The organism is Flavobacterium sp. RSP15, assembly GCF_003968755.1.
Taxonomy (GTDB): domain Bacteria; phylum Bacteroidota; class Bacteroidia; order Flavobacteriales; family Flavobacteriaceae; genus Flavobacterium.
The window spans coordinates 57,672-98,177 of the sequence record NZ_RYDL01000012.1 but is presented as its reverse complement, the minus strand read 5'-3'; the positions used below and the strand labels follow the sequence as shown (position 1 = coordinate 98,177).

The following is a 40,506-nucleotide window of genomic DNA, read 5'->3' as shown; positions in this document are numbered from 1 at the left end:
TGCAAAAACGTTTTTGCAAGTGTTTAATTAAATATTTTTATCTAATAATCTGTATCGGTTATTCAGGACAAGACAAATAAAAATGGATTCTTTATAAAAACAAGAAAAAGAGAATGGATACATCCTTTTTTCAATACAAATAAGACGCTGTTTCAGCCGTTGGTTTTAAGTGGATTAAGAGTTTATTTGGGTTTTAGAGGGCTCTTAGTTAGTTTTCTTTGGCTTAATGTTATAGTTTTATAAAAATTAATTGGTCGGATTATTAATATAAATGGAATATATGGAAGAGATTGTTGGAATGATAAATGAAATAGTTTGGAGTACGCCTTTAATAATTTTATGTTTAGGAACGGGGCTTTATTTCTCTATTCGGACTCGTTTTCTTCAACTGCGGCACATTAAGGAAATGTTTCGTTTGCTGTTTGATGGCAAAAGTTCAGAATCTGGTGTTTCGTCTTTTCAAGCGTTATCCATGTCTTTGGCCGGCAGGGTTGGTACGGGAAATATTGCCGGAGTGGCTACAGCAATAACCTTTGGTGGTCCGGGTGCTTTATTTTGGATGTGGATGGTTGCTTTTTTGGGTGCGAGTACCGCATTTGTAGAGGCGACTCTTGCGCAAATTTACAAAGAAAAACATTTGGGACAGTTTCGAGGAGGTCCTGCTTTTTATATCGAAAGAGGCTTGGGTGTTAAGTGGTTTGCCATCTTGTTTGCTATAGTTTCTATTATTTCTGCAGGAATCTTGCTGCCCGGTATTCAGTCCAATTCGGTTGCTGAAGGTTTAGAGAATGCCTTCAATCTTGATACTAGAATTACCGCCGTTGTTGTTGCTCTTGTGTTTGGAGCGATTATTTTTGGTGGGGTAAAAAGAATTGCAAAAGTGACTGAGATCGTGGTTCCTATCATGGCCATGGGTTATATTTTGCTTGTAGTTGTGATAATAGGGATGAACTTTAGCGAGCTACCGGGCGTTATTTCTTTGGTTTTTACAAGTGCTTTTAATCAGGAAGCCGGATTTGGAGCCGTTATTGGATTGGCAATTCAGTGGGGTGTAAAGAGAGGACTTTATTCTAATGAAGCGGGACAGGGTACTGCACCGCATATTGCCGCTGCTGCAAATGTGTCGCATCCGGTAAAACAAGGCTTAGTGCAATCTTTTTCAGTTTATATAGATACATTATTGATTTGTAGTGCAACCGGTTTTATGTTGCTGATTACCGGTAGATATAATGTAGAAAATCCGGTCTTAGGTACAAATGGGGCCACTGAATTTTTGTACGAGGGAGCGCAAAATGTTACTGCTGGGACAGGCTATACACAGAGCGCTATGGATAGTGTTTTTCCTGGCTTTGGCTCTTTCTTTGTGGCTATTGCGTTATTTTTCTTTGCTTTCACCACTATTTTGGCATATTACTATATTGCTGAAACTAATATTTCGTACTTGACCAGAAAGATAAATTCGCACATGTTCAATCGCGTGTTAAAAGTGGTGATGATACTAGTGGTTATGTATGGCTGTGTCAATGAAGCTAAATTGATTTGGAATATTGGTGATATTGGTGTGGGGATTATGGCTTGGTGTAATATTATTGCAATCCTGCTGTTGCAAAAGCCAGCTCTCGCAGCATTAAAAGATTACGAAAAACAAAAGAAAGAGGGTAAAAACCCGGTATTTAATCCACAGAAAATTGGTGTTATGAATGCGCCATTATGGGACGAGATCAATACAAATAAAGAAGCGTAAGTAAGTCGAAAGTTTAAAAGTCGTAAAGTCAAAAGAATTAACTTTAAGCAAAATAGCTTTAAATCAGATTGTTATATAATTTTATCCTGATTTTAAAATACGACATTATACCATGGTTATTACTTAGTTTGAGTATTTCTTTTTAAAAGCTTGCAGGACCAGAATTTTTATTCTCTTTCTGCAAGCTTTTATTTTATAGTAAACAGAGTACTTAATTAATCTATCTTTGCACTTTTAAAAAATCGTTTAATTGATTTAACCGATTAACCGAATTACCAAATCAACAAATAAACAATGATTACAGTTAACGATATTTCCGTACAATTTGGTGGAACGACACTTTTTAGTGATGTTTCTTTTGCCATAAATGAGAATGATAAAATTGCCCTAATGGGCAAAAATGGAGCAGGAAAATCGACACTGCTTAAAATTATTGCGGGTCAAAGCAAGCCGTCAACCGGGAATATTTCAGCGCCAAAAGATGCCGTAGTGGCGTATTTGCCTCAGCATTTATTGACTACAGATGGCGCAACAGTGATGGAAGAAACTTCGAAAGCTTTTGGGGAGGTTTTTGGGATGAAAGCCGAAATCGATGCAATCAATGAGCAATTGACGATTCGCACCGATTATGAAAGTGATGCTTATATGAAATTGATCGAAAGAGTTTCTGACTTAAGCGAGAAATTTTATGCTATTGAAGAAGTAAATTATGAGGCCGAAGTGGAGAAAATCCTGCTTGGTCTGGGATTTGTTCGCGAAGATTTTGTCCGACAAACTACGGAATTTTCCGGAGGTTGGAGAATGCGAATTGAACTTGCCAAAATCCTTTTGCAAAAACCAGATTTAATTTTGCTGGATGAGCCTACCAATCACATGGATATTGAAAGTATTCAATGGTTAGAGGATTTCTTGATTAATTCCGCCAAAGCGGTTGTGGTTATTTCGCACGATAAAGCTTTTGTCGATAATATTACGAATCGCACCATCGAAGTTACAATGGGACGTATTTATGATTATAAAGCCAAGTATTCACATTATTTAGAACTCAGAAAAGACAGACGTGTGCATCAGCAAAAAGCGTATGACGAGCAACAGCGCATGATTGCGGATAACAGGACTTTTATTGATCGTTTTAAAGGAACTTTTTCTAAAACGGATGCTGTACAGTCCCGTGTAAAAATGTTAGAGAAACTCGTTATCGTTCAGGTAGATGAGGTAGATACTTCTGCTTTGAAACTAAAATTTCCACCAGCTGCTCGCTCCGGTCAATATCCCGTAATTGTAAAAGATTTATCAAAAGCGTATGGAGAGCATGTGGTTTTTTCGAATGCAAATATGGTGATCGAAAGAGGCGAAAAAGTGGCTTTTGTAGGGAAAAATGGAGAAGGAAAATCGACGATGATCAAAGCCATTATGAAACAAATCGAAATCAATGGTGGTAGTTTAGAAATTGGCCATAACGCCCAAATTGGTTATTTTGCTCAAAATCAAGCCTCTTTATTAAATGAAAATGCGACTATTTTTGAAACCATCGATGACATTGCCGTGGGGGATGTCCGAACTAAAATAAAAGATATTTTGGGGGCTTTTATGTTTCAGGGCGATGATGTAACCAAAAAAGTGAAAGTGCTTTCCGGAGGAGAGAAAACCCGTTTGGCAATGATTAAATTATTATTGGAACCGGTGAATTTATTGATTCTGGATGAGCCATCGAATCATTTGGACATGAAAACCAAAGACATCATCAAAGAGGCTTTGCGCGATTTTGATGGTACATTGATTATCGTTTCTCACGATAGGGATTTCTTAGACGGATTAGCCACTAAGGTTTTTGAGTTTGGAAACAAAAGAGTAGTGGAACATTTTGAGGATATTGCGGGTTTCCTAGCGCACAAAAAAATGGACAGTATGCGAGAGATAGAGAAGTAATCGCTTGAAAATCTCCATAAAAAAGAGGCTGTATTCAAGAATATAGCCTCTTTTTTTTAGAGTCTGATTCCCGGAGGAAGCAACTCTTTGTAAATAGGGTTCTTTTTAAAAAAAACAACTATTTTTGGAAGGATAGGAACAACTTTAAATTTTCGTTCTATTGCAATTTCCATGATGTTTTTTAGAAATTTAGAAATGAATTCTTCATCTTCAAAGGATTCCGGTACATTTATTTTTGTCAAAAATATTTTTTTCTCCTGAAACGAATATTCAACAGTAACTAATCCTTCGTCGACCATAGTTTCAAATTGTCTTGCAAAAGTGTTGTCTTTGATTTCCATAGTGATTGCTGCCTCCATAATAATTAACGCTAATTCATTGGTACCTCTACCAAAAGTATTTTTGATTTGGTAATAATCTTGATTTCAAATGCCTCAAAATCGGTTATTCCCATGGCATCTCTTGCCTTCAAAACATGGTTGTTAACTTCTATTTCGCCTTCGATTAAAAATAAGTACACACCGTTATTAGGAATTCGAACCTGATAGGTCGAACAAGTATTGCTGTCAAAAATTCCTAAATGAAAAAAGGTTTTCTGGTAAACCCAAAGTGCATTGCCATCATTCATATCATTTGGCGAAACGATATTTACAAAGGTATTGATTTGATTCTCAATATCAAATGATTTTTGGTCGTATCTTGGTGTAACTTCTTCTTTGTCAGGAAAGACCCAAAGCTGTAGCGTTTTGGCTGCGTCGATGTGGCTTGCGTTCATTTCAGAATGTTCTACTCCAGTCCCGGCACTCATTACCTGAACTTCTCCAAAACCAATGACACCGATGTTTCCCATGCTGTCACGATGTTTCAAGCCGCCTTCAAGAGGAATGGTGATAATTTCCATGTTGGCATGACCGTGAGTCCCAAAACCCATTCCGCCCTTGATGATATCATCATTTAAAACACGTAACATTCCAAATTGCAAACGTTCCGGATTGAAATAATTTCCAAAAGAAAAAGAAAAATTGGCTTTTAGCCAGCCAAAATCAGCTTTGCCCCTAGTGTTTGATTCAAATAGTTGTGTAGTCATAAATTATTAATAAAATAAGATGATAAGTAATAACCATGGTATAATGTCATATTTTAAAATCAGGATAAAATTATGTAACAATCTGATTTAAAGCTATTTTGCTTAAAGTTAATTCTTTTGACTTTACGACTTTTAAACTTTCGACTTACTTAGTTACAGCAGGTTCCAATAAAAAAATTAATTTTATACAAAATTCGCTATAAAAAAGGGGAATGTTGTTATAAAATCGTTAAAACAATTATGAGTAAAATTCCAGTTTATTTAATGCCAGGATTAGCGGCAAGTACCGCTATTTTTGAACGAATTGCACTTCCGGAAGATCGTTTTGAGATCCATTTATTAGAGTGGGAGATTCCGTTGGACAATGAAGCGCTGATGGATTATGCCAATAGGATAGCTAAGAAAATCAAGCATAAAAATCCCGTTTTGATAGGCGTTTCATTTGGAGGTATTTTGGTTCAGGAAATCGCTAGATGTATAGCTGTCTCAAAAGTGATTATCATTTCGAGTGTCAAAAGTAATTTAGAATTTCCACGCCGATTAAAAATTGCTAAAACAACGAAGGCTTATAAGCTGATTCCTATGAGTTTGATTTTGAATCTGGAAAACCTGGCTAAATTTTCGTTTGGAGAAAAAGTGAATCAAAGATTAAAATTGTATAAAAAATTCCTTTCGGTTCGGGATATTCGCTATTTGAATTGGGCAGTAGAGCAGGTTGTTCTTTGGAACAGAACAGTTGCAGACCCAGAGGTGATTCATATTCATGGAGATATGGATGATGTGTTTCCTATAAAATATATTAAGAATTGTATCGTTGTAAAAGGAGGAACACATATTATGATTTTGAATAAATACAAATGGTTGAATGAAAATTTGCCTTCCATTATATTGGAAACCAAAAAAGAAGCAAACGCACTTTCGCAACTACTCTAAAGGCATAAAAAAAGAAAAGATGAAAGTAATGAATAAAGTGATTCTAGTGCTTACCGTAGTTTTTGCGAGTGGGATATTAGTTTTTGCCACTACAAATCCGGACGTTGAAAAAGTGTTAAAAAGAGAATCGACATCTTTTTTTCCTGAAAAACTGAATTTTTCAGGGGAAGCAACTCCGTTGAAAATAGCAGATGTCAAGGAACGATTTGACCGGGAATTACAGGTGAATGTCAATTTACATTCTTCTACAATTTTGGCAATAAAAAGAGCCAGTCGTGCTTTTTTAGTAATTGAGCCTATTCTAAAAAAGAACGGTATTCCGGATGATTTCAAATATTTGGCCGTCATTGAAAGTGGATTAGTGAATGTAGTTTCTCCGGCAGGGGCAAGGGGAATCTGGCAATTTATGCCGGAAACGGCCAAAGAACGCGGCATGGAAGTCAATGAAAATGTGGATGAGCGTTACGATCTTGAGAAATCAACCCAGGCAGCGTGCAGTTATTTTTTGAGTGCCAAAGGTAAATTTGGCAGTTGGACTTTGGCAGCAGCCTCGTATAATGGTGGAATGACAGGAGTAAACAAACAAATTGAGATTCAAAAAGTATCGAATTATTATGATTTGTTGCTTACCGAAGAAACATCCCGCTATGTTTTCAGAATTTTAGCCTTGAAAGAAATTATGGAAAATCCAGAAAAATACAATTTTAGGATTGCTCCCGAAGAATTATACGTAACGCTGCCCACTCGGAAAATAGAAATTGACAGTTCGATTGCAGATTTAGCTGATTTTGCAAAAAGCCAAGGGATTAACTATAAGATTTTGAAAATTCATAATCCTTGGCTTAGAGAAACAAAATTAATAAATGATACCGGTAAGAAATACCAAATCGATATTCCGTTAAAAGGATATTAACTAATTTTTTTGAACCATATAAGGCATTTAAGAAAATAGGAATGTCCTCAAAGTGTGCCAAGCATTTTTTTGCCACAGATTTCAAAGATATGTACAGATTTTATTTTGTATTTAAGAAATCAGTTGAATCTTTTTAATCTGTGGCTAATTTTATCAATTTAGTATTAATAACGGATATTGATATAAGAAAACATGAAGCAGTTTTATTCCAAAAATTAGGATATAAACCAAAGAAAAAAGGTCAAATGTTATATCCATTTGACCTTTTTTTTGATAAGTATAAAAACTATATTTTCTTCATTTGTTGTTTCATCATAGTAATCTGCTCTTTCAGCATATTCTGTTTGTCTAATTTTTTGGCTTCGTTCAATAGCGTAGTGGCTTCAAGTTTACGACGACGTGTCATGGCAACTCCGGCCAGATTCAATTTGGCTACAGCCAAGTCCATGTCCATTGATAATCCGAGTTCAATGGCTTTCTTAAAATATTTCTCTGCTTGATTGATATTCGTTTGCGAAAGCATAATTCCGTGTAAATAGTTAAAATAGCCCTGTTGTTTTTGTATCAAAGCCGTTTCCGGATTTTTGATGTACGCCAACCATTTTTTGGCACCTTCAAAATCTTGTTTTCGTAGTTTTAAGAAGGCTAATAGGATGAATTCGTTTTTGAAGTACAAGAAAATGGGAATTCCGGATAGCAATACAAGGAAAATCCCATTACCGATATTGCCTTCTGTAAATTGCCAAATGCCAGTAGCTATGATAAGTCCGGCGATAATAAGTTTAATATTTCTGTGAAACATAGTGTGTTTAATTTAAGATCACAAATATAGTAAAATGAATTGAAAATATTTTTACAAAACTACTTGTGAGAAAAAAAAGTCTTTGTATATTTGCACTCGGTTTTAGAATAACAGTTATTCAAAAATAGGAAGACATATAAATAAGATTTTAAAGATACAAAGCAATGAGCAAAAGAACGTTTCAACCATCGAAAAGAAAAAGAAGAAATAAGCACGGATTTATGGACAGAATGGCTTCTGCTAATGGAAGAAAAGTTCTTGCGCGTAGAAGAGCTAAAGGAAGACATAAATTGACTGTTTCTTGCGAACCAAGACACAAAAAATAATGTTTGTATAAACATAAATAAGGCGTTACTTTTTTTAGTATCGCCTTTTTTTATACCTATTCGTTAAAAAATGTTTAAGATTTACAGTTAAAAGATTTGAGTTCAGTAATTTTAATCTTTTCAAAACAACAACTACACAACACTATAATTACACACAATGCCAAAAGATACATCCATAAAATCAGTTTTAATAATAGGTTCAGGTCCTATTGTTATTGGTCAAGCATGCGAATTTGATTATGCGGGATCGCAATCTGCACGTTCTATTCGTGAAGAAGGAATCGAAGTTATTTTGATCAATTCGAATCCGGCTACAATCATGACCGATCCTTCAATGGCGGATCATATTTATTTATTGCCTTTAACGACAAAATCGATTATTCAAATTTTAAAAGAACATCCTCAGATTGATGCAGTCCTGCCTACAATGGGAGGGCAAACGGCTTTAAATCTCTGTTTAGAAGCCGATGAAAAAGGGATTTGGCAGGATTTTGGTGTGAAATTAATTGGGGTGGATGTTAACGCTATTAACATTACTGAAGACAGAGAACAGTTCAAACAACTGCTTAAGAAAATCGGTGTGCCATCTGCTCCAGCAGAAATATGTACGTCTTATCTGAGAGGAAAAGAAATTGCGCAAGAATTTGGTTTTCCATTAGTAATTCGTCCTTCGTTTACTTTAGGTGGAACAGGAGCGGCTATTGTTTATAAAAAAGAAGATTTTAATGAACTCTTAACTAGAGGTTTAGAAGCATCTCCTATTCATGAAGTCTTAATTGACAAGGCTTTAATGGGTTGGAAAGAATACGAATTGGAACTTTTGAGAGATAAAAACGATAATGTTGTTATTATTTGTTCTATCGAAAATATGGATCCAATGGGAATCCACACCGGTGATTCCATCACTGTGGCGCCAGCAATGACATTATCTGATTCGACATTTCAAAGAATGCGTGATTATGCAATCTTGATGATGAGAAGCATCGGAAACTTTGCCGGAGGTTGTAACGTGCAGTTTGCCGTTTCGCCGGACGATAAGGAAGACATCGTAGCGATTGAAATCAATCCTCGTGTGTCTCGTTCCTCTGCTTTGGCATCAAAAGCAACGGGATATCCTATTGCAAAAATCGCTTCCAAACTAGCTTTGGGGTACAACTTAGATGAACTGCAAAATCAAATTACCAAATCGACTTCGGCATTATTCGAACCAACTTTGGATTATGTGATTGTAAAAATTCCACGTTGGAACTTTGATAAATTCGAAGGTGCTGACAGAACGTTAGGACTTCAAATGAAATCTGTTGGGGAAGTAATGGGAATTGGACGTTCGTTCCAAGAAGCATTGCACAAAGCGACTCAATCTTTGGAAATTAAAAGAAATGGTCTGGGTGCTGACGGAAAAGGATATACTAACTACGAACAGATTATCGAGAAACTAACTTTTGCGAGTTGGGATCGTGTTTTTGTGATTTATGATGCTATCGCGATGGGAATTCCATTGAGTCGCATCCATGAAATCACTAAAATCGATATGTGGTTCCTGAAACAATACGAAGAGCTTTATACGTTGGAGAAAGAAGTCTCTACTTATAAAGTGGATTCTTTACCCAGAGAATTGCTATTAGAAGCCAAACAAAAAGGTTTCGCCGACAGACAAATTGCTCACATGGTAGGTTGCCTGGAAAGCCAGGTACATACGCTGCGAACTACAATGAACATCAATCGTGTATTCAAATTGGTGGATACGTGTGCGGCGGAATTCAAAGCAAAAACGCCTTATTATTACTCGACTTTTGAAGCCGAAATAGAAAAAGCAGACGGAACACGTTACGTTGACAATGAAAGTATTGTTACCGATAAAAAGAAAATAATCGTTCTTGGGTCAGGCCCAAATAGAATTGGACAAGGAATCGAATTTGATTATTCTTGTGTTCATGGTGTGTTAGCGGCTAAAGAATGTGGCTACGAAACGATTATGATCAACTGTAATCCGGAAACAGTTTCGACGGATTTTGATACGGCTGATAAATTGTATTTTGAACCGGTTTTCTGGGAGCATATTTACGATATTATCCAACACGAGAAACCAGAAGGCGTTATCGTGCAGTTAGGTGGACAAACGGCCTTGAAATTAGCCGAAAAATTGTCTAAATATGGCATTAAAATTATAGGAACGAGCTTTGATGCATTGGATCTAGCCGAAGACAGAGGTCGTTTCTCAGAATTGTTGACCGATTTAAAAATTCCTTTTCCACAATTTGGAATCGCTGAAACAGCGGATGAAGCTTCAGCTTTGGCGGATACTTTAGATTTTCCATTATTGATTCGTCCTTCGTATGTGTTGGGTGGTCAAGGAATGAAAATTGTAATCAACAAACAAGAACTGGAAGAGCACGTTATCAATTTATTGAAAACGATTCCAGGAAATAAATTGCTTTTAGACCATTATTTAGATGGCGCTATAGAAGCAGAGGCGGATGCGATTTGCGATGGAGAGAATGTGTACATCATAGGGATTATGGAGCACATCGAACCTTGCGGAGTGCACTCTGGAGATAGTAACGCGACTTTGCCACCGTTTAACTTAGGTGAATTTGTAATGCAACAAATAAAAGACCATACCAAAAATATTGCGTTGGCTTTGAGAACCGTTGGTTTAATCAACATTCAGTTTGCAATCAAAGATGATATCGTTTACATCATTGAAGCAAATCCTAGAGCGTCTCGTACGGTGCCGTTTATTGCAAAAGCATATGGAGAACCGTATGTGAACTATGCAACCAAAGTAATGTTAGGGCATAATAAAGTAACCGATTTTAAATTTAATCCGCAGTTGAAAGGATACGCTATCAAGCAACCGGTTTTCTCTTTCAGCAAGTTCCATAATGTGAACAAAGCATTAGGACCAGAAATGAAATCAACAGGAGAAAGCATCTTGTTTATTGATGATTTGAAAGACGATCAATTCTACGAATTATACTCTAGAAGAAAAATGTATTTGAGTAAGTAGAAAATTGAATTTGTTATATGTAAAAAGCCCCGTTTGGGGCTTTTTTTGTATACATCATTACTTTAAAACAGAATCACGATAGCATTCCCAATGACTTTAACTCAATTGTTTTAATAACTACACTTCGACTTTGCTTCCTGCTGAATCGAAACTTTGGTTTGCCTTCATCCTAAGAAGTGTTAAGAACAAATGGTACCGAACAGGTTAGTGGTCATGAATTACATTCTAATTTTCATTCGTACCGCATCCTATAGGAGCTCCTGGAGGTGCTGTTTGATGCAAAGTCGCTTTTGCTTTTTCGGGTGATTTAATCCGCTCTAGTGTTAGAAGTAAATATCCTTTTTGAGTATTGTTCTTAGTTTTTTTAAGTTGGGCTGTCACCTTCGTTTTGAGGTCGTCTATTGCTTTTAATAGTCCAGCTTTTGTGGCAAAGGAGGCACTATCATTCACGGAAACCGCAAGCAAATAGGTCAACAGCATTTGTTCGTTTTGTTGTTGTATCAATCCTTCTAATCCTACTGATTTTTGGCCGTTCCAAAGTTTAGTAGTAAGGACTTGAATCATATCATCAATTCCAAGACCGCCATTTTCTGCTTGATATTCTACTAACCGGTTGAGTCGACTGGTATTGAATAAAAAAGAAAGTGGAATATCAGCGGCGGCCTCAGCAGCGGCTAATGGATCAAAAGCTAGACCGGTTTTGCGGTTAAATAGTTCTCGATCATAGTCATAATTAGCTGGACGAGGCGGAATTAATTTTATGATACGTTCTGGCAGTGCTAGTACTTTTGGATCCATACAATCCACAACAGCATTTAAAGCATTAAGTTGCTCTTCCTTAGTTACTGATTTAGTCACCATTTGCCCATCACCCTTTATGGCATAAGAATAATATTGTCCACCTATCACTTTAGTAGCAGCCTCAACTTGATAGCGGTGAAAAAGATAGACCGGTACTAATACATCTTCCAGCATAGCCATTGGAGTGCCTTTGCGAATGTTGTTTTCTCCAAATTTAGACAGTGCTTTTGCTCGAATTTGCATGACCCTTTTTAGTTCAGTCACAGGATCATTTCCAGTATCCCACAAGTTAGCATTGGGATGTAGTCCGCCAGCATCGCGAGCATCTCGATCGGATATAAAGGTGAGTCCTTTTTTAGTGGCATCAGTTAATAGATTGTCTAATGCAACTGCTTCATCGGTTCCATTAGGGAATTGTTTATACCCATATTGAATACTGACTTTGTCCCAATCTCCAATTTCATTGGTGTACGCATTAGAGAGATCTATTTCGTCATTACTGTTTAGGGTAGCCATAGGCGGTGGATAATCCATAACACTGGATCTATTTTGTGAACTTGAAATATAGTTATGCATTAGTCCTAGCGTATGTCCAACTTCGTGAACGGCCAATTGTTTTAAGCGTTGCAGGGCCATTTGTAACATTTTATTATCAGCGGGTAAATCGCCATTTTCAAAAGGTGCAAGCAATCCCTGCGCAATAAGATAGTCTTGGCGAACACGTAAGGAACCTAAGCTAACATTTCCCTTTAGAATTTCACCAGTTCTGGGATCAGCAATGGAGTAGCCATAACTCCAGCCTCTGGTAGAACGGTGGACCCAGTTAATCACATTGTAACGAAGATCCATTGGATCAGCACCTTCTGGTAAAATTTTTATCTGAAAAGCATTTATAAATCCAGCCGATTCAAAAGCTTGATTCCACCAGCTAGCACCCTCTAATAAAGCACTACGTATAGGTTCTGGAATGCCATTGTCTAAGTAGTAAATTATGGGTTTAACGGCTTCACTTCGGTCAGCCAAAGGATCTTTTTTCTCTAGTCGATGCCTATTAATAAAGTTTTTTTGAATAGGCTCTGAAATGGGAGTGCTGTAATCAAAATAAGAATTAGTATTGTAAGGGGAGCGCGCATCATAGGTACGAGTTTTAAAATTACTGTCAGGCAACTCAACAAACGAATGATGAATCCGTAGGCTAATGGCTTCACTAGCAGGTGTTACTGCATTGACATAAGCACCAGATTTCCCGCTGTTATTAACAAAGGTCATCGTAGTTTCAAATTCAGAATTCATGGGAAAGTTTTTTGTACGATCTAAGTATAAGGCACTGCGTGTTTCGTCGAGCGCGTAGGTGCCTTGGCTATTTGTTTGTAGAATAGCGCTAATTTTTAAAGCATCACGCATGAAAAAAGAGGTGGCATCTACTAAAACGCTTCCGCTAGTTTCGGCAGCAACTGTAAATCCCCATAATATTGATTGTGCAAAGGATTGTTCAACAGCTCTCTTTTCGGCGGCATCATTCGTTATGGCTCGATAGGAATAGTTGGGTTGAATCATTAAAATTTTGTTTCCAACCCGACTAAATTTCACAATAGACGTTGCGCCCAATTTGCCTCGGTCGAGTCCAATATCATTTGATCCCAAACCAGCTGGAATAGCGGTTTGATACAAGAATTCCTTGTCAAATTTATCAATTTGCAGCCATATTTTACCCGTAGTTTCATCCCAATAAAAAGGTTTGTAGCCATTGTAAACTTTCATTGTTTTTGTTTTTTCGGCAATGGATACTGTTTGTGCCTTTGCGTAAAAGGGAATAAAAAAGAGTAGCAAAAAAGAGCGAAGTACATATAATTTAATCATAATTTTTTTTTATTGTTCAATACCGTTTTTGTATAAGTGCTTGAAAATCATTTTTATAAATGAATATAGCTTGTCGTAATTTAAATTCTTTGGTTAGTTTTTTCATATTGGGTTTTTTGATAAAATAAAATTATTTTAAAGAGAAGACTTTGGTTGGAATTAGGATTTAAAACAATTTTTACTATATTTTTTTAAAATAATGGTAATATACCGTTAGACCTATTTCATCAGCATTAACGACCCCATAGTTTCTATGCCATCAAACAAATTTTGAAGTCGAATGTTTTCATTTTCTGCATGCTGGTTGTTGTCATGATTCGCTATTGGAACGGAAATGGTGTTTGTTTTTAGATATTTTTCAAATAAATATAACGGTAGACTTCCTCCCATAGTTGGTTGCAGTACAACTTGGTCTTTTGTTGTGGCTTCAACTGCAGAAATCACCTTTTTGACAATTGCTAAGTCCATGGAGGTGCGTTGTGCATTTATTCCATTTTTATCGCGAATAACTTTTATAATTTTTGGGTACAAATTTCTTTCTTCATCTGTAGGTTCGTTACTTGTGACGAAGTAGCCTTGTTTTATTATATGATCAATTACTTTTTGTTGTTGTCTTTCCCAGTCGTTCCCTAATACTAACCTCAGGTCTATAACAGCGGTAGCAGTAGTTGGAATTTGATTTGAGGCCATTTTGCCTACGTTACCACTTTGCATACCATTTATGTTTAAAGAGGGCAGGTTGATCGATTCGCTTAATGTTTTATCTCGCATTTCAGCACTATTTATACCAAGCTCAGTTTTCATCTGTTCGTCAACAGAAGGAACTGTCAATAATGCTTTATTCTCTGATGGTGTTAATGGTATTACATCATCATAAAACCCCTTTATCGTCACGCGACCATTGTTATCTTTCATTGATGCTAATACCTGTGCTAGCATCATCGCAGGGTTTGGAGCCCAATTACCATAATGTCCGCTATGTAATGGTCTTTTTGAGGCATATACCGTAAAGTAAAGGTTTGTATCTCCTCTAACACCAAAATAAATTTGCTTTTTCCCAGACTGATGTACCGGTCCGTCGCATATTATCCATAAATCGGATTGTAAAAGGGCTTCGTTCTCTTGTAGGATTTCATCTAGGTGTGTTGAGCCCTTTTCCTCTTCTCCTTCAAAAAAGAATTTAAGATTGTAACTCGGTTTTAAGCCGCTTTTATTGATGGCGTCGTAAGCATTTATAATAGCATCAACTCCTGCTTTGTCATCGGAAGCACTTCTGGCATATATTCTCCATTCGTTATTGTATTTTCCATCTAAAGGGAAAGGAATGTTACTGCCGTTTTTATCAATAGCTGCCGTATATAACTTTGGGATAAAAGGACTCAGATTTTGATTCCATTGTTCAGGATTTACAGGTTGGCCGTCGTAATGGGCATAGAAAATCAATGTTGTCTTTGCACCCGGTATAAGAACTTCACCGTAAACGGCTGGCGGAATATTTTTAGTTTTTCCATGTAATAACTGCACATTTTTGATACCTTTTCGATTCATCATTGACATGATGAAATCAGCATTTTTACGAAGGCTTAATGGCTCTGATGCTACGTTAGGGATACTTAAAAATTCTGAGAATTCAGTAATAATTTCGTTTGCGTTCTTTTGTGTGTATTTTTTTATTTTTAAACTTTCTACTGATTGTGCGTTAACTAGTTGTATAGTCAAAATCAAGAGTGGAATAATTAGATTAAGCTTTGTCATATAAAATAGGATTAGTTAAGTATTTAGAATATTAATTTTGCGGGCGGCTGTTACCAAATATATATAAATTTTTCCTGCTTTTGGGTCCCTATAACCAGGATAGGCGGATTTGTAATCCGTGCCCGTAAATAATATCATAATAATTCTAATAAAACCACTTCTAATTCACTCTCTAAACTGGCATAATTTCTTGCTGAATCATTCTCCTTAGGGGCTCGGATTGCAAATCCGTCCGAAGGGTCGGGATTCTCCCGTAATAAGGGGATGGGATGGACTGTATAAAACGAGTTTTATTGTTAGTGCCACGCCACGCCACATAACTCTAACTGTTGAAAGAAGGACTAATTTATTTCATTTATTCTTGTTTTTAGCAACATCTTGTTCCAACTTGAATTGGTGGACATTTCACACTTCCGTAACTACAATATACGCAGCAATCTCCTTCTAATGGTCGCAATATTGTTTTACAATTTTCACACTCGTAGAAAAATTCACAAGCATTTGTCGGCATCATTTCGTCTTTTTTGTATCCACATTTCGGACAAATGATTGTCGATTTCAATTCAACAGTTTTTCCTTCATATATTCCACAAGTTTTACAATTTCCGTATATTTTATTTTGATAATAATTTCCAATTGTTGCGATAAAAAGTCCAAACATTCCTGCATAAATTAAATAAGTTGAATTTTCAGATTTACTCAAATAATATCCGGAAAATATAATTATTCCGCTCGAAATTGCAATTAATAATGGATAGAAGTATTTATGTTTTCGATACGAAATATATATTCCGATAATTGAAATCAAAACCATTATTTGAAAAATCCACATTGTCCAACCTCCGAATAATTCTAAACTTCCAAGCCCAAGTGCTGATGCTCCAAATGCAAAAAAGAGGAAAACAACAAGGTGAGAAAATTGCAGTTAGAAAAAGTCCAAATGTTCCAAGTTTGTCAATATTATTTATAAGTTTAAATTTCATTTTTTTATTTTCTTTTTTTGACTTTTCTTTCGGTTTCTCTTTCGCGCAAGTCTTAGTGCCGAGGTCAGTTGTTTTTCCGATGGGTCTGGATAAAAACCTCCAAGCGAACTGTATTTTTGTAGTCACTGAGTGAATATAAGTAAGTCTAAAGTTTAAAAGTCGTAAAGTCAAAAGAATTAACTTTAAGTAAAACAGCTTTAAATCAGATTTTCACATGATTTTATCTTAATTTTAAAATACGACATTATACCATAGTTATTACTTATGTGATTTAAACTACACTAAAAATTCTTTTTTTTAAAACGGACTGTTTATTCATGAAATAAAATAAGTCACACAAAGTATTAAAAAACAACGACCAGCCCATTCTATATTATTTCAACAAACATCTTATGTTGTTGTAGCTTTATATTTTGTAGAGAGAATTTTTGTTATTTGCTTAATGTTGTGGGCACAGTTTACAAAACTGCGCTAACTACTGTGGCATATCAGCGCTATCGGGATTGCAAATCCGCGCTATCACTGTGTAGCTGTTGGGCAATCGGCAATTTTAGTGTATTGCTACATTCTGATTTAATAATTCTACATTAAAATTAATTTTAGCATTTAAAGCTCGAAAAACTTTAATAACCGTATCGAATCTTGCGTCAGTTAAGCTGTTCTCAATTTTTGAAATTTGAGCTTTTTTCACACCAACTAGCTCTCCTAATTGTTCTTGTGTCAAATTTCGTTCTTTACGAATTTGTTTAATTGTTTGACCAATCAAATCAATTTTCAATTCATTTTCAAAATTTTCTCTATTTATTGTTCCTTTTTCTCCAACGAATTTATCCGTTACTTCTTCTAAACTATATGTTTTCATAATCTTATTTCTTTTCGTTAAAATATTCCACTCTTAATGATTCTGCTCTTTCAATTTCTACTTTCGGGATTTTGTCTGTTTTCTTTATAATGCCGTGAGTAGAAATTACTACTGTATCCTTTTTATCTGATTTATCCCAAAAAGCAAAAAGTCTCAAGTATTGTTTGTTGTATAAAGTTCTAAATTCCCAAATCTCGCCATCGAGTTTTTTGAATAGTTCATTATCGTTTACGCTTCTCGATTTCCAAATATTATAAAGTATTTTTTCTCTAGATTTCGGGTCTAGATTTTCTAAAAATTCTATAACTGGTTCAAGAAATTCAACTTTAAATTTATAATCCATTTTTCAGTAATCTTAATTTTCTGTAAAGATAGAAGTTTCCTTTTTAAGAAACAAATGTTGTTGATTTTTTGGCTTTTTGTTGCTGTTGCCCAACGTTTTGGCACTACAGCGGGTTTGGGACTAAATTAAGCCCTATTTTCGGATTTGCCAAATCATCCAAATACAAGGCCAACTTTCCATTTAGCCAATTGCCTAAATCCGTTGTAGTAGTTGTTAGCGGTAGTGCAGATTATAACGAATCTAAAATCATCAATACAGTATCCTTTTTCTTTATAAGAAATAAATTACTGCTTTTTGGATACTTAAGAATTTTATATGGAGTTTCAACATTATATAAAACAGGAACAAATTTTGAAAAATTGTGGATTACGGTTGGATCTTTTAATTTAAGTTTCTCAACACCGTCTAATAAACGGGTGTCGCTCTTAATGCAATATTTACCATTTAGTACATATGTGCCGTGTTCATTAAAAGCTTTCTCGACTACAATATCAAGATCACTATTATAATTGATTTGTATTAAACTCTCAAAATAATTTTTATAATAAGTAAAAAAAGAAAAGAGGGCAATTGGAATAAGTATTATTATAATTATTGTTCTAACTTTAGAATTAGGATTTGACATCGATTTCATTTCGTTTTGTTTATGAATTACCGCTAACTTGTATACACTCGCTATAAAATAGCGTCGATACACCCAAAATCAGGCAGATTGTCGCTATTGCTTGTCTTTTTTTTATTCTTTCAAATATATTAAAATTTTCTTACAGTTTTTATACAAAAGAATAAACGATATAATTAGTGCGGTTTGCGTGAGGGAGGGAAGCGGCATCCTTTATTTTCTTTCTTTAAGAAAATAAAGATATAGCGTACCGCCCGACCCAAAGTGGCGAGGAGGAACGACAAAGCTGCTGCAGGGTCACGCCCAAAGGAACAACTTCAATCTTGACCACTCACCACTCACTTTTCACTTTTCACTCTTCACCACTCACCACTCACCACTCACCACTCACCACTCACCATTCACTCTTCACCACTCACTTTTCACTTTTCACTTTTCACTTTTCACTTTTCACCACTCACTTTGTTGTCACTTTCTCAGTCCTTTTTATGAAATTTCCAAAAAAAGTATATCTTTAGCCAATTAAAAACCCAAAACCCAAAACCCAAAAAAACATGGAAGACCATAAACCAGACGATTTTAAAAGAGAATTAGGATTACTCGACGGAACCATGCTTGTGGTGGGTTCTATGATAGGTTCCGGGATATTTATTGTGAGCTCGGATATGGTGCGACAGCTGGGTTCTGCGGGTTGGTTGATTGCCATGTGGGTGCTTACAGGAACGATTACCGTGATTGCTGCCGTGAGTTATGGTGAGTTGAGCGCGATGTTTCCTAAAGCGGGCGGGCAGTATGTGTACATCAAGGAAGCCTACGGGAAACTGGTGGGTTTTTTGTACGGTTGGAGTTTCTTTGCGGTGATACAAACCGGTACCATTGCTGCCGTGGGTGTGGCTTTTGCTAAATTTGCCGCCTACTTGTACGCGCCTTTAAGTGATAAGAATATTTTATATGAAATAGGGGATTTTAAACTCAATGCGGCTCAGATTGTTTCTATTTTTACCATTATTTTGCTGAGTTACATCAATAGCCGTGGGGTAAAAAACTCTAAGATTTTACAGACGGTTTTGACAGTTATCAAAATTCTATCGTTGGCAGGTTTGATTATTTTTGGTTTTATGGCTGCCAAAGCCGAGGTTTGGGACGCGAACTGGAACAATGTCTGGACGTCACAAGCCCTGAATGTGGAAACGGGTTCGTGGTTGCCCATAAGTGGAACGGCGTTGATATCAGGAATTTCGGCAGCACTAGTAGGTTCAATGTTCTCTAGTGTGGCTTGGGAAGGAGTAACTTTTATCGCCGGAGAAATAAAAAATCCAAAACGCAACGTGGGATTGAGTTTGTTTTTAGGAACCTTAATCGTGAGTGTGATTTATATTTTGGCTAACTTGATGTACTTGGCTGTTGTGCCTTTGTATGAAATTGCTACGGCCGAATCAGATCGTGTGGCTGTTGTGGCTTCGCAACGTATTTTTGGTTCGGTGGGAACATTAATAATCGCGGTGATGATTATGATTTCGACTTTTGCCTGTAACAACGGATTGATTATGGCGGGTGCCAGAGTGTATTATACGATGGCGCAAGATGGTGTTTTCTTCAAGAAAGCGGCTGAATTGAATCATACAAGTGTTCCGGCTTGGTCTATCTGGGCGCAGTGTATCTGGGCTTCGGCGTTGTGTTTGACAGGAAAATATGGGGATTTATTGGATTTTGTGGTTATCATCGTTTTGATATTTTACATTCTGACTATTCTTGGAATATTTATTCTGCGCAAGAAAATGCCAGATGCCGAAAGACCGTATAAAGCTTTTGGATATCCATTTTTACCGGCTCTTTACCTAATTATTGCTTCGGCGATTTGTGTTGCGTTATTGTACACTAAAACAAGTACGAGCGGCTGGGGTGTGGTGATTATGCTCATCGGGATTCCAGTGTATTATTTGACAAAAGCTAAGGAGTAATTTTTTAGTGAGAAGTGAAAAGTGAATAGTAAGTGGTTTTTAGTGCATGGTAGGAGGAATGATATATTGATTTTTAAGTTTGACTATTTTAAAATCAGTGAAAATCAGCTTAATCCGTGTCATCTGCGTGCCAATTCAACACAGTAATGACAAATTAACACACATAAAAAATCCGCTAAAATCCGTGTCATTTGCGTGCCAATTCAACACAGTAATAACAAATTAACACACATAAAAAATTCGCTAAAATCCGCGTCATCTGCGTCCCAATTCAACACAGTAATGACAAATTAACACACATAAAAAATCCGCTAAAATCCGCGTCATCAGCGTGCCAATTCAACACAGTAATGACAGTAACACACATAAAAAATCCGCTAAAATCCGTGTCATCTGCGTGCCAATTCAACACAGTAATAACAAATTAACACACATAAAAAATCCGCTAAAATCCGTGTCATCTGCGTGCTAATTCAACACAGTAATAACAAATTAACACAAATAAAAAATCCGCTAAAATCTGCGTCATCTGCGTGCCAATTCAACACAGTAATGACAAATTAACACACATAAAAAATCTGCTAAAATTCGTGTCATCTGCGTGCCAATTCAACACAGTAATGACAAATTAACACACATAAAAAATCTGCTAAAATTCGTGTTATCTGCGTGCCAATTCAACACAGTAATAACAAATTAACACACATAAAAAATCCGCTAAAATCCGTGTCATCTGCGTGCCAATTCAACACAGTAATGACAAATTAACACACATAAAAAATCCGCTAAAATCCGTATCATCTGCGTGCCAATTCAACACAATAATGACAAATTAACACACATAAAAAATCCGCTAAAATCCGTGTCATCTGCGTGCCAATTCAACACAGTAATAACAGTAACACACATAAAAAATCCGCGTCATCAGCGTGCCAATTCGGTGTAATAGGAACAAAAAAATCCGTCTCGTTTTTCCTAACGGGACGGATTTTCTATTGAATTCAGGTCGGGTTGCGGTCGTTCCAAATTTAAAACTAAGGGACTAAAACTAAAAAAAAAAAAATTACAACCGCAAATCCACAACCTGTAAACGGCAGGCTAGTAATACGTAAAACGCCTTACTTTGGCAATGTATTTAGCTAGTCTAATGACTTGATGGCTGTATCCGTATTCGTTGTCGTACCAAATGTACAACACAATATTTTTTCCGTCTTTTGAAACAATAGTGGCATTGCTGTCATAAATGGCAGGAGCTGATGTTCCTACGATATCCGAAGAAACCAATTCGTTGTTCAACGAATATTTGATTTGCTCGACCAATTCGCCTTCCAATGCATATTTTTTCATAATCGCATTGATTTCTAACAGTGATGTTTCTCTGGATACCTCCAGATTCAAGATGACCAAAGAGCCATTAGGAACCGGCACCCGAATGGCATTCGACGTTAATTTTCCCTCTAATGAAGGCAATGCTTTTGCAACAGCACTTCCGGCACCCGTTTCGGTAATCACCATATTCAAAGCGGCTGCTCTTCCACGACGGTATTTTTTGTGCATGTTGTCCACAAGATTCTGGTCGTTTGTGTACGCATGGATGGTCTCCAGATGTCCTTTGACAACGCCCAAAGTATCCTCAACAGCTTTCAAGATTGGCGTGATAGCGTTCGTAGTGCACGATGCAGCCGAAAAAATATTGATTTCATCCGGGTTGTATTCGTTGTGGTTTACGCCATGAACAATATTAGGAACTCCTTTTCCGGGAGCGGTAAGCAATACTTTTTCCACACCTTTGGAAACCAAATGGCGGCTTAGTGCTTCGTGTGTGGTGAAAGCACCCGTGTTGTCAATAACCAAAGCATTATCAATTCCAAAAAGCGTATAATCAATTTCTTCAGGTCCGTTTGCCGTTATAATGTGTACGGTGGTTCCGTTGATAATCAAAGCATTGTTTTCAGGATCAGCAGTAACCGAACCTTGAAAATCACCATGAATAGAATCGTAACGCAATAAAGAAGCTCTTTTTTCTAGTGTGGTTGCATCATTTTTATCGCGTGTCACAATAGCGCGCAATCGCAATTGACTTCCTTTTCCAGTTTTCGACATTAATTCTCTGGCTAATAAACGACCGATGCGACCAAAACCATACAGCACCACATCTTTTGGTTGAATCTCCTCTGAATTTTTGGCATTTTTTAATTTGTCAATGACAAAATACTTGGCGTCAGGATATGTATCTTCTTCTAAACCATATTCGTACGTCAGTTTTCCAATGTCTAATTTTGCAGGCGGTAGATTCAATTCTAAAATCGCTTTTGCAATTTTAACCGAATCAAATACTGAAATGGGTTTGCCTACAAATTCAGCCGCATATTCATGCAGGTTGATAATATCACTGACATTCCTGTCGATTAGCGGGTTTCTAAATAAAACCATCTCAATGGATTTATCATACCATAAATCGCTGATAATTTTAATCAGTTTTACTCCTGCACGTCGCCTGTCGGCTTGAAAAGAAACTTCCTTTTCGTATAAAGTTGTAGTTGCCATGTTGAAAATTTAATGAAAATAAAGGATTGTATTTTTTAAAATTTGGCGCAAAAATACCGATTTCAATCGATTTCGTAAGCTATTTTTGGATTTATTTTAAAAATAAAAAAGCCACCCTGAAATATCAAGATAGCTTTGGTTTTTTTAAAACAGGAATGCGTTAGAGAATTACACGCATGACTTCTCCGTTTTTAGTAATCATTTCGATGCGTACGGTTTGGTTTTCTTCTTTTTTACTTAAAAGTTGGGATACCGTTGCAACATCCGTAGCTTTGACATTGTCAATACTCAAGATAATATTTCCCACCAGCTCGTCTTCGTATTGCTTCAGATTTTGGCTGCTTATTGATTTGATTCGCACGCCATAATCGATTTTGAATTTCTGCTTGTCAGCAGCCTCAATATTTTCTAATTCGATGCCTTTAAACTCGGCGCTGAAAAATTCATTTTTGCTAAGCACTACAGGAACCACTCTTGTTTTTCCATCTCTGATATAGGTAACCTGTATTTTGTCATTGGGTCTTTTCGTATTGATGTATCCGGAAAGATCCGCAAAAGTAGCCACCTTTAGTTCGTCTAATTTGATGATGACATCTCCTTTTTCAAGTCCAGATTTTTCAGCTCCTGAATTTTTGGTGACTTTATTAATGTAAAAGCCTTGTGTTTGGTTGATTCCCAGTTCTTTAGAAGTCATGCTATTTAGTTCGCCTCCTTCAACCCCAAGAATTCCGCGTTGTACATTCCCGTATTCCATGAGATCCTCAATGATTTTTCGGGCAATATTCGAAGGAACCGCAAACGAATATCCTACATAAGAACCGGTCATGGAGGAAATCATCGTGTTGATTCCGATCAGTTCACCACGCGTGTTTACTAAGGCACCACCACTGTTTCCGGGGTTTACCGCAGCATCTGTTTGTATGAAAGATTGGATCCCGCTGGTGTCTAAATCTCTGGCTTTCGCCGAAACAATTCCGGCAGTTACCGTAGAGGTTAAATTATACGGATTTCCGACAGCCAAAACCCATTCGCCAATTTTAACCGAATCAGAATTGGCAAAAACAGTATACGGTAATTTTTCATTCGCATCAATTTTCAATAAAGCAATATCCATTTTAGAGTCGGTTCCAATGAGTTTTGCCATGTATGATTTTTTGTTGTTTAAGGTGATTTCAATTTCTGATGCGCCTTTGATGACGTGATTGTTGGTCACTATATAACCATCCTCAGAAATGATTACTCCGGAACCCGTTCCTACTTGTTCCTGGGATTGTCCGCCTTTATACCCATAAAAATATTCTAAAATGGGATTGGTGATCGTTCTGCGGGAGACGTTTTTTACGTGTACCACGGTATGAATTGTTTTTTCTGCAGCCTCGGTAAAATCAAGAATCTCGGGAGACAGTCCTACTTTCGTTTTATACGAATCAGACGCAGCGGTTACCAAGGCATTTTTTTCACTGGAAAAATACCCATTGGTATCAAATAATAATTTGTAAGCGCCAAGTGTGACTCCCCCACTCAACAACGAAACCAAAAAAAGAGTTGAAATTTTTTTCATATGTAGATAATATTTGTTTTTTATAGGAATATGGCATCGCCAGATCTTCATTGGTGTTTGCGACAGCTTCTGTCATGGCAATTTCATAATTAAATTCGTTTATTAAGATATTTACTTGTAAAATTAAAAATAAAATAGCGTCCTAAAATACAGTTTAACGCTCTTTAACAATGATTAACATTTCATTAATAGTTCGTACTTTTGTAGCACACAATAGAAATTAAAATGCAACTACAATTTTATAAATACCAAGGAACAGGAAATGATTTTGTCCTGATTGATAATCGTTCGAATTTTTTTCCAAAAGAGAATACACAACTGATAGCGCACTTGTGCGACAGACGTTTTGGAATAGGAGGCGATGGTCTTATTTTATTGGAAAACGATACGATTGCTTCGAATCTCGCAACGACCACCGATTTCAAAATGGTTTATTACAATTCCGATGGAAACCAAAGTTCCATGTGTGGCAATGGTGGACGCTGTTTAGTGGCTTTCGCCAAAAAGCTGCAGGTAATTGAGAATAAAGCTACTTTCATAGCCACAGATGGTTTGCATCACGCCACAATTGGCGATGACGGATTAGTATCATTACAAATGATTGATGTTGATGCCGTAAAAGTCAGTACAGATCATGTGTTTCTAGATACGGGATCGCCGCATCATGTACAACTGGTAGACGATCTGGAAAATTACAATATCAAGGAAAACGGAGCTGCTATTCGATATGGAGATTTGTACGGGAAAGCAGGAAGTAACATCAATTTTGTCAAACAAATTGACGATGCCACTTTCTCTATGCGAACGTATGAAAGAGGCGTAGAGGATGAAACACTTTCTTGCGGAACAGGCGCAACAGCAGTAGCAATTGCCATGAACGTTATTGGAAAAACAAATGCTACTTCGATCGATATAAATGTAGAAGGTGGAAAATTAGTCGTTTCTTTTGATAAAGGAGAAGGAAAATTCACTAATGTTTTTCTGAAGGGACAAGCAGAGTTTGTGTTTAAAGGAACAATCGAGATTTAACTAAAACCTAAAACCCAAAATCCAAAACCCAAAACCAAGAACCTAAATGAAAACATTAAAAGGAGACAATATCTACATTCGGGCATTAGAGCCCAATGATCTGGAATTTGTATATGCCATAGAAAACGACCAGAGCATTTGGGAAGTCAGCAATACGCATACGCCATTCAGCCGGTTTTTAGTCAAGCAATATTTAGAAAATGCCCATCAGGATATTTATGAAGCCAAGCAATTGCGATTGGCTATTTGTCAGGATCAGGATTTCCCGGCCCTGGGTTTGATCGATTTATTTGATTTTGATCCAAAGAATAACAGGGCGGGAGTAGGTATTGTCATTCAAAAAAGCAAAAATCGAAAACAGAATATTGGTTCCGAAGCTTTGGAATTATTAATTGAATATGCTTTTTATAATCTAAATTTACACCAGTTATATGCAAATATTGGAACCGAAAATGAAGCTAGTAAAGCACTTTTTACTAAATTTGGATTCAAAATGACAGGCGTCAAAAAAGAGTGGACTTTTGTGAATGGTATTTATAAAGACGAAGCTGTTTTTCAATTGATCAATACTAAATTTTAAAAAATGTAGTTTTAATTCATCATAATTTCAAACTAAAGTTAAAAATACTACTTTTCCAATAAAAATACCATATATGAATTTAAAGAAAATTATTACCATTACCGCTGTTGTTTTAATAGGAATACTGATGCTATACGGATTGGTTATTTTGCGCCAAATTTTTTCTTCTAACACTAAATTCTCAGAGAACGAAGTGTATGTGTACGTCCCAACGGATTCCAATTACGAAGAGGTCAAAAAAATAATTGCTCCGTATGTCGAAAACTTGGATCGTTTTGAGATGGTGGCCAATAAACGAGGCTATTCCGATAATGTAATTCCGGGACGTTTTTTATTCAAAAAGGGAATGAACAGTTATGAACTGGTAAAAACATTGCGTCTTAATTCAGCAGTAAAGTTGGCTTTTAATAATCAGGAACGTATTGAGAATTTAGCCGGGCGTGTAGGTTCACAAATTGAAGCGGATAGCCTGTCATTACTGACTTCCTTCAAAGATTCTATTTTCTTGAAAGAAAACGGGTTCAATAAAGAGACTGTTTTGGTACTGTTTATTCCAAATACATATGAGATTTATTGGAACACTACCGCTGAAAAATTCCGTGATAAAATGATTAAGGAATACCGTAATTTTTGGAACAAGGAAAGAGTTGCCAAAGCGCAAAAACAGGGACTCACACCCATCGAAGCGACTATTCTGGCTTCAATTGTTCACAAAGAATCCGTAAAAAAAGACGAGAGACCACGAATAGCCGGCGTGTATCTCAATCGGTTGCGAACGGGAATGCCATTGCAGGCAGATCCTACGGTAATATTTGCGATAAAGAAGAAAGCAAACGATTTTGATCAGGTTATCAAAAGGGTTTTCTACAAAGATCTGACAAAGGCACATCCGTATAATACCTATATGAACGTAGGACTGCCTCCTGGACCTATCGCTATGCCTGATATTACAGCCATGGAAGCGGTTTTGGATCCTGAGAAAAACAATTTTATTTATTTTTGTGCCAGCGTGGAACGTTTTGGATACCATGAGTTTGCTGCCACATTAACGGAACACAATAAAAACGCCAAAAAATATTCGGATTGGATCAACAGCCAAGGCGTAAAAAGATAGTTTTGGGATTAAAAAAAGGGATTTTATATTTATTTTTAGTGGGTTTCCAAACTGTATTTGCCCAAGAGCGTGCCGAATCTTTCTTTAAACCCTCCGATTCTTTGAATAGGAAAAAGCAAAAAGGGGTGTTTGTTGCTGAAGCTGCTTTGACCGCAGGAACGCTGATCGGTTTAAACCAACTTTGGTACGCTGATTATCCCAAATCTGATTTTCATTTTATAAATGACAATACTGATTGGCTGCAGATGGACAAATCTGGGCATGTATTTTCTTCGTATCATCTGGGACGTCTTGGTGCCCAAATGCTGCAGTGGAGTGGAGCTTCAAAAAAAAAGCAACTGGTATATGGAGCAGGTCTGGGCTTTGTATTTCTTACCGCCGTTGAGGTTCTGGATGGATATTCGGCTGCGTGGGGTGCTTCCTATGGTGATATAATTGCCAATGCTTCAGGAACCGCTTTATACATTTCTCAGGAATTGATCTGGAATGAACAGCGTATTACCCCTAAATTCTCTTTTCATACCACCCAATATGCCAATTACAGACCGGAAGTTTTGGGCAGTTCTTTTACAGAGCAAATTTTAAAAGACTATAATGGTCAAACCTATTGGCTTTCTGTTAATTTACACTCTTTTGCAAAATGCTCCAAGATTCCAAAATGGCTAAATGTAGCTTTGGGTTACGGAGCCGAAGGAATGCTGACCGGAAATAGCGATAATAACGCTTTTTCAACTACAAATGCACAAAGATTCCGACAGTTTTATTTGAGTATTGATGTTGATCTGACGAAAATAAAGACACGGTCCCATTTTTTAAAGACTGTTTTTTCCGTTCTGAACACGGTTAAAATTCCCGCACCTACAATTGAATTCGTGCGTTTTAACGATATAAAATACCACTTCATTTATTTTTAGAAAAGTTTAACTACTTGATTATCAGTATTATTATTTTTGTTGTATCTTTGCGCATAGAAATTTCTTAACGGGACAGCGTTTTGAAGAAAAACAATTTATGATTAAGAAGTGGTCTTTTTACGCAGGTATGACTGTGATTACAGTTTTTTTAAGCTCAGGTTTTAAACCGTTTAACCTAGAAACCAGCCCTTGGTTTCTTATTAATGAAGATGAGGGAGCGCACTACTTATTTCCTTCTGAAGAACAAAATGAATACACCAAACTAAACATTCCTTTTACTGGAAATTTCTTTATCGGTTTTAAAGAAGCTATTGGATATAGAGAATCCGAAAGTAAATACAAAAAAGTGAACTCCCTGGGATATATGGGAAAATATCAGTTTGGTATTGAGACACTTAAGTCGGTTGGAATCTATAATCGGTCTGCCTTTTTGAACAGCCCTGAATTACAGGAAAAAGCATTTCTAGCGCTACTGGCGAAAAACAAATGGGAGCTGAAAAGAGAAATTGAAAAATACGAAGGCACTATATTAAACGGAATATTCGTTACCGAATCCGGGATATTAGCGGCAGCTCACCTTGGCGGAGCGGGTTCTGTAAAAAAATATTTTAAAAATAAAGGAAAACGAAATTTTAGAGACGCTTATGGTAGCTCTATAAAAAGCTATATGAAAATGTTTGGCGGGTATGATACTTCGTGTATTATTGCGGATAATAATGCAAAGGCAAAAAACATTTAAGTAAGTCGAAAGTTTAAAAGTCGTAAAGTCAAAAGAATTAACTTTAAGTAAAACAATTTTAAATCAGATTGTTACATAATTTTATCCTGATTTTAAAATACGACATTATACCATGGTTATTACTTAATTCCTTTTTTATCTTAAAAAAAGAGGCTGCCATTATTTGACGGCCTCTTTTCTTTTATCATATAGTCGAATTATTTAGCCTTAAGGATTTCTCTATTGGGACGCAGCACCAAATTGATGGTTTCCTTCTATTTTTGATTTTTGCTTTCTCCGTTTCTTGAACATTTGATACGATTGCAATGCTTAAAAGAATCAAAATAATAAGTGTTTTTTGTTCCGTTTTATAAACGTAGTCCGTTTAGCGGGTAGGCATCTGATTTAAAGCAAAAAACACCAACCTTTCGATTGATGTTGTTAAATTTTGAGTCAAAATAATAGGCTGTAGTTTTAGTCGAAACTGTCCATTAAAATATCTAATATCTTAATAGCCGCTTCACTGATTTTTGTGCCAGGGCCAAAAACGGCAACCGCACCGGCATCAAATAGAAACTGATAATCTTGTGCCGGAATCACACCACCTACCACGACCATAATATCTTCTCGATCGTATTTTTTAAGTTCTGCAATAACTTGTGGTACCAGCGTTTTGTGTCCTGCCGCCAGTGAGGAAACTCCCAGGATGTGCACATCATTCTCTATCGCTTGTTTGGCCGCTTCGGCTGGTGTTTGAAAAAGCGGGCCAATGTCAACATCAAAACCTACATCAGCATACCCGGTAGCTACCACTTTAGCGCCACGATCGTGCCCGTCTTGTCCCATTTTGGCAATCATGATTCTAGGGCGACGTCCTTCTTTTTTTGCAAATTCATCTGCCAGTTGTTTTGCTTTTTCAAAGCTTTTGTCGTCTTTTATTTCTTTGCTATACACACCGCTAAAGGATTTAATTTGTGCTTTGTATCTTCCAAAAACTGTTTCCAGCGCATCGCTGATTTCTCCCAGCGTAGTTCTGTTTCGAGCGGCTTCAACCGCTATTTCCAGTAAATTTCCTTCACCAGTTTGTGCACAAAGGATTAATTTTTTCAGCGATTCCTGCACTTTTTCAGTAGCTCTGGTCGCTTTGATTCGGTCTAATTGTTCCAATTGTTGCTTGCGGACCATTTGATTGTCCACATCCAAAATCTGTAAAGGGTCTTCTTTTTCTAATCTATATTTGTTAACGCCCACAATAATATCCTGCCCGCTGTCTATTCTCGCTTGTTTTCTGGCTGCTGCTTCCTCGATTCTAAGTTTCGGAATTCCGGATTCAATAGCTTTGGTCATACCGCCCAGTTCTTCTACCTCTTGAATGAGTTTCCAGGCACTTTCAGCAATTTCATTTGTCAGACTTTCTACATAATAACTGCCTGCCCAAGGATCAACCGTTTTAGTAATTTTAGTTTCGTCTTGTAAATAAAGTTGCGTGTTTCTGGCAATTCTGGCCGAGAAATCTGTTGGTAACGCAATTGCTTCATCTAAAGCGTTGGTATGCAAAGATTGTGTACCTCCAAAAGCTGCTGCTGCTGCTTCAATACAGGTTCTTGCCACATTGTTAAAGGGATCTTGCTCGGTTAAACTCCATCCCGAAGTTTGACAATGGGTTCGTAGCGCTAATGATTTATCGTCTTTTGGTTCAAATTGCTTTACTAATTTCGCCCAGATCATTCTTCCTGCGCGCATTTTGGCAATTTCCATAAAATGGTTCATTCCAATCGCCCAGAAAAAGGACAGTCGTGGGGCGAATTCATCAATTTTCATTCCGGTTGCTAATCCAGTTCTGATGTATTCCAATCCATCGGCCAGCGTGTACGCCAGTTCAATATCAGCCGTGGCTCCCGCTTCTTGCATGTGGTAGCCAGAAATGGAAATCGAGTTGAATTTGGGCATTTTTTTGCTGGTAAATTCAAAAATATCAGCAATGATTTTCATCGAGGGCGTTGGCGGATAAATATAGGTATTACGGACCATAAACTCTTTGAGAATGTCATTTTGTATTGTACCGGAAAGCAACTCGGGTGCTACGCCTTGTTCTTCGGCGGCTACAATATAGAAAGACATAATAGGTAAAACAGCGCCATTCATTGTCATAGAAACGGACATTTCATTAAGCGGAATTTGGTCGAATAATACTTTCATGTCTTCCACGGAGTCAATGGCAACTCCTGCTTTTCCCACATCGCCCACTACGCGCTCATGATCGGAATCATAGCCACGGTGTGTAGGTAAATCAAAAGCAATGGAAAGTCCTTTTTGACCCGCAGCCAGATTCCTTCTGTAAAAAGCATTACTTTCTTCGGCAGTTGAAAATCCGGCATATTGACGCACCGTCCATGGTCGGCGGACGTACATTGTGGTGTATGGGCCACGTAAATTGGGAGCAAAACCAGCTCCAAAATCAAGATGGGTAAGATTCTTTACGTCTTGTTCTGAATACGTAGGTTTTACTTCTATTCCTTCTGCAGTTAAAAATGTATCAGCCACAGCATTTTCATGTTCGACTTTTAGCGCTGTACTTTCTAATTGTATGTGTTGTAAATCTTTTCTTTTCATTTGTTTAGTACAAAGATTATAGTTTTTTGAAATTTTAATTCCTTTCAGTCCATATTTCAGTATTTCTTGAAGTATGAAAAATAGCTGTAATGACAATTATGTTCTCGTAGCTGTTGAAATGAATTAAGTATGGAAAATTTTCAATTAAAGCTACTCTGGTCTTATCATATCTTATTTGAAAAAGTAATGGATTTGACTTAATTATTTTTAAACTTTCCTTGAACGAATTGGAGAACGTATCGCCCAATTTAGGGTGAATGCCTTTGTACCAATCCAAAGCTGTTTTGAAATCAAGTTTAGCTTCCTCTACAATTACAATTTTATAACCCACCGTCAATATCTTTTAGAAAATCATCAATATCTTGAGCTGAAGATGGATTCTTAAGATATTTCTCAGTTCTTTCTCTAACTTGGTCCATTTGCCATTGAGGGATTTCTAAAGTATTCGACTTTGGAAGAATAATCACTTCAACTTCATCAGCATTAAAATCATCCGGCAGTGTGATGCTTATTTTGTGATTTTTCACCTTAACGATTTGTCTTATGGCTTCCATTATTTTATGTTTTTAGCAAAGTAAATATACTCTTTTCCAATGGTATTAAATTAAATAACAGCGTCGGGCTTACTATTCAAGATCCAATCGTTCCTGTTCCGTTTTTTCTGCCAGACGTTTTTCGATTATGGGTGTAATCAAGGTTTTTCTTGGTTTGACTTTTACAAAAGGAAACAATTCTAAATCATGTTTCATTTTATCCTGTTTGTTAGGATGTTTGTTTGTTCCCAATAAAATTTCTTTCCCAGAATCAAATAATTCCTGCGCGGTATCCGCACTTTCCTGAATTTTTCTTTTGATGATTCCGTCATTAAGTTGTTTCAGGAAACCGCCATTTGCCTCTATGTCTTTGAATAAAGCCAATGCTTTTTCCGCTATTTGATTGGTTAGGTTTTCGATATAATAACTGCCGTCTGCCGGATTGTTGACTTTGTCAAAATAACTTTCATTTTTTAGAATCAACAATTGGTTTCTCGCTATGCGGTCGCCAAATTCGTTGTCTTTGTGGTACAAAGCATCGTACGGTAAATTGGCAATAGCATCCGCTCCGCCAATAATGGCACTCATACATTCCGTGGTGGTGCGCAACATATTTATATTGTAATCGTATAATGTTTTGTTACGTTTGGTAGGCGAAACGATGATGTTGCACGCTAAAGTATGGTTGTATTCCTTGGCGACGAGATTAAAAAGCAAGCGCAACGCTCGTAGTTTTGCAATTTCAAAAAAGTAATTTGTTCCTACGGCCACTTCAAAAACAATGGGTGTATTAATAGTTTCAATTCTATTGAAATACTCATTGGCTTGTCCTACACTATAGGCAATTTGCTGTACCATAGTGGCACCGGCATTTTGATACAACGCAGCGTTGATACTAAGTAGCGATACCGATGTTGTTGCTGCCGAAAGCAAATTCAGAGTGTCAAAATTGCTTTTTTCTTTAGTTGTAAACCAGTTTCCATCTTTGGCTAATTGCCCAATTGGATCCAGATTACAGAAAATAGTAGTATTATTTTTCTTTGCAAAAACATCAATTTTTTTGACGAAATCGATTGAAATAAATCCCAGGTTAAAATAAACGGTAACGTTCTCTAAAGGCAATTTTTCCAATAGATCGGTAACGTTAATTGATTCGTTTTCTATTGTAAAGCGCAGGCTGTCTGCCCCGCGATTCAGTGTGTCTAATGCCCGTTCTATTGATTTTTCAAGGTCGTAGACAAATATATTTTGGCAAATTCTAAATTCTGTTGCTTTTGTGGTAACGGGGAATACTTTTGTAAACTCCTCTTTGTGGTAAAAAGGTTTTACCTGAATGTCTTCCGGAGAATTCCAAACTACGGTTTCATTGTAATCCGCTCCATTGAGTTCAAATTGGATTTTTTGTTTCCATTGTTTGGAGGAAATGGGGTTGAAATCATCGAAAAGGTTTGTATCCATTTTGTTAGTCATTTTCCTCACTCCAGTCCTCTTCATAGGAGAGGGAACCGAAACTTGGTGTTCTGTTTTTAATAATTACTATAAATTGTACACTCCCTTCCCTTTGGGAATGGTTGGGAATGGGATTTTATTTTTGAATCGTGTCGCCTTCAAATTCGATGATGTAAATGTCTTCACTATCTTTTTTCATATAGTATTTTTCTCGGGCGTATTTTTCTATTTGTTCGGAATTGTTTAATTGCTTGATATTTTCTTTGTCTTTTTTTATTTCGTCTTTGTAATATTCTGCATTGTCTTCCAGATCTTCAATTTGTTTGTCTAAAATGCGATGATCAAAATACGAATAGTTGTCCAGAAAAATCATCCAAGACGAAAAGAATAACAGGACCCAGACATATTTGTTGCTCAGGAATTTAAACCAAGGTTTGTCTTTATATGGATTTGTCATTTTTTTTATTTTTTTTAGCCCCGATTATAGTGGAAATCCTTTTAGTGGTGATACTGACGAAGGAAGATTCACCTACTAAAAGATTGCAACGGAAAGCGGGAAATAGCTCCTAATACTTATTCTGTTAAAATTACAACTAAATCACAGAATTTTTTGATTTATTACTGCGCGCACCACATCAATGGCTACCGTGTTGTACTTGTCATTTGGAATAATGATGTCAGCAAATGCCTTGGTTGGTTCAATGAACTGCTCGTGCATTGGCTTTAATGTGGTTTGGTATCTGTTAAGGACTTCATTCATGTCACGGCCACGTTCCACTATATCGCGTTTCATGCGTCGGATTAATCGTTCGTCAGAATCGGCATGAACGTATATTTTTACATCAAATAATTCTCTTAATTCGGGATTGGCCAAGATTAAAATTCCTTCTACAATCATCACTTTTCTGGGATGAGTAAAAACGGTATCGTCAGACCGGTTATGGGTTACAAAGGAATAAACGGGTTGGTGAATGTTATTTCCTTCCTTTAATTCTTTGAGGTGGGCCACTAGCAACTCAAAATCAATGGCTCGGGGATGATCAAAATTGATCAATGCTCTTTCATCAAAGGAGAGTCCGTGATTTTCTTTATAATATGAATCTTGTGAAATAATACCAACTTCTGTCTGTGGTAATTCATTCATAATCTGATGTACAACGGTTGTTTTCCCGCTTCCTGTACCACCTGCAATTCCTATAATGAGCATAAATTTTTTTATTATGTTTTTATTGGAACAAAAATAGGAATTTAATCGAGAGCAGATTTTGTTTTTTGAGGAAATCTTGCTAATTTAATGTATTTACGAGTCATTTTTTAAGGGTATTTAGCTATCTTTAAATTCTAAACGAGAAACTATTGTATCCCCAAATTAATAAAAACATAAGTCGTTATGTCACTTTTGAACCCAAAGAACTAGAAATTTTCAATTCTTTGCTGGAATATAAAGCCGTTGCTAAGAAAACGGTTTTACTTCAGGAAGGCGAAATGTGTCATTTTGAAGCTTTTGTCATCAAAGGTTGTGTCCGGAAATATTATATTGACGACAATGGTTTTGAAGTTATTCTGCAATTTGCGCTCGAGAATTCGTGGGTGAGCGATATTTCTTTTAATATATACGAAGATGCACCAAGCCGTGTGTATATCGAAACGTTGGAAGATTGTGATTTTTTGCTGTTTAGTCCGGAAGCAAAAGAAGAATTATTTGCCAAAGCACCAAAGTTTGAACGCGCGTTCCGCATCCTGATGCAGCGCAGTCTGGCCGTTACGCAAGACCGTTTATTTCATACTATTTCTAAAACAGCGACCGAGAAATACATAGAGTTTCTGGAACAGTATCCCACACTATCGCAGCGCGTTGCCCAGCATTACATTGCTTCTTATCTGGGGATTTCGGCTGAGTTTTTAAGTAAAGTGAGAACCAAAATGGCAAAACTTTAAAGTCTCATAATTTTTCATTTCTTGTCCTGGTTCAATGCAAATGCCTTTTTTTTGACGCACCTTTGCATTATATTTTTAAAGAATAGGACAATGGAAAATACAGATAAAAATACAGAAGGAGTACTTACGCATTTTGTTTTGCACAAAGGAAACACGCGAGGTCATGCCAATCACGGTTGGCTGGAATCGTATCATACGTTTAGTTTTGCGAATTATCAAAATCCGGAGCGAATGAATTTTGGTGTATTGCGCGTGCTCAATGATGACAGAGTCAATCAGGGGCTGGGTTTTGGGAAACATCCGCATGACAATATGGAAATCATTTCTATTCCGCTCGAAGGCGATTTAGAACACCATGACAGTATGGGCAATATTACGGTAATCAAGGAAGGGGATATTCAGGCCATGAGTGCCGGTACGGGAATTTTTCACAGCGAATACAATAAAAATAAAGACCAGCTGGTTAAATTTTTGCAGATTTGGATTTATCCAAATAAAAAAAATGTAACGCCTCGTTATGATCAAGTTACTTTAGATTTAAACGACCGTCACAATAAACTCCAACAAATTCTATCCCCAAATCCTGAGGATGAAGGTGTCTGGATTCATCAAGATGCGTGGTTTCATATAGGGAAATTCGACGAGAATTTTGCTGCCACGTATGCATTAAAAAAACCCGGAAACGGAATCTACGCTTTTGTTTTGAAAGGCGATTTTACAATAGGAAACATTGCTTTAAACGAGCGAGACGGAGTAGGAATCTGGGATACTAATGCTATTAAAATTACCGCTAATTCCGCTAGTGCCGAAATCCTGTTGATGGAAGTACCCATGCAATTGTAATTGATTTTTGATGATCATATTCGTCAGTTCGAGTGATCCCGCTTTTGGGCGGGATCGTATCGAGAACAAGAAAATTTTGAATTAAAAACGGTTCTCGATACGCTTTGCACTCGAACTGACGTTTGGTATAATTAAAAACGGTTCTCGATACGCTTCGCACTCGAACTGACGTTTGGTATAATTACACATGATGTTTTCAAACGTTTCCGGTCAATAAATTGCAGCCACCGTAATCCGATGGATAAATGCCGTTCCTGCATGGAATGGCTTGGGGGTGTTGCCGGATTCACAAGCAAAGAAAGTGTTTCTGGAAAATCATTTAAGTAGCGCTACTGTTCCGCACGATTCTGACGCTGCAAAAAAGAATTATGTGAACAAGTTGTTTTTTAAACAATACTTAATGCAAATTATTTATATTTGCTTCGTAAGAATACAATTGAGTTTAGTAGTAGAAAACAGAACTTTTTTCGCACGGAAAGAACAACAAAAAGTAGCATTTTAGCATGAACCAATGAACGATTCCGAACAAAACACCACCACTTGGCTGTTTGAAATAACACCTAAAAATAAATTTTTCTCCCTTAACCTGAAGGAAGTATGGCAGTATAGAGATTTGCTGCTGCTTTTTGTAAAAAGGGATGTGGTGACCGTTTATAAGCAAACGGTTTTAGGGCCACTTTGGTATCTGATTCAACCGCTGTTTACCTCCATTACTTTTACTATTATTTTTAATAATGTGGCCGGAATCAATACCGGAACCGTGCCGCCTTTTTTGTTTAATTTGGCCGGTATTACCGTTTGGAATTACTTCACGGCCTGTCTCAATGGTACCTCGAATACCTTTGGAAGTAATGCAGGTATTTTTGGGAAAGTATATTTCCCTCGTATTATTGTACCGCTGTCTATTGTTGTTTCCAACTTATTGAAGTTTGGAATTCAATTTTTTATATTCATTTGTTTTTACGGCTATTATTATACCCAAGGAGCTACCATTGGGATGAATACAGCGACTTTGTTTTTTCCACTACTGATCGTCATGATGGGAGTTTTAGGATTGGGACTGGGAATGTTTATCTCTTCTTTAGTCACTAAATACCGAGATTTTAGTAATTTGGTTGGTTTTGGAGTACAATTATTGATGTATTTGTCTGCTGTAATGTACCCAATGGCACTCATCAAAGAAAAATTGCCGGATTACGGCTGGCTGATAGCCTACAATCCCTTGGCGTATGTGATCGAAACGACACGATACATGCTGCTGGATGTTGGACACATATCTGTTTTGGGATTGGGATATACCTTTTTGATTACAATACTAGTGTTTTTAGTGGGAGTTTTGATTTTTAACAGAACCGAAAAGAGTTTTATCGATACGGTGTAAAGCGCACCGGTCTTGATGAAAGGGTTCATTTAGGATTGATTTTTAAACCAGTAAGAAATTAAGCTGTTGGGTATAATTAATTTTACCTCTCGACTTTGCGCAATGGGACAAAAAAATGTAACTAACAGGAGTATGGATCAAGACTACTCTTTATAAAAATAGACATGAAAAAAATATTAATTACAGGCGGAGCAGGATTTATAGGATCTCATGTGGTCCGGTTATTTGTTACTAAATATCCGCAATATCACATCTACAACTTAGATGCGCTGACGTATGCCGGAAATTTAGAAAACAGTGTTGACATCGAAAATGAACCCAATTATACGTTTATAAAAGGAGACATAACGGACGAAGATTTTATTGCAGATTTATTTGAAAAACACGAATTTGACGGAGTAATCCATCTTGCCGCTGAATCCCATGTGGATCGTTCTATCAAAGATCCTCTTGCCTTTGTAAAGACCAATGTTTTTGGGACCGTACACCTGCTGAATGCCGCTAAAAAACAATGGCTCGATGCACCAGAAGGCAAACGATTCTACCACATCAGCACGGATGAAGTCTATGGTTCTTTAGGAGCCGAAGGGCTATTTACGGAGACGACAGCATACGACCCTAATTCTCCATATTCTGCTTCCAAAGCAAGTTCCGACCATTTTGTAAGAGCTTACGGCGAAACGTATCAGTTTCCTTTTGTCCTGACAAATTGTTCGAATAATTATGGTCCCAATCATTTTCCGGAAAAGTTAATCCCTTTATTTATCAATAACATCATCAACAACCAGCCGTTGCCGGTGTATGGTGATGGGAATTACACCCGGGATTGGCTATTTGTAATCGATCATGCCAGAGCCATAGATTTGGTGTACCATACCGGAAAAAATCACGAAACTTATAATATTGGAGGTTTTAATGAATGGAAAAATATTGATTTGGTTCGGTTGTTATGTACCATTATGGACGGTAAATTGGGACGCACTCCCGGAACCTCCGCACAATTGATCACTTACGTAAAAGACAGACCGGGACATGACTTGCGCTATGCAATTGATGCTTCTAAAATAAACAAGGAATTATGTTGGAAACCTTCTGTTACTTTTGAACAGGGATTGGAAATAACCGTTGATTGGTATTTGAATAATACGGAGTGGTTGCATCATGTGACTTCCGGTGAATACGCGTCATATTATAAAAAACAGTATCGATAATATTTCTCGGGACTATAGCTATCATCCAGCGTATAATCGGATGATTACAGCTTGTTTATTAAAACGATTCAATCCATTCATGCGGTTGTGCGCTTTGATTTTTCATCGTAAAAAGCAAATCGATTGTGTAGGTTTACATAAAATAGATTAAAATATCACGCGGGGTATAATTAGTTTTTGATGATAATTTTCGTCAGTTCGAGTGATCCTGCTTTTGGGCGGGATCGTATCGAGAACAAGAAAATTTTGAATTAAAAACGGTTCTCGATACAGCTTCGCACTCGAACTGACGTTTGGTATAATTAAAAACGGTTCTCGATACGCTTTGCACTCGAACTGACGTTTGGTATAATTACAGGCAACGGGAATAAAAGTAAGTTTTTAAGGGTAACAAACCGTAATGACCTACTGGTTCAAAAGGAAATATCCGTTCTTATCAAAAAACAAGAAGACGATACATTTATAGTATGGTACGGTATAGTTAAAATCGGTTTCGTAGGGCTTCTTTTTTAGTCACTGATTTAGGTGATTTTTCATCGGAGTTTAAATGAATTTAGCAAATGTTTTGTATTGATTGCTAGTTGTTTGTGTTTTTTTTTATGCTTTTTTGTGTTTCAGAAAAGAAATAAAAAATAAAACGGCAACATATTCTAGTTATATTTGCCTCCATTATCGTTGACTTTTTCGGCTCATTTTTGTGAGTTGGAATCGCGAAGCGGTGGGTTAAAATGTACAATTCAATTGTAATTGTTTTAAAAAAAATGAATTCAAGTATAAAAATAGCGGTAATTGGATTAGGGTATGTCGGACTTCCATTGGCCCGATTATTTGCAACTCAATATGCTGTTGTGGGATTTGATATCAATGCCTCTCGGGTAGCATCCTTACAATCAGGCACGGATACTACACTAGAGATTTCGGATGAAGTATTACGCAAGGTATTAGTCTCAAGTTTTGTCACCTCGAGCGCAGTCGAGAGGCAGAGCGCATTGGACAGACAGTCTGTTACAAACGGATTAGTAGTAACTTCAGACAGCGCTGCTATTGCGGATTGCAATTATTATATCATTACAGTTCCCACTCCGGTAGACAAAAATAACCGCCCGGACTTAACCCCTTTATACAAATCCTCTGAAACGGTGGGTAAGGTTTTAAAAAAAGGCGATATCGTCATCTACGAATCCACTGTTTATCCTGGTGTAACTGAGGAAGAATGTGTGCCTGTATTAGAAAAATTTTCAGGATTAAAATTCAATGTTGATTTTTTTGCTGGCTATTCCCCGGAGCGAATCAATCCCGGAGACAAAGAACATACGGTCGAAAAAATTCTGAAAGTGACTTCTGGTTCCACGCCTGAGATCGGAATAAAAGTGAATAAATTATACCAATCTGTTATTACGGCCGGAACACATCTGGCTCCTTGCATAAAAGTAGCCGAAGCCGCCAAAGTAATTGAAAACTCACAGCGCGACATCAATATAGCGTTTGTAAACGAATTGGCCAAGATATTTAATTTAATGAATATTGACACGCATGCCGTTTTGGAAGCAGCGAGTACCAAATGGAATTTTCTGCCTTTCAAACCCGGATTAGTGGGCGGACATTGTATTGGGGTAGATCCCTATTATTTGGCACAACGCGCACAAGAATTTGGATATCATCCTGAAATTATATTAGCAGGAAGACGCCTAAATGACAGTATGGGAGAATATGTAGCGTCTCAAATTGTAAAATTGATGATCAAAAAGGGCATTTCTATAAATGGAGCGGCACTTTTAATGCTGGGCATCACCTTCAAAGAAAACTGTCCCGACGTGCGCAATACTAAAATTGTGGACGTAATCACCGCGTTAGCAGATTATGGCATTGTCATCACCATTTATGATCCCTTGGCAAACCCATCAGAAGTACAACACGAATACCAATTAGAAACAACCGCTACAGTGCCCAATAAAAAATTTGATGCCATTGTGTTAGGAGTGGCGCATGCTGCCTTTTTAGCGATAGATTTGTCGCAGTTACAAAAAGAAACTAGTGTGTTGTATGATGTAAAAGGAGTTTTAGGGGATGCAGTAGATGGGAGATTGTAAATAGTACTACGGATTCAAACCATAATAGTGAAAAATATGAAAATAGGAATAACA

At 36.9% G+C, this 40,506-nt stretch carries 35 protein-coding genes and 1 pseudogene (1 of these 36 cut by a window edge); 18 read left to right on the top strand and 18 right to left on the bottom strand.

Annotated elements, in window-relative coordinates; all coding sequences use genetic code 11:
- Positions 1-280 precede the first annotated feature (280 nt).
- Entirely contained in the window at positions 281-1,744 is a 1,464-nt protein-coding gene (locus EKM00_RS12230) for an alanine/glycine:cation symporter family protein (RefSeq protein ID WP_126516385.1), read from the top strand.
- Between the two features lie 294 nt (positions 1,745-2,038).
- Positions 2,039-3,673, top strand: coding sequence for an ABC-F family ATP-binding cassette domain-containing protein (locus EKM00_RS12225; protein ID WP_126516384.1), 1,635 nt, complete (start codon positions 2,039-2,041; stop codon positions 3,671-3,673).
- Between the two features lie 56 nt (positions 3,674-3,729).
- On the opposite strand, the gene EKM00_RS12220 is transcribed toward EKM00_RS12225, so the two are convergent.
- Both EKM00_RS12220 and EKM00_RS12215 read right to left on the bottom strand, forming a co-directional pair.
- Positions 3,730-4,014, bottom strand: coding sequence for a GNAT family N-acetyltransferase (locus EKM00_RS12220; protein WP_126454468.1), 285 nt, complete (start codon positions 4,012-4,014; stop codon positions 3,730-3,732).
- Between the two features lie 29 nt (positions 4,015-4,043).
- Entirely contained in the window at positions 4,044-4,760 is a 717-nt protein-coding gene (locus tag EKM00_RS12215) for a pirin family protein (protein WP_126516383.1), read from the bottom strand.
- Between the two features lie 240 nt (positions 4,761-5,000).
- Between EKM00_RS12215 and EKM00_RS12210 the strand changes: the two genes are divergently transcribed.
- Positions 5,001-5,693 (top strand): alpha/beta hydrolase, encoded by a 693-nt coding sequence (locus EKM00_RS12210; protein WP_126516382.1) that lies wholly within the window; start codon positions 5,001-5,003, stop codon positions 5,691-5,693.
- Positions 5,694-5,712: 19 nt separating this feature from the next.
- A complete protein-coding gene (locus EKM00_RS12205; RefSeq protein ID WP_126454375.1) occupies positions 5,713-6,606 on the top strand; it encodes a lytic transglycosylase domain-containing protein in 894 nt (297 codons plus the stop codon).
- Between the two features lie 286 nt (positions 6,607-6,892).
- On the opposite strand, the gene EKM00_RS12200 is transcribed toward EKM00_RS12205, so the two are convergent.
- Positions 6,893-7,408 carry a DUF2892 domain-containing protein gene (locus tag EKM00_RS12200; RefSeq protein ID WP_126454373.1) on the bottom strand — a complete coding sequence of 172 codons (516 nt, stop codon included), beginning with the start codon at positions 7,406-7,408 and terminating at the stop codon, positions 6,893-6,895.
- A gap of 164 nt (positions 7,409-7,572) precedes the next feature.
- On the opposite strand from EKM00_RS12200, the gene rpmH reads away from it, so the two are divergent.
- Together rpmH and carB are read left to right on the top strand one after the other, a co-directional pair.
- On the top strand, positions 7,573-7,734 hold the full coding sequence (gene rpmH / locus EKM00_RS12195) for a 50S ribosomal protein L34 (protein ID WP_007136275.1): 162 nt from the start codon (positions 7,573-7,575) through the stop codon (positions 7,732-7,734).
- 157 nt (positions 7,735-7,891) lie between these two features.
- Complete coding sequence (carB, locus tag EKM00_RS12190; RefSeq protein ID WP_126516381.1) at positions 7,892-10,744, top strand: carbamoyl-phosphate synthase large subunit; 2,853 nt, start codon at positions 7,892-7,894, stop codon at positions 10,742-10,744.
- Between the two features lie 225 nt (positions 10,745-10,969).
- Here carB and EKM00_RS12185 read toward each other — a convergent pair whose 3' ends face one another.
- From EKM00_RS12185 to EKM00_RS12160, 7 genes and pseudogenes are all read right to left on the bottom strand, one after another.
- Positions 10,970-13,405: a zinc-dependent metalloprotease gene (locus tag EKM00_RS12185; RefSeq protein WP_126516380.1), complete on the bottom strand. Its 2,436-nt coding sequence runs from the start codon at positions 13,403-13,405 to the stop codon at positions 10,970-10,972.
- A gap of 219 nt (positions 13,406-13,624) precedes the next feature.
- Positions 13,625-15,160, bottom strand: coding sequence for a M20/M25/M40 family metallo-hydrolase (locus EKM00_RS12180; protein ID WP_126516379.1), 1,536 nt, complete (start codon positions 15,158-15,160; stop codon positions 13,625-13,627).
- Between the two features lie 367 nt (positions 15,161-15,527).
- Complete coding sequence (locus EKM00_RS14995) at positions 15,528-15,746, bottom strand: GDCCVxC domain-containing (seleno)protein (protein WP_233592292.1); 219 nt, start codon at positions 15,744-15,746, stop codon at positions 15,528-15,530.
- Between the two features lie 99 nt (positions 15,747-15,845).
- A pseudogene (locus EKM00_RS14990) lies at positions 15,846-16,085 on the bottom strand (MerC family mercury resistance protein); the annotation flags it as partial.
- Between the two features lie 608 nt (positions 16,086-16,693).
- Positions 16,694-17,005 carry a helix-turn-helix domain-containing protein gene (locus EKM00_RS12170; protein ID WP_103999201.1) on the bottom strand — a complete coding sequence of 104 codons (312 nt, stop codon included), beginning with the start codon at positions 17,003-17,005 and terminating at the stop codon, positions 16,694-16,696.
- Positions 17,006-17,009: 4 nt separating this feature from the next.
- Positions 17,010-17,348, bottom strand: coding sequence for a type II toxin-antitoxin system RelE/ParE family toxin (locus tag EKM00_RS12165; protein WP_126516377.1), 339 nt, complete (start codon positions 17,346-17,348; stop codon positions 17,010-17,012).
- Positions 17,349-17,577: 229 nt separating this feature from the next.
- Complete coding sequence (locus EKM00_RS12160; RefSeq protein WP_126516376.1) at positions 17,578-17,982, bottom strand: hypothetical protein; 405 nt, start codon at positions 17,980-17,982, stop codon at positions 17,578-17,580.
- Between the two features lie 542 nt (positions 17,983-18,524).
- Here EKM00_RS12160 and EKM00_RS12155 point away from each other — a divergent pair.
- Positions 18,525-19,931, top strand: a complete 1,407-nt coding sequence (locus EKM00_RS12155) for an APC family permease (RefSeq protein WP_126516375.1) — start codon at positions 18,525-18,527, stop codon at positions 19,929-19,931.
- Between the two features lie 1,098 nt (positions 19,932-21,029).
- Here EKM00_RS12155 and EKM00_RS12150 read toward each other — a convergent pair.
- On the bottom strand, positions 21,030-22,478 hold the full coding sequence (locus EKM00_RS12150) for a glyceraldehyde-3-phosphate dehydrogenase (RefSeq protein WP_126516374.1): 1,449 nt from the start codon (positions 22,476-22,478) through the stop codon (positions 21,030-21,032).
- Positions 22,479-22,638: 160 nt separating this feature from the next.
- Positions 22,639-24,039 (bottom strand): trypsin-like peptidase domain-containing protein, encoded by a 1,401-nt coding sequence (locus tag EKM00_RS12145; protein WP_126516373.1) that lies wholly within the window; start codon positions 24,037-24,039, stop codon positions 22,639-22,641.
- Between the two features lie 225 nt (positions 24,040-24,264).
- On the opposite strand from EKM00_RS12145, the gene dapF reads away from it, so the two are divergent.
- From dapF to EKM00_RS12120, 5 genes are all read left to right on the top strand, one after another.
- The gene (dapF, locus tag EKM00_RS12140) at positions 24,265-25,068 is read left to right on the top strand and encodes a diaminopimelate epimerase (RefSeq protein WP_126516372.1); all 804 of its coding nucleotides are present in this window, start codon (positions 24,265-24,267) and stop codon (positions 25,066-25,068) included.
- A gap of 46 nt (positions 25,069-25,114) precedes the next feature.
- Positions 25,115-25,648, top strand: coding sequence for a GNAT family N-acetyltransferase (locus EKM00_RS12135; RefSeq protein ID WP_126456048.1), 534 nt, complete (start codon positions 25,115-25,117; stop codon positions 25,646-25,648).
- A 73-nt stretch (positions 25,649-25,721) separates the two neighbouring features.
- Entirely contained in the window at positions 25,722-26,762 is a 1,041-nt protein-coding gene (gene mltG / locus EKM00_RS12130) for an endolytic transglycosylase MltG (protein WP_126516371.1), read from the top strand.
- A complete protein-coding gene (locus EKM00_RS12125) occupies positions 26,732-27,676 on the top strand; it encodes a DUF2279 domain-containing protein (RefSeq protein WP_370453938.1) in 945 nt (314 codons plus the stop codon). The genes mltG and EKM00_RS12125 overlap by 31 nt, the downstream gene beginning before the upstream one ends.
- A gap of 97 nt (positions 27,677-27,773) precedes the next feature.
- Positions 27,774-28,415 carry a peptidoglycan-binding protein LysM gene (locus tag EKM00_RS12120; RefSeq protein WP_126516370.1) on the top strand — a complete coding sequence of 214 codons (642 nt, stop codon included), beginning with the start codon at positions 27,774-27,776 and terminating at the stop codon, positions 28,413-28,415.
- Between the two features lie 453 nt (positions 28,416-28,868).
- On the opposite strand, the gene scpA is transcribed toward EKM00_RS12120, so the two are convergent.
- The 6 genes from scpA to udk form a co-directional block, all read right to left on the bottom strand.
- Positions 28,869-31,007 (bottom strand): methylmalonyl-CoA mutase, encoded by a 2,139-nt coding sequence (gene scpA, locus EKM00_RS12115; protein WP_126516369.1) that lies wholly within the window; start codon positions 31,005-31,007, stop codon positions 28,869-28,871.
- Positions 31,008-31,041: 34 nt separating this feature from the next.
- The gene (locus EKM00_RS12110) at positions 31,042-31,338 is read right to left on the bottom strand and encodes a type II toxin-antitoxin system RelE/ParE family toxin (protein WP_126456040.1); all 297 of its coding nucleotides are present in this window, start codon (positions 31,336-31,338) and stop codon (positions 31,042-31,044) included.
- Complete coding sequence (locus EKM00_RS12105) at positions 31,328-31,561, bottom strand: hypothetical protein (protein ID WP_126516368.1); 234 nt, start codon at positions 31,559-31,561, stop codon at positions 31,328-31,330. Before EKM00_RS12105 ends, EKM00_RS12110 begins: the two co-directional genes overlap by 11 nt.
- Before the next feature lie 72 nt (positions 31,562-31,633).
- Positions 31,634-32,998, bottom strand: a complete 1,365-nt coding sequence (locus tag EKM00_RS12100; RefSeq protein WP_126516367.1) for a methylmalonyl-CoA mutase subunit beta — start codon at positions 32,996-32,998, stop codon at positions 31,634-31,636.
- A 127-nt stretch (positions 32,999-33,125) separates the two neighbouring features.
- Positions 33,126-33,446, bottom strand: coding sequence for an FtsB family cell division protein (locus EKM00_RS12095; RefSeq protein ID WP_126456033.1), 321 nt, complete (start codon positions 33,444-33,446; stop codon positions 33,126-33,128).
- Positions 33,447-33,587: 141 nt separating this feature from the next.
- Positions 33,588-34,196, bottom strand: a complete 609-nt coding sequence (gene udk, locus EKM00_RS12090) for a uridine kinase (protein WP_126456031.1) — start codon at positions 34,194-34,196, stop codon at positions 33,588-33,590.
- Between the two features lie 149 nt (positions 34,197-34,345).
- Between udk and EKM00_RS12085 the strand changes: the two genes are divergently transcribed.
- From EKM00_RS12085 to EKM00_RS12060, 6 genes are all read left to right on the top strand, one after another.
- On the top strand, positions 34,346-34,927 hold the full coding sequence (locus EKM00_RS12085; RefSeq protein WP_126516366.1) for a Crp/Fnr family transcriptional regulator: 582 nt from the start codon (positions 34,346-34,348) through the stop codon (positions 34,925-34,927).
- 90 nt (positions 34,928-35,017) lie between these two features.
- Positions 35,018-35,770 (top strand): pirin family protein, encoded by a 753-nt coding sequence (locus EKM00_RS12080; protein WP_126516365.1) that lies wholly within the window; start codon positions 35,018-35,020, stop codon positions 35,768-35,770.
- A 511-nt stretch (positions 35,771-36,281) separates the two neighbouring features.
- Positions 36,282-37,151: an ABC transporter permease gene (locus EKM00_RS12075; protein WP_126516364.1), complete on the top strand. Its 870-nt coding sequence runs from the start codon at positions 36,282-36,284 to the stop codon at positions 37,149-37,151.
- A 164-nt stretch (positions 37,152-37,315) separates the two neighbouring features.
- Positions 37,316-38,362, top strand: coding sequence for a dTDP-glucose 4,6-dehydratase (gene rfbB, locus EKM00_RS12070; RefSeq protein WP_126516363.1), 1,047 nt, complete (start codon positions 37,316-37,318; stop codon positions 38,360-38,362).
- 761 nt (positions 38,363-39,123) lie between these two features.
- Positions 39,124-40,452: a nucleotide sugar dehydrogenase gene (locus EKM00_RS12065; protein ID WP_199734689.1), complete on the top strand. Its 1,329-nt coding sequence runs from the start codon at positions 39,124-39,126 to the stop codon at positions 40,450-40,452.
- 36 nt (positions 40,453-40,488) lie between these two features.
- Positions 40,489-40,506, top strand: the 5' portion of a protein-coding gene (locus EKM00_RS12060) for an adenylyltransferase/cytidyltransferase family protein (RefSeq protein WP_126453818.1). The gene runs 408 nt beyond the window's last position; 18 of the gene's 426 nt are visible here — the first part of the coding sequence; it begins with the start codon at positions 40,489-40,491; the stop codon falls past the right edge of the window.

What these genes read in the sequence shown, in the direction of transcription:
- EKM00_RS12210 (WP_126516382.1), top strand. Translation starts at nt 5,001, where the DNA reads ATGAGTAAAATTCCAGTTTATTTAATGCCAGGATTAGCGGCAAGTACC.
- dapF (WP_126516372.1), top strand. Translation starts at nt 24,265, where the DNA reads ATGCAACTACAATTTTATAAATACCAAGGAACAGGAAATGATTTTGTC.
- EKM00_RS12185 (WP_126516380.1), bottom strand. Translation starts at nt 13,405, where the DNA reads ATGATTAAATTATATGTACTTCGCTCTTTTTTGCTACTCTTTTTTATT.
- scpA (WP_126516369.1), bottom strand. Translation starts at nt 31,007, where the DNA reads ATGAAAAGAAAAGATTTACAACACATACAATTAGAAAGTACAGCGCTA.
- udk (WP_126456031.1), bottom strand. Translation starts at nt 34,196, where the DNA reads ATGCTCATTATAGGAATTGCAGGTGGTACAGGAAGCGGGAAAACAACC.
- EKM00_RS12205 (WP_126454375.1), top strand. Translation starts at nt 5,713, where the DNA reads ATGAAAGTAATGAATAAAGTGATTCTAGTGCTTACCGTAGTTTTTGCG.
- EKM00_RS12095 (WP_126456033.1), bottom strand. Translation starts at nt 33,446, where the DNA reads ATGACAAATCCATATAAAGACAAACCTTGGTTTAAATTCCTGAGCAAC.
- EKM00_RS12215 (WP_126516383.1), bottom strand. Translation starts at nt 4,760, where the DNA reads ATGACTACACAACTATTTGAATCAAACACTAGGGGCAAAGCTGATTTT.
- EKM00_RS12180 (WP_126516379.1), bottom strand. Translation starts at nt 15,160, where the DNA reads ATGACAAAGCTTAATCTAATTATTCCACTCTTGATTTTGACTATACAA.
- EKM00_RS12165 (WP_126516377.1), bottom strand. Translation starts at nt 17,348, where the DNA reads ATGGATTATAAATTTAAAGTTGAATTTCTTGAACCAGTTATAGAATTT.
- EKM00_RS12105 (WP_126516368.1), bottom strand. Translation starts at nt 31,561, where the DNA reads ATGGAAGCCATAAGACAAATCGTTAAGGTGAAAAATCACAAAATAAGC.
- rfbB (WP_126516363.1), top strand. Translation starts at nt 37,316, where the DNA reads ATGAAAAAAATATTAATTACAGGCGGAGCAGGATTTATAGGATCTCAT.
- EKM00_RS12075 (WP_126516364.1), top strand. Translation starts at nt 36,282, where the DNA reads ATGAACGATTCCGAACAAAACACCACCACTTGGCTGTTTGAAATAACA.
- EKM00_RS12120 (WP_126516370.1), top strand. Translation starts at nt 27,774, where the DNA reads ATGATTAAGAAGTGGTCTTTTTACGCAGGTATGACTGTGATTACAGTT.
- rpmH (WP_007136275.1), top strand. Translation starts at nt 7,573, where the DNA reads ATGAGCAAAAGAACGTTTCAACCATCGAAAAGAAAAAGAAGAAATAAG.
- EKM00_RS12220 (WP_126454468.1), bottom strand. Translation starts at nt 4,014, where the DNA reads ATGGAAATCAAAGACAACACTTTTGCAAGACAATTTGAAACTATGGTC.
- EKM00_RS12065 (WP_199734689.1), top strand. Translation starts at nt 39,124, where the DNA reads ATGAATTCAAGTATAAAAATAGCGGTAATTGGATTAGGGTATGTCGGA.
- EKM00_RS12155 (WP_126516375.1), top strand. Translation starts at nt 18,525, where the DNA reads ATGGAAGACCATAAACCAGACGATTTTAAAAGAGAATTAGGATTACTC.
- EKM00_RS12135 (WP_126456048.1), top strand. Translation starts at nt 25,115, where the DNA reads ATGAAAACATTAAAAGGAGACAATATCTACATTCGGGCATTAGAGCCC.
- EKM00_RS12200 (WP_126454373.1), bottom strand. Translation starts at nt 7,408, where the DNA reads ATGTTTCACAGAAATATTAAACTTATTATCGCCGGACTTATCATAGCT.
- EKM00_RS12150 (WP_126516374.1), bottom strand. Translation starts at nt 22,478, where the DNA reads ATGGCAACTACAACTTTATACGAAAAGGAAGTTTCTTTTCAAGCCGAC.
- EKM00_RS12100 (WP_126516367.1), bottom strand. Translation starts at nt 32,998, where the DNA reads ATGGATACAAACCTTTTCGATGATTTCAACCCCATTTCCTCCAAACAA.
- EKM00_RS12170 (WP_103999201.1), bottom strand. Translation starts at nt 17,005, where the DNA reads ATGAAAACATATAGTTTAGAAGAAGTAACGGATAAATTCGTTGGAGAA.
- EKM00_RS12080 (WP_126516365.1), top strand. Translation starts at nt 35,018, where the DNA reads ATGGAAAATACAGATAAAAATACAGAAGGAGTACTTACGCATTTTGTT.
- EKM00_RS12160 (WP_126516376.1), bottom strand. Translation starts at nt 17,982, where the DNA reads ATGAAATCGATGTCAAATCCTAATTCTAAAGTTAGAACAATAATTATA.
- EKM00_RS12230 (WP_126516385.1), top strand. Translation starts at nt 281, where the DNA reads ATGGAAGAGATTGTTGGAATGATAAATGAAATAGTTTGGAGTACGCCT.
- mltG (WP_126516371.1), top strand. Translation starts at nt 25,722, where the DNA reads ATGAATTTAAAGAAAATTATTACCATTACCGCTGTTGTTTTAATAGGA.
- carB (WP_126516381.1), top strand. Translation starts at nt 7,892, where the DNA reads ATGCCAAAAGATACATCCATAAAATCAGTTTTAATAATAGGTTCAGGT.
- EKM00_RS12145 (WP_126516373.1), bottom strand. Translation starts at nt 24,039, where the DNA reads ATGAAAAAAATTTCAACTCTTTTTTTGGTTTCGTTGTTGAGTGGGGGA.
- EKM00_RS12225 (WP_126516384.1), top strand. Translation starts at nt 2,039, where the DNA reads ATGATTACAGTTAACGATATTTCCGTACAATTTGGTGGAACGACACTT.